This is a genomic window from Microbacterium hydrocarbonoxydans, assembly GCF_900105205.1.
Classification (GTDB): domain Bacteria; phylum Actinomycetota; class Actinomycetes; order Actinomycetales; family Microbacteriaceae; genus Microbacterium; species Microbacterium hydrocarbonoxydans.
Genome location: NZ_FNSQ01000005.1, coordinates 675,728 through 733,398 on the forward strand (window position 1 = coordinate 675,728; position 57,671 = coordinate 733,398).

Here is a 57,671-nt window from a genome sequence, read left to right on the forward strand (position 1 = left end):
CTTCTCGACCGAGTAGGTGGGATTGAGGCGGTGGCCGAGCAGGCGGTACGCGTGCTCGGCGCCCAGGCGCTGCGCGAGGGTGCGGGTCTCCGCTCCCGAGCGGGTGTCCGCCCAGATGATCGCGGGACGGACGGGGTCGCCGTGCGCGTCGAGCAGCACCGTGCCCATCATCTGGCCGCTCACGACGAGGCCGACGACTGTCGCGGGGTCGACGCCGGCGCGAGCGATCAGCTGTCTGGTCGCCGAGACGACGGCATCCCACCAGTGCGCGGGATCCTGCTCGGCGATGCCGCCGGCCGCGAACCGCGCGGGGTAGGGCACGGTGACCGAGGTGACGAGGCGGCCGTCATCGTGGTGCAGGGACGCCTTGTCGCCGGTGGTGCCGAGGTCGTGCGCGATGAGCATGACGGGCCTAGTCCGCGAAGGGGGTCGCGGCTGGTGCGGATGCTGTGTCTGATGCCGGATCTGGTGCTGAGTAGGGGCGCAGGTCCACGCCGTCGGTCGCGCGGTAGGCGCGGGATCCCATTCCGTGCTCGAGCACCCAGCCGTAGTCGTGGCCGGCTCCGCCCGGGTACACGGCGAGGAACGCGTACGGCTCGTCGCCCGTGTTGACGGAGCGGTGCGCCCAGCCCGGCGGGATGTACCCGATCGTGCCGGGCAGCATGTCGAGCCATTCGGTGCGCTCGCCGTCGAACATGAGGAGGCCGCCTCGACCCTTCAGCGCCAGGTAGATCTCGCCCTGATGGTCCGGATGCTGATGGCCCTTCGTCATCCAGAGCTCACCCGAGGTATGGCCGGGCATGATCGTCGTGATCGACTGCGGCAGCTCGCGGTCGATCTCGGGCACCGGGGAGCTCGTCACCGTGTAGACGACGGGGTCGTCGCCGTGCACCGCCGCGGCCCAGGCATCCGTGTCGAGGAACAGCCCCTCGAGGTCGGACATCCGCCGCGTCAGCGTGGGACCCGCGGGGGAGAGCGTCAGATTCTCGGCGTCGAAGGCAATCGCCATCGGTGAGATCGGGGGCGTGTGGAACGGGGGCATCGGTGCTCCTCATCGGATGCTGCGGCGCTGCGCAACCTGTAATGACAAGTTGAGTGTACCTGTGATGACAGGTGGAGTCCAGTGCTCGGCGCGCGGGAGTGCGGGGTGCGGGGCGTTGCCAGGCGCTGCCAGAACTCCGGAGATCCCGGGCGCTCGTGGCTGAGGGGTGCCGAAATGTGCGCCGCGGCGTGTGGATCTCCGGAGTTGTGGAGTTCAGGCGGCGCGCAGCGCCCGCGCGAGGTGGGCCCGGCCATCGCGGATGCCCTCGGCCGTGACATCCTCGAGGCCCGGATACTCGGCGTGACCGGCCGGAAGAACGGCGAGCTCGAGCATCGGCGCCGCATTCGCGACCGCGAACTGTCCCTGCGGCGGCACCGACTGATCCCAGAGCGCGGCCTCGATGCGCACCGGCACATGCGCGAATCGGAGCGCCGTCGAGGCGTCGAACCAGCCCAGCACCGCGCGTGCGTCGGGGTGCTGTGCGACGTGCGCGCGCACGGCCTCGCCGCTCCCGAGGCATCGCACGGCCAGGCGCTCGTCGTACTGCCCGAAGCTCGGCACGATGAGCGTGGCTCCGATATACCTGTCATCCCACGGCAGGGCGAGGGCGCCGATGCCGCCGCCGAAGCTCTCGCCGACGTAATAGAGGGGCAGGTGCCCCGCGATGGTGGTCAGTGCATCCGCCACCAGCCACAGGTCGCGGGCGCACAGCCCGAGTACGTACCGCTCGGGATCGTCGATGCCGGCCACGACATGGTCGTCGGGCAGCTCCGGAGCGCCGACGCCCGTGTTCAGGGTCGCGAGTCCGCGCGCGACGGGGAAGATCGCCGCGGCGTCGTCGGGGACCCGCGCGAGGTCGACGGCATCCCGGCCTCCGTATCCGTGGCCATGCACGACACCCACGCGGGCGGGCGCGTGGAGAGGGGCGACGAACCACGCCCGAAGACGGATGCCGTCGGCGCCCGCATGCTCGATCAGCGACACCTCGCGACCGTGTGCGGTTTCGGTCGAGATCACGGTGGGGGCGGCATCCACCGTCCTCGCCTGCTCGCGCCAGCCCTGCCACCTGTCGGCGAAACCGGCGGGCGGGGACGCCGGCGTGATCGCGCGCAGCGAGCGGAGGGTGTGGCCGTAGGTGCCGTCGAACTCGGCGTCGGGGAACCAGGTGTCGTAGGGGAAGGATGCCATCGGCCACGAGGTTACCGCGCCCGGGAAGTGCTGCGATGGTGCTCCGGCCACGACTGCCGTGCTGTGGTCGCGTCCGTGCTGCGCCGCGAGATCAGGACGACGGGCCGAGGTCAGGACTTTTCGGCGGGAACCGTCCTGATTTCGCGCGGTCGTCCTGTTTTGAAGCACGGGCTAGGCGGGGCGGCGGGGCCAGGTGAGGCTGGGGCTAGGCGGGGCGGCGGGGCCAGGTGGGGCTAGGCGGGGGTGGAGGGCCAGGTGGGGCGGTGGGGCAGACGGGCCGGATGGACCCAGTGGGCGGGCCGGGATCCGAGTGCCCGGTCGAGAACAGGACGACGCGCCGAGATAAGGACGATTCGGCGAGAACCGTCCTGATCTCGCGCGGTCGTCCTGTTTTGGGCAGGAGCAGGAGCAGGGGCAGGGGGCAGGGGCAGGGTTGGGGCCCGGCGCCGGCAGGTCGCGGCAGGGTAGGCGGGCCGTTCGCGGCAGTGCCGACGAACTCAGGCCTTGGCCCTCCGGGCGCGATAGGCGGCCACGGCGTTGCGATTCGTGCAGGCGGTCGAGCAGTAGCGCTTCGACCGGTTGCGGGAGAGGTCGAGAGCGAGTGCCTCGCAGGTGTCGTCGGCGCAGATCGAGATGCGGGAGCCCTCGTCCGAGCGGATGACGTCGATCAGCGCCATGGCCGTCTCGATGAGCACGCGCTCGGCGAGCGGCCGTTCGTCGGCGACGGCGTGCAGGTGCCAGTCGACCCCGTCGTGACGCACGAGCCGGGGAGCGAGGTGGGCCTCCGCGAGGGCGCTGTTGACGTGCTCGGCCATCTCGTCGCGCGGAGCGAGGAGCATCCCGCGCAGCCGCGGACGCAGGTCTCGCAGTGCGGCGAGCTCCGCCTCATCGCGGTCGAGGCGCCCCGAATAGGGGAAATCCGCCAGGAACGCCGCGTAGTCGTCGAGGGTCGCCAGGGTCTCCGGTTCCTCCGCCGAGTTCACCAGCCAGACGGCCGAGCGGAGTGCCTCTTCCGTGTCATCGGTGAAGTTCATGTTGACAGCTTACATCGCGTACGAGTAGCGTCACCTGTCATGAGCAAGGTTGCGAATGACATCTCGACGCACGGCGTCCGGTTCGGTCTGCCCCTGGCGATCGGCGCGGCCTTCGCGTTCGGGATGTCGGGAGCCTGGGCTCGCGGACTCATCGACGCGGGGTGGACGCCCGGCGCGGCTGTGACCGCGCGCGTCTGGGTCGCTGCGCTCGTGCTGCTTGTGCCGACGATCCTGTCGCTGCGCGGGCGCTGGGGAGTTCTCCGCAAGAACGCCGGCATGGTCGCCGCCTATGGCCTGCTGGCCGTCACCGCCACGCAGCTCTGCTACTTCCAGGCGGTCGCCGTGATGGACGTCGGCCTCGCACTGCTCATCGAATACACCGCGCCGATCGCCGTCATCCTCTGGCTGTGGCTCCGTCGTGGCGAACGGCCGAGTCGGCGCAGTGTCATCGGTGCGGCCATCGCGTTCGTCGGGCTCGTGCTGATGCTCGACATCATCACCGGCGCCGAGGTCAATGTCGCCGGCATCCTCTGGGCGCTCGCCGCGATGGTCGGCGCCGCGACGTACTTCCTGCTCTCGGCCAAGGCCGACACAGGCATGCCGCCGATCGCGCTCGCCGGCGGCGGGCTGCTGCTCGGCGCGATTGCGCTCACGATCGCCGGATTCGTCGGCATCCTGCCGATCGCCTGGACGACCGACGACATCGCGTATCGTTTCGGCACCGTGCCGTGGTTCGTACCAGTGCTCGCGATCGGCCTGTTCGCAACGGCTCTCGCCTACGTGCTCGGCATCGCCTCGACGCGGATGCTGGGCTCGCGCCTGGCGTCGTTCGTCGCACTGGCCGAGGTCGTCGCGGCCCTGCTGTTCGGCTGGCTGCTTCTCGGGCAGCTGCCCGACCTGCTGCAGGCGCTCGGCGGAGCGCTGGTGCTCGTCGGTGTGGTGGTCGTGAAGCTCGGCGAGCCGCGTCCGGAGGAGTTCGTCGAGCCGGTGCCGGATGCGGTGGTGCAGCCGCAGCGCTAGCGCAATCCCGCATCCGCTCCCGCGCACGCAGGCGGGGTCACTTTCGCATCCCGTGCCGGTGCGGGGTCACTTTCACATCCCGCGCACGTGCGGGGTCACTTTCGCATCCCTGGCCGTGCGGGGTCACTTTTGCATCCCGTGCCGTGCGGGGTCACTTTCGCATCCCGTGCCGGTGCGGGGTCACTTTCGCATCCGTGGGCGTCGTTTCGGATGCTGTTTTGGCCCCGCCTGGACGGGGGATGCTGTCTTGGCCCCACCTGGACGGAGGATGCTGTCTTGACCCCGCCTGGTGGCGAGGCGGCGACAGGGCGAGAGGGCGATCGGGATGCGTGGCAGAGCAGGCGAGTCGCGCGGTCGTTTATGTATACGAGCGGCGCGGGGAAACGGCAACGAGCCCCATAGATTGCCGCTTATGTATACACTGAGCACATGAGTTCCGTCGCAGACCGCAGCACCGCGAGCGAGCGGGCGCACGCGACGCTGCTCGAGGAGATCCAGTCGGGCACCCTTCCGGCGGGTTCCGTCCTCGGCGAGGTCGAACAGGCCGCCCGTCTCGGCATCAGCCGCACCCCGATGCGGGAAGCGCTGCGCCGACTCGCAGCCGACGGCCTGGTCGTGCAGCAGTCGCCCCGCGTGACGGTGGTGGCAGACCTGGATGCCGACGACATCCGCGCCCTGTTCGAGATCCGTCGCGCGCTCGAGGAGACCTCTGCCCGCCTCGCCGCCCAGCGAGGCGACGCCGCCCTGTTCGCCGCGCTCGCGGACGAGTTCGCGCACGTCGACCTCGCAGCCGCCGAGGGTCGTGACGCCTACTACGCCCTCATCGCTCGCTTCGACGCGGCCCTCGACGCCGCGGTCGACAACGACTACATCGCGTCGGCGCTGCGCACGGTGCGCACCCACCTCGTGCGGGTGCGGCGCATGGCCCGCGACAAGCCGACCCGCCTCGCGGCCTCCACCGCCGAGCACCGCACGATCGCGGAGGCGCTCGCCGCCCGCGACGGCGACCTTGCCGCCCACGCCACGCACGTGCATCTGCACAACGCGCTCGCCGGCATCCTCGACTCCCTGACCGCTAACCCCGAAGGTGTGAAATGACCGTCACCCACCACGTCCGCGTCCACCGCAGCGACGAGAACCTCGCCCGAGAAGACCAGCTCGCCTGGAAGATCGCCGAGGTCGCGGCCGACCAGGTCGAGGTCGACCAGGACGTCACCGACATGATCATCAACCGCCTCATCGACAACGCGTCGGTGGCCGCGGCATCCCTCACCCGCGCTCCCATCAACGCCGCCCGCGCGCAGGCGTTCAGCCACCCCGTCTCGACCGGCGGCGTCGGCGCCACGGTCTTCGGCGCGGCGCTCGACCACCGGACGAGCCCCGAGTGGGCGGCGTGGGCGAACGGCGTCGCGGTGCGCGAGCTCGACTACCACGACACCTTCCTCGCGGCGGAGTACTCGCACCCGGGCGACAACATCCCGCCGATCCTCGCGGTCGCCCAGCACGCGGGCAAGGACGGCCGGGCGCTGCTGCGCGGCATCGCGACCGGCTACGAGATCCAGATGGACCTCGTGCGCGCGATCTGCCTGCACAAGCACAAGATCGACCACGTCGCTCACCTCGGCCCCTCGGCCGCAGCCGGCATCGGCACCCTGCTCGGACTCGACGTCGAGACGATCTACCAGGCCGTCGGTCAGGGACTGCACACCACCACCGCCACGCGTCAGAGCCGCAAGGGCGAGATCTCCACCTGGAAGGCGCACGCCCCCGCCTTCGCCGGCAAGATGGCCGTCGAGGCGGTCGACCGCGCGATGCGCGGTCAGACGAGTCCTGCCCCGATCTACGAGGGGGAGGACGGCGTGATCGCCTGGATGCTCGACGGCAAGGACGCCGCATACGAAGTGCCGCTGCCGGCCGCGGGCGAGGCGAAGCGCGCGATCCTCGACTCGTACACGAAGGAGCACTCGGCCGAATACCAGGCGCAGGCGTGGATCGACCTCGCCCGCAAGCTCGGCACCGAGAATCCGGCGCTGCGCGACCCCGCGAACATCGAGTCCATCGTGCTGCACACCAGCCACCACACGCACTACGTGATCGGCTCGGGAGCGAACGACCCGCAGAAGTATGACCCGACGGCATCCCGCGAGACGCTCGACCACTCGATCCCGTACATCTTCGCGGTCGCACTGCAGGACGGCGGCTGGCACCACGTCGACTCGTACACGCCCGAGCGCGCCGGCCGCCCGGACACGGTCGCCCTGTGGCACAGGATCACCACGGCCGAGGATGCCGAGTGGACGCGCCGCTACCACTCGGAGGACCCCGACGTGAAGGCGTTCGGCGGTCGTGTGGAGTTCCGCCTGACCGACGGCACGACCGTCGTCGACGAGATCGCCGTCGCCGACGCGCATCCGCTCGGCGCCCGCCCGTTCGCCCGAGCGGACTACATCGCGAAGTTCCGCCTGCTGGCCGAGCCCGTGCTGGAGCCCGCCGAGATCGAGCGCTTCCTCGAGCTCGTGCAGCGCCTGCCCGAGCTGACAGCCGCCGAGGTCGGCGAGCTGTCGATCATCGCGAAGCCCGGCCTGCTCGAGGGCGCGGACGCCCCGAAGGGTCTGTTCTGATGTCCGCGCCGTTCACAATTCAGCATGGACATCGTTCCCGCCGCACCGGGCAGCCGCGACCGCGCACCGCGGGATCGCAGGTGCAGGCGCTCATGCTGAATCGTGAACGGCCTTCCACCGAGAAAGACAGGTTCTGATGCTGTACTCCCACGTCACCCCGGCCGAGAAGCGGCGCCTGTTCCGCGAACGGCTCGCGAGCGGCGAGTTGCTGAGATTCCCCGGCGCGTTCAACCCCCTGAGCGCCCGGCTCATCGAGCAGAAGGGCTTCGACGGGGTCTACATCTCGGGAGCGGTGCTGTCGGCCGACCTCGGTGTGCCCGACATCGGCCTCACCACGCTGACCGAGGTCGCCGGCCGCGCGAAGCAGATCGCCCGGATGACCGACATCCCCGCCATTGTCGACGCCGACACGGGCTTCGGCGAGCCGATGAACGTCGCCCGCACCATCCAGGAGCTCGAGGATGCCGGGCTCGCGGGCACCCACATCGAGGATCAGATCAACCCCAAGCGCTGCGGCCATCTCGACGGCAAGAGCGTCGTCGACGAGCGCACCGCCATCCGCCGCATCCGTGCCGCCGCCGACGCCCGCCGCGACCCGAACTTCCTCATCATGGCCCGTACCGACATCCGTGCCGTCGACGGGCTCGACGCCGCTGTCGACCGTGCCAAGGCGCTGGTGGATGCGGGAGCGGATGCCGTGTTCCCGGAGGCGATGCGCACGCTCGCCGAGTTCGAGGCGATGGCCGAGGCGCTGGACGTGCCGATCCTGGCGAACATGACGGAGTTCGGCAAGAGCGACCTCTTCTCCGTCGACCAGCTGCGGGATGCCGGCGTGAACATGGTGATCTGGCCCGTGTCGCTGCTGCGCATCGCGATGGGCGCGGCGGGCCGTGCGCTCGATACGCTGAACGAGGAGGGGCACCTCACCTCGAAGCTCGGTGAGATGCAGCACCGTGCAGATCTCTACGACCTGATCGACTACGAGTCCTACACGAAGTTCGACTCGGGCGTCGCAGGCTTCACCGTCACGAAGGAGTGAGCATGACCGAGCCGGACATCAAGAAGGGCCTCGCGGGGGTCGTCGTCGACACGACCGCGATCTCGAAGGTCAACCCCGAGACGAACAGCCTCCTGTACCGCGGCTACCCCGTGCAGGAGCTCGCGGCGACGCAGCCCTTCGAGGCGGTGGCGTATCTGCTGTGGCACGGCGAGCTGCCGGATGCCGCGCAGCTGGCAGCCTTCCGGGCGTCAGAGCGCGAGCACCGCGCGCTGACCGACACCGTCAAGACGGCCATCGACCTGATCCCGCTCGAGGCGCATCCCATGGACGAGGTCCGCACGGCGGTCAGCCTGATCGGCGCCTCAGACACGAACGCGGGCGGGTCGGTGCTCGATGCCGGCGGCAGCCCGGAGGAGAACCTGGAGCGCAGCATCCGGCTGTTCGCGGCTCTTCCCGCGATCGTCGCCTATGGGCAGCGGCGCCGGCGGGGCGAGGAGCCGATCGCCCCGCGCGACGACCTCGACTACTCGGCGAACTTCCTCTGGATGACGTTCGGCGAGGAGCCCGACCCGGTCGTCGTCGACGCGTTCAACCGCTCGATGATCCTGTATGCCGAGCACTCGTTCAACGCCTCGACGTTCACGGCCCGTGTGATCACGTCGACTCTCAGCGACCTGTACTCGGCCGTGGTCGGCGCGATCGGCGCACTCAAGGGGCCGCTGCACGGCGGCGCCAACGAGGCTGTGCTGCACATCTTCGACGAGATCGGCGAGGCCTCGAACGTGGTGCCGTGGCTCGACAAGGCTCTGGCCGAGAAGCGCAAGATCATGGGCTTCGGCCACCGCGTCTACAAGAGCGGCGATTCGCGCGTGCCCACCATGAAGGCCGCACTCGACACCCTCGTCGAGCACTACGACCGCCGCGAGGTGGCCGAGCTGTACGACGCCCTCGAGTCGGAGTTCGTCGCGCGCAAGGGCATCTACCCGAACCTCGACTACCCCTCCGGCCCCGCCTACAACCTCATCGGTTTCGACACGCTGACCTTCACACCGCTGTTCGTCGCGGCGCGGGTCACGGGGTGGACCGCCCACGTGATCGAGCAGGCCGGGGCGAACGCCCTGATCCGCCCGCTGTCGCACTACGACGGGGTCGACGAGCGCCACATCGAGGGCTGACGACGCGCCATCGCAGGGGCTTAGAGCGCCCTTAGCGCGGCGATCCCACCGGGGTCAAGGCCGTGCGCGAGCGGATCAGTCGGAGTACCACTGATCGAGCGTGCCGTCGTGCGCCGTTCGAGAAGGAGGCTCCATGTCCGCAACCGATGTCCCCGCCAAGGAGGTCCGGTCACTCGTCCCCGCGCGGATGGACCGGCTGCCGTGGTCCCGATTCCACTGGCTGATCGTCGTCGGACTCGGGTTCTCCTGGATCCTCGACGGTCTCGAGGTGCAGATCGTCGCGGCGAACGGCTATGCCGCGACGCTCGGGATGGGTCCCGCCGAGGTCGGTCTCGCCGGCACCTGCTATCTGCTCGGACAGGTGTTCGGCGCGCTGGTGTTCGGTCGGCTCGCGGATCGGCTCGGGCGCAAGAACCTGTTCCTCGTGTCCCTCGCGGTGTACCTGGTCGGGTCGGCGGTCGCTGGTCTCGCCTTCGCACCCTGGTTCTTCTACATCTGGCGCTTCGTCGCCGGCGCGGGCATCGGCGGCGAGTACGCGGCCATCAACTCCGCGATCGACGAGATCATCCCCGCGAAGTACCGCGGTCGCGTGGACATCGCCATCAACGGGACGTACTGGGGCGGCGCGGCCCTCGGTGCCGTGGCGAACCTGTTCTTCCTGAACACCGACATCCTCCCGGCCGACATCGGGTGGCGCCTCAGCTTCTTCCTCGGACCCGTGCTCGGCGTGCTCATCATCTGGCTGCGTCGCCACATCCCCGAGAGCCCGCGCTGGCAGATGACCCACGGACGCGAGGACGAGGCCGAGCGCAACGTCGACGCGATCGAGGAGCGCATCCGTGCTGAGGGCAAGACCATCCCGCCGGTCGACGAGAGCAAGGCGATCACCGTGAAGGAGTACGGACGCGTGCCGTTCCTCGTCATCGCGAAGGTGCTGTTCCGCAAGTACCCCCGCCGCACGATGGTCGGCATCACCATGATGGTGACGCAGTCGTTCCTCTACAACGCGATCTTCTTCACCTATGCCCTGGTGCTGGAGAACTTCTACGACACGCCTCCTGCCTCCGCCTCGCAGTACTTCATCGTCTTCGCGGTGGGCAACCTCGCGGGCGCGCTGGTGCTCGGTCACTTCTTCGACACCTGGGGTCGGCGGCGGATGCTGTTCGCGACCTACGTCCTCGCCGGCGGCATCCTGCTCGTCAGCGCGTTCCTGTTCAACGCGGGCGTGCTCAACGCCGGCACCCACACGGCGTTCTGGTGCGCATCGTTCTTCTTCGCCTCCGCCGGCGCCTCGGCCGCCTACCTCACCGTGAGCGAGATCTTCCCGCTCGAGCTGCGCAGCCAGGTGATCTCCTACGTCTTCTCCATCGGCCAGCTCGTCGGCGCCATCGCGCCGGTGCTGTACGGATCGCTCATCGGCCAGAGCGCGGAGACCGGCGACCGGGGCCCGCTCTTCTGGGGCTATGTCCTGGGGGCGGCGATCATGATGTTGGGAGGGGTCGTCTGCGGGATCTTCGGCGTCAGTGCGGCGGGCAAGTCGCTGGAGGACATCGCGGATCCGCTCTCGCTGGTGGAGTCGGGGGAGAAGCCCGTCACGCCCGATGGCGCACGGCGGACCTAGGCGTCGATCGCCCTCGACGCAGCGATGCCCGGGTCCGCGAGGGACCCGGGCATCTGCGTGTCAGGGGACTGTGTCAGGGAACCAAGCCAGGAACTGTGTCAGGGAACTAAGCCAGCTCGATCACCGACCACGACAGCGGGGGCAGCGTGGCCCGCACGGCGCCGTCCACGACCTCCGCCGCACCCAGCGGAACCATGTGCACGGTGTCGGGGGTGGTCTCGAGGTTCGAGGTGTGCCGGTCCCCGCCCTCCGGGATCGTGAGCGTCTCGGCGTTCACGACGCGCAGCCCGGTCAGGCCGCGCAGCTCCACCGTCAGATCGCTCTCCTCGTCCAGCGAGCGGTTCGCGACGAAGACCACGACCCGTCCGGTCTCCTCGTCCCACGTGGCCGCGGCATCCACCGCGTCGACCCCGCCGTAGCGCTTCGTCTCGATCTGCGGCGCCGACACCGCGAGGCGCAGGATGCGCCCCTTCGCGAGGCGGGCCATGCGCTCGAACGGCCAGAAGCTCGTCTGCCGCCAGGCCGGTCCGCCTTCCTCCGAGCGGATCGGTGCGATCACGTTGACCAACTGTGCCTGGTTGGCGATCTTCACGCGGTCGCCGTGACGCAGCAGGCTGTTGAGCAGCGTACCCACGACCACGGCATCCGTGACGTTGTAGGTGTCCTCGATCAGACGCGGATGCTCCCGCCACCCCGCCTTGGCGATCTCGCCCGCCTCGACGTCGTTGTACTTCACCTGGTCCCACACGTTCCACTCGTCGAACGAGATGTCCACCTGCTTGGTGTGCTTGCCCGCCGCCTTCACCGCGTCGATCGTCGCGATGACGCCGTCGATGAACGCATCCATGTCGACCGACTCCGCGAGGAACGACTCGGCGTCGCCGTCGTGCTCCTGGTAGTACGCGTGCATCGAGACGAAGTCGACCTCGTCGTAGGCGTGCGTGAGCACGGTGTGCTCCCAGGCGCCGAACGTCGGCATCGAGCGCCCGGACGACCCGACCGCGACGAGCTCGATCGACGGGTCGACGAGTTTCATGGCCTTGGCGGACTCCTGGGCGAGGCGTCCGTACTCGGTCGCGGTCTTGCCGCCGATCTGCCACGGGCCGTCGAGCTCGTTGCCCAGGCACCACAGCTTGATGTCGAAGGGCTGCTCGGCGCCGTTCTTGCGCCGCAGGTCCGACCAGTAGGTGCCGCTCGGGTGGTTCGCGTACTCCACCAGTGCGCGCGCCTCCTCGACGCCGCGGGTGCCGAGGTTGATGGCCTCCATGACCTCGACGTCGGCCTCCTTCGCCCAGTCCATGAACTCGTGCAGACCGAAGGCGTTCGTCTCGATCGTGTGCCACGCGCCGTCGATGCGGACCGGCCGATCCTCGACCGGACCCACGCCGTCCTCCCATCGATATCCTGAGACGAAGTTGCCACCGGGGTAGCGGATGACGGTCGGACCCATCTCCTTCACCAGGGCGAGCACGTCCTGACGGAAGCCGCGCTCGTCTGCCTGCGGGTGTCCCGGCTCGTAGATGCCGGTGTACACGCAGCGTCCCATGTGCTCGACGAATGACCCGAAGAGCCTCCGGGGGACGTCGGCGATGGTGAAGTCGCGGTCGATGGTGATGCGGGCCTGAGACATTGCTCTCCTTGGTTCTGGCTCTCGAGCCGGGATCCGGCGCTGCGGCCGGGTGGGGGGACTACTGACCGCCGAAGCCGCTGGTCGCGACGCCCTTGACGATCTGCTTCTGGAAGATGATGAACACGACGATCAGGGGGAGCGCGGCGAGCACGGCCTGCGCCATGACCTGCGCGTACTGCACGCCGTAGGCGCTGATCACCGTCTGGAGTCCGACCGGCAGCGTCATCAGCGTGGTGTCGTTGATGACGAGGAACGGCCAGAGGAAGTTGTTCCACGCTCCGATGAAGACGAAGATCGCGACGGAGGCCAGGATCGGTCGGGAGAGCGGCAGCACGATCGACCAGAAGATGCGCAGTCGACCCGCACCGTCCACCCGCGCAGCGTCTTCGAGCTCGATCGGGATCGCGTCGAAGAAGCGCTTCAGGATGAACACCATCGCCGGCGCCACGACCTGGGGGAGGATGAGGCCCCAGTAGGTGTCGATCATGTTGAACGCGAGCATCTCGTAGAACAGCGGGATGATGAGCACCTGCGGAGGCACCACGATCGAGGCGATGATCACGACGAACAGCCACTTGCGCCCGGTGAAGTCGAGTCGGGAGAACGCGTAGGCGGCCAGCGCCGAGATCGTCAGGGTGATGAGCGTCACCGCGATCGAGGTCCACAGGCTGTTGAACGCCCAGGTATAGACGTTGCCCTGCGACAGGATCGCGGTGAACGCCTCGACCGTCGGCCCGGAGGCGCCGATCCACGAGGGGTCGCCGGAGGCGGCATCCGTCTCGGTCTTGAAGGCGGTCGCGACCGCCCAGAGGAACGGGAGCAGCCAGCCGAGTGCGAGCAGGATCAGCACCACGAGCGCGCTGATGCGGAGGAGGCCGAACGGCTTCTGGCCGGGGAGGCGCGAACGCTTCGGGCCGCGGGCCTTCGTGGTCGTGACGGCTTCGGTGCGGGTGAGGGTGGCGGTGGACATCACAGCTGCGGCTCCTTCCGGCGGCGCATGATCAGAGCCTGCGCGACGCCGATGATGACGATGAGAGCGAAGAACACATAGGAGATCGCGGCCGAGTAGCCGAATCGGTAGCTGACGAAGCCGGCCTCGTAGATGTACTGGACGATCGAGCGCGTGGTGTCGCTCGCGACACCGCCGAGCATCTGGTACGCCTGGTCGAACAGCTTCAGCGAGGCGAGGATCTGCAGGATCAGGATCAGCACGGTCGCGGGTCCCAGCTGCGGGAGCGTGATCGACCAGAACTGCCGCCACGGTCCGGCCCCGTCGAGGGAGGCGGCCTCGTACTGCTGCGGCGGGATGTTCTGCATCGCGGCGAGGTAGAGCAGGAAGTTGAATCCGACCGTCCACCAGACGGTGGCGATCACGATCGACAGCATGTTGGTGTCGGGGTTCTGCAGCCAGGCCAGCGGCTCGAGGCCGAAGAACTCGAGGATGTTGTTGGCCGCACCGATCTGCGGGTTGAAGATCCAGACCCAGATCTGCGAGATCACGGTCGAGGCGAGCAGGTACGGCATGAAGAACGACAGGCGCCAGAGCCACTGTCCGGGGAGGCCGCGGTCGACGAGGGCGGCCATGAGCAGTGCGATCACGACGAGGGGGACGGTCGAGAGCAGCGTGAACCAGACGGTGTTGCCCATCGACTGCCACATCTTGGGGTCGGTGAGGGCTTCGGCGTAGTTCGCGAAGCCGACGAAGGCCCCGCCGGCGCCGGTGAGCGACTGGTCGGTGAAGCTGAGGATGATGCCGTGCACGATCGGCCAGACGAGGAACAGGGCGAAGGCGATCAGGAACGGCGTGAGGAACGCCCAGCTGACCAGCTGCTCGCGGTTCCGGGAGCCGGCGCGACGGATCGGAGCGCCGGACTTCGATCCGGTGACGATCGTGCGGGTGGAGTCGGTGGCGGTGGTCGTGCTCATGATGCGAACGTCCCCTCGGGATCGGCCGGGTTGGGCTGACGCAGCAGCGTGTTGACCCTGGCCTCGAAGCGGTCGATCGCGGCGGCGGGGTCGTCGCCGGAGAGCAGGACTCCCTGCACGGCGGCGCCGAACTCGCTCTGGAAGTTCGACCCTGAGCCGGTGAACCAGGCGGTCGGGTCGTAGACGACGTGCTGGGCGGCCTCGGCGTAGTTCGCCTGCGGGACCAGGTCCGCGTACTCGGGGGATTCGGTCACCGGCAGGAACGCGGGGATGTGACCGGCCTCGGCCCATCCGAACGACCCCTTGAGCATGTCGGCGACGAACCGGTAGGTCAGGTCGCGCTTCTTCTCGTCGGCGTTCGTCTGGTGGGGCAGCACGAACGAGTGCGAGTCGGCGTACACGGCCGGGGTGCCGTACAGGGTGGGGATCATGGTGGCGTCGAAGGGGATCTTCGCGTTCTGCATGGTGCGCAACTCCCACACGCCGGTGAAGAGCATCCCGCTCTTGCCGGTCGCGAACTCGGCGACCGCGCTGCCGTAGTCGGCCTGCGCGAGAGCGATCTCGCCGTCGAGCAGCGTGCGCATGAGCGTCAGCGACTCGACCGCCGCATCCTTGTCGATCACGGCCTTGCCGCCCTCCGGCAGCTCCATCGCGCCGCCGTGCTGCGAATAGAAGGTGTAGAAGAGGCGCCACATCTGCGCGCCGTCGCCCAGGTAGCCGTACGAGAGGGCGTGGCCTTCGGCCTTGCCACCGATCGTGCGCAGCTGGTCGAGGAACTCCTCGGGGGAGGAGGTCTCGGCGAGGCGTCCGTCGCTGTCGAGCACGCCGGCTGCATCGCAGATGTCGGTGTTGAACATCGCGACGAACGGATGCGCGTCCAACGCGATGCTGTACATGTCCTTGCCGACGAAGCCCTTCTCCCAGATGGGCTTCGGGAACGTCGAGCTGTCGATGCCGAGCTCGGCGAGGCGGTCGGTGTCCCAGCGGTCGAGCAGCCCGCCCGGCGCCCAGCCGACCGTGCGAGTGGCGTGCATGATCGCGACGTCGGGCGCACGGCCGCCGGCACCCGCCATCGCGAGCTTGGTGTAGTACGGGGTGCCCCAGGCGAGGACGGTGGGGCGGATGCGGTACGCGCTCTGCGCGGAGTTCGCGGTGTCGAGCAGCTGCGACATGGTCACGCCGTCGCCGCCGGACAGCAGATGCCAGAACTGCAGGGTGGTGGTGTTCGAGCCGGGGACGGTGCCGGGAGCGCAGCCGGCGAGCAGAGCTGCTGCGGCGGTCACCGAGGCGGCTGTGAGGAACTGCCGTCTGGACATATCGAGCGGGGGCGTCATCGTCACTCCTTCGTGACAGCGGGCGGGGTCGCCCCATCATTACATCGATGTAATCGAACGCGCAAGAGGAATCGGCGACCGCGCTCGGAGGCGCGATCGGCGCCCGGCGAGGCAGGGCAGCGGCGGACGGATGCCGGTCAGGGGCGGTAGCCGCGCGGGCGGCCCCGCGTGCTGTCGCGCTCGAGGAGGTGGTGCGAGAGGGTCAGCGCCCGCGGCACCGTGGCGCGGTCGTCCATCCGCGACTCGAGCAGGCTGAGCGCGGCGTCCGCGAAGGCACGGCGATCGAACGCGATGGTCGTGAGCGAGGGCGCGGTGTAGCGCGAGAACTCGACGTCGTCGAAGCCCGTCACGATCACGTCGTCCGGCACGCTCACGCCGTGATCGTGCAGGGCATGCAGGGCGCCGAGCGCCAGCGTGTCGGTGAAAGCGATGATCGCGTCGAAGGGCACGCCGCGCCGCAGCAGCGTCTGCACCCCTCTCGCGCCGCCGGTCATCGACCAGGGCATCGGGTTGATCTCGAGGGCCGCATCGCGGGTGATGCCGGCGTCGCGCAGCGCATCGTGCACGCCGGCGAGCCGGAGCCTGCTGGTGGCCGTGGCGACCGACGGGTCGTCGTCGGCTCCGATCACGGCGATCCTGGTCGCGCCCTGCGCGATGACATGGCGGGTGACGTCGGCCGCGGCCAGCCGGCTGTCGATCCGCACGTGATCCGCGCGGTTCTGCTCGACCTCGCCGAGGACCACGAGCGGTGGCAGGCGGTCGGCGTACTTCAGCACGCTGTCCTCGAGGCGGATCGGGTTCAGGATCAGCCCGTCGACGAGGTGCGCGCGGGCGCGCGACACGAGCTCGCGCTCACGCTCGGGGTCGGTCGCGGTCTCCTCGATCTGCACGGCGAGGCCCCGTTCGTGCGCGGCATCCACGATGCGGTGCATGAGCTCGGCCGAGAACGCGGTCGCAAGATCGGGCAGGGCGACCGCGATGATCCCCGACCGCCCCTTGCGCAGCCCTCTGGCGTTGAGGTTGGGCACGAAGTCGAGCTCGGCCATGGCCGCCTCGACCTTGCGGCGCGTGTCCTCGCTCACCGCGGTCGTGCCGGTGACGACGTTCGAGACGGTCTTGGGAGAGACGCCCGCGAGCGCCGCCACGTCCTTCATGGTCGGGCGGGGCGGCGGCATCGCAGTCATCCGGTCAGCCTATCGATGGCGCACCCGCTGGCTACTATGGCCCGATGACCACCGAACGCAACTGGGCAGGCAACGTCACCTACCGCGCATCCTCGATCGAGCACCCCGCCTCGACCGACGAGTTGCAGGGACTGCTCGCCCGCGGCGGCGCCGTGCGGCTGCTCGGCTCGCGGCACTGCTTCAGTGACATCGCCGACACCGACGGGGTGCTCATCGTCCTCGACCGGATGCCCCGGATGTTCGACGTGAACGACGCCAGGGATGCCGTCCGCGTCTCGGGCGGCCTCCGGTACGGAGACATCGCGCCTCTCCTCGCCGCCGAGGGTCTGGCTCTCGCGAACCTCGCCTCCCTGCCCCACATCTCCGTGGCCGGCGCCGTCGCGACCGGCACGCACGGCTCGGGCGACGGCATCGGCTCGCTCGCCTCCGCGGTGCGCGCACTGACCATCGTCACCCCCGCTGGTGAGGTCCGCACACTCGCCCGCGGCGACGCGGACTTCGACGGTGCGGTGGTCAGCCTCGGCGCGCTCGGCGCAGTCGTCGACCTCACCCTCGACGTCGAGCCGACCTACGAGGTCGCCCAGCACGTGTTCGAGCATCCGTCCTGGGATGCGATCCTCGCGGACTTCGACGAGGTGACGAGCATCGGCACCAGCGTCAGCATCTTCTCGCGGTGGGAGCGCACCGACATCGCCGACCAGATCTGGGTCAAGCAGCGACAGCCCGAGGCACGCGAGAACACCCGCGCCGACCTCTTCGCCCGGCTCGGTGCGGAGCCTGCCGAGAGCAAGCGGCATCCGATCCTCGGCGTCGATCCGGTCGCCTGCACCGAGCAGCTCGGCGAGCCGGGGCCGTGGTTCGAGCGGCTCGCGCACTTCAAGCTCGAGTTCACCCCGTCTGCCGGCGCCGAGATCCAGAGCGAGTACCTCGTGCCGCGGGCCGACGCGGTCGCGGCGATCCAGGCCGTCCGCACCCTCGCGGGGCAGATCGCACCGCTGCTGCTGGTGAACGAGATCCGCACGGTCGCCGCCGACGAGCTGTGGCTCAGCTCGTCGCAGGGCACGGATGCCGTCGGCATCCACTTCACGTGGAAGCCGGATGAGGCGGCGGTGCGCGAGTTCCTGCCGACCCTCGAGGCGCTGCTGCCGGCGACGGCCCGCCCGCACTGGGGCAAGGTCTTCACGCTCGACCCGGCAGAGGTGCGCTCGCGCTACGCCCGGTGGGACGACTTCGCCGCCCTCGCGGCGCGTTTCGACCCCGAGCGGCGCCTGGTGAACCCGTATCTGGAGCGCCTCGGGCTGTAGCGCGGTTCCTGTGCACCACGAGGTGACCTTCGGGACCCGCGGGGGCCTCTTGCAGAGATGGTCGGTCGTGGATCGACGAAGACTCTTGCATTCCGAATTCTGTTACCGGTAACATCCGAGGGACAGCAATCGTCGCGGCTCCGCTCGGAGCCACTGAGGCAGCGTGTTCGCGACCTCGGCATCTCAAGGAGGAGAGTGCATGAACGGCGTCATCCGTGTCTATCTCGATCGGGTCGCGCACCGCGCCACACGACGCCTCCGCGTGCGTCACGCCGCTACGCGAGAACTTCGAAAGCTGCATTGAGTGCTGGCGCCGGCGAGCTGAAGCCCTGCCGGCAGCACGCCGGCTGAGGGATCTGCCTCGAGCACGCCGGCAGATCGAGGAATCGCATCCATCCGCTCTTCCCCGGTGCGGAGCGGCGCTGTCACCACTCCTCGATTCCCGAATCCCATCGACCCCACAAGGGGACTGACGCGCGCCCGCGGCGATCCGCTGCTGCGAAGACGCTGTCGGTCGCTATCCCACCTTCGCTCGAGACAGCACTGTCCACGGCTTCTTCACGGAAGAAGCGGGCCGGTGCGGGTTCGCGCCCGCGCGCCCTCGAGCGAGACCTACCGCAAGGAGCAACACGTGAAACCACAACTGAGAACCGTCGATCGGCACCGCCGGTCCGTTTCGCTTCCCGCAGCGATTCTGGGGGTCGCGGCGCTCGTCGCGTCATCCGTGACCGCCGCCGGGGTACCGGAGGCGGCCTTCGCCGCTCCCGCGAGCATCATCGACAACGGCACCTTCGAGAGCGGACTGTCCGGATGGACTGCTCCGCTGGGCGGGACGCTCGCGGAGAGCACCGACGCCCTTACGGGTGCGAAAGCTCTGGAGATCAGCGACCGCTCGAGTTTCCAGTCGGGCCCCACCGCCACGGTGACGGGCCTGCTGAAGACCGAGCAGTCCTACGACCTCTCGCTGTCTCTGAAGTTCGACGCCGGTCGGGCCACGCAGGACTTCAATGTCGTGCTGTGCACCTCGACGCGCAGTCGCTGCGACGTGGTGGTCTCCGCGACGGCCACGGCCGGCGAATGGTCGACCCTCGAGAAGACGTTCTCGCCCCTGACGGCCGACTACGACATCCTCTTCGTCGAGACGCCCTGGAACACCGACGTGCAGTCGTTCGTGATCGACGACGTCTCGCTGACGACCGACGGCGGGGCCCCCGCCGTCACCGAGCCGCCGGCGGTGCCGGGCAACCTCCTGCCTGACGGCCGCTTCGTCTCGGACCTGACGGGGTGGACCAACACCCGCGGCGGCACGCTGGCTCTCAGCGATGATGCGGCGAGCGGCGCGCACTCCCTGAAGGTCACCGGCCGGGAGAACACCCAGTCGGGTCCGTTCGCGAGTGTCGCGGACAAGATCGAGCTCGGTGCCTCGTACCGCCTCACCGGAAAGCTGAAGTACGACGAGGGCAATGCCACCCAGCAGTTCAACTTCACCTTCTGCCCCACGAACTTCAACGGCTGCGCCGACTACGGGCACACATTCACGAAGGGCGAATGGGGCAGCTTCTCGCAGGAGTTCACGGCCGAAGCCAGGCACGTCGCCGCGGGATGGCTGTTCGTGGAGACCCCGTGGGGTTCCGACGCCCTCCAGGACTTCTCGGTCGACGAGCTCTCGCTCGTCAAGATCGCCGATGCGCCCGAAGGGCCCGCGTTCACGAGCCTCGAGAAGGTGCAGACGAAGCCGATCGGTGACCACAACCCGCTCGTCGGCCACAAGTTCGGCGCCGACCCGCACCACCTCGTCTACAACGGGCGTCTCTACATCTACTCGACCGATGACACCCAGCAGTACGACCTGAACAGCAAGGACGAGAACGGCCTGCCGACCCAATCGAACGGCTACGGCGGCATCACCCGGCTCAACGTGATGTCCACGACGGACATGGTCAACTGGGTCGACCACGGCACGGTGCCGATCGCCCGCGAAGGCGGCGCGGCCCCCTGGGCCCGCAACTCCTGGGCTCCCGCGGCGATCGAGAAGGACGGCAAGGTCTACCTCTACTTCTGCGACAGCGGAACCGGCACGGCGGTCGTCGTCGGCGGCTCGCCGCTGGGCCCGTGGGAGGACCCGCTGGGCAAGAAGATCATCCCCGACACGGTGTCGCGCGACTACATCGCCGACGGCGGATTCCCCGCAGGCATGTGGCTCTTCGACCCCGAGGTGTTCATCGACGACGACGGCCAGGGCTACCTGTACTTCGGCGGCAACTCGCAGATCGGCACCGCGCCGAACGTGCAGGGACCGCAGAACCCGAAGTCGACCCGTGTCGTGAAGCTGAAGGACGACATGGTCACCCTCGACGGCGACCCGGTCGAGATCGATGCCCCCGGCATGTTCGAAGCGTCGAGCATGTTCAAGCGCGACGGCAAGTACTACTACTCGTACTCGTCGAACTTCCAGGTGAACGAGGCGCCGGGACAGTACCCGTCGCGCGGTGCGATCGCGTACATGATGACCGATGACCCGATGAAGCTCGGTTCCTCGGAGTACGCGGGCGTGGCGTTCCAGAACCAGGGCACGTTCTTCGGAGCGGGCAACGGCGGCAACAACCACTCCGACATGTTCAGCTACAAGGGCGAGACCTACTTCACCTACCACGCGCAGACGCGTGGGGCGGCGTGGGCGTCGGCTCTCGGAACCCCGGGCGCGACACAGGGATACCGCTCGGTGCATATCGACAAGCTCGAGTTCAACCAGGACGGCACCATCAAGCCGATCGTCGGAACCAAGGCGGGCGTGGAACAGGTCGAGAGCTTCGACCCGTACCGCACCTTCGAGGCCGAGACGCTGGCCTGGCAGCTGGGCATCACCACGGCCAAGACGGATGCCGCCTCGGCCGAGTTCCCCGAGCACAACGGTTCGGGCAACATGGTGCTCTCGGGCATCGATGACGGGGACTTCTCCGGCATCTCCGGTGTCGACTTCGGTTCGGGAGCACAGACGGTGTCTGCGAAGGTGAAGCCGTCGGTCGCCGGCAGCAGCATCCAGGTGCGTCTGGATGACGTCGACGGCCCCGTAGTGGCGGAGATCCCCGTCGACGGCGCGGTCGGCGAGTGGACCACGGTCGAGGCCGAGGTCACCGGTGCCACGGGCGAGCACGATGTGTTCTTCGTCTTCGCCGGCCCCGAGGGCGTCGGCGCGGATGTCGACCTGTTCGAGGTCGACAACTGGTCGTTCGACACGGTCGACGACGGCCCGGGATCGCAGCTGACCGCTGAACTCTCCGCGTCGAAGGTCGCGGCGGGTGGATCCGTCACCGTCACCGCTGCCGGTGTGGCAGCGGACGAGGTCGAGATCGGCATCGCCAGCACATACCGGGCGCTCGCCACGGTCGCCGTCGAAGGCGGCGCGATCGAGGCCACCGTCGTGATCCCGGCAGATGCGACAGCCGGTCTGCACCACATCATCCTGCGCGATGGTGAGACCGAGCTCGCGCGACTGCCGATCACGGTCACGCGTGCTTCCGGTGGCGGCACCGATGGTGGCTCATCCTCCGGCGGGGGAGGCGACGGCACCGGTGGGTCCCTGGCCGCTACCGGCGGCGATGCGAGCGGATCAGTGGCGGCGGCGTTGCTCGGCGCGCTGCTGCTGGCGCTCGGATCGGCGTTCTGGATCCTGCGCCGCAGAACAGCCCGGGTCGCAGACATCGGGACGGACTGAGGTGAGGAAGCCGCGCGTCGGCAGTGACTGACCTCCGAATGACCCGCCCCTTCCTTCCGGCTGCGCCGAAGGAAGGGGCGAGTCGCCCGTCATCCGTTGCAGGTCCGGGGGTGTTCTCGGTAACATTCTCCGAGGCATGGCCGACGGAGGTGCGCATGGTGAACGTCGGTTCCGACAAGCCCAACATCCGTCAGGTCGCCACCATCGCTGGCGTCTCGCACATGACGGTGTCGCGGGTGCTCAACGATCACCCCAACATCAAGCCCGACACCAAGCGGCGCGTGCTCGAGGCGATCGAAGAGCTCGACTACCGGCCCAACATGGTCGCCCGCGCACTCGCCACGCAGCGCACACGTCGGATCGGCGTGATCGTCGAGAGCGCAGTGGCACATGGCCCGACCAGCATCCTGCGCGCGGTCGAGCTCTCCGCCCGTGCAGCGGGGTACTCGGTCACACCGATCGCGCTCCATGAGGGCGATGCGCTGTCGCCGCAGGAGGCGGTCGACAACCTCGTCACCCAGGGTGTCGATGCGCTCTGCGTGATCGCGCCCCGTTCGTCGTCCGTCGCGGCTCTGCGTCGCATCGCGATCACGGTGCCGATGCTCGTGGTGAAGGCCGACGCCGATCCGACCTTCCTGACGGTGTCGATCGACCAGCACGCGGGCACGACACTGGTGGTCGACCACCTCGTCGCGCTCGGACACCGCGACATCCTGCATCTCGCGGGCCCCCTGGACTGGCTGGACGCGAGGGCTCGCGAGCGCGCCTTCCACTCGCGGGCCAAGTCGTGGGGCATCCGTGAACGGCCGATCGTCGTCGGCGACTGGTCTGCCGACTTCGCGTACGACTTCGCCAAGGGCCTGACGCGTCTGCCCGACTACACCGCGATCTTCGCCGCGAACGACGACATGGCCATCGGACTCATCCACGGACTGCACGACAGAGGCTTCGAGGTGCCGACGGACCTGAGCGTGGTCGGATTCGACGACGTGCCGCTCGCCCGGCATTTCCTGCCGCCGCTGACGACGGTCCGCCAGGACTTCGGCGCGCTCGGCGGCGCGGTCGTCGAGATGCTGCGTGCGGCGATCGAGGGGCGCGACATCCCGGCGCTCACCCGAATCCCGACCGAGCTCGTGGCTCGCGCATCCTCGGCGGCTCCCCGGGAGTCGCGATGACACTCGACCGTGCTCCCGAGCCGGTGGTGCGGCTCGAGGGCATCACGGTCGACTTCCCCGGCGTGCGCGCACTCGACGACGTCGACTTCCGGCTGTTCCCCGGCGAGGTGCACGCCGTTATGGGTGAGAACGCCGCGGGCAAATCGACGCTCGTGGCGGTGATCACCGGCACGCTCGCACCCGAGGAGGGGACGGTGTTCGTCGACGGCGAGCCGCGCCGCTTCTCGGGAGTCGCCGACAGCCGCGCGGCCGGTATCGCCACCGTGTTCCAGGAGGCGCAGCTGAGCCCGAACCTCAGCGTGGCCGAGAACGTCATGCTCGGCAGAGAGCGCCGCCGGCTCTTCGGCATCGACTGGCGCCGCACCAGGGCGGATGCCGGCGAGGCGCTGGCGTGGCTGGGGCTCGACGACCTCGACCCGAAGACGCCGCTGTCGATGCTGACGCCCGCGCAGAAGCAGCTGGTCGCGCTGGCCCGTGCGGTCGTGGACGAGCCGCGGGTGCTCGTGCTCGACGAGCCCACGTCGAGCCTCGACGTCGCCGAGGTCGCCACGCTCATGCGCGTCATCCGGGGCCTCCGGCAGCGAGGCGTCGCGATCCTCTTCATCTCGCACTTCCTCGAGCAGGCGTTCGCGATCAGCGACCGCATGACGGTGCTGCGCGGTGGACGACGGGTCGGCGAGTACGCGACGCGGGACCTCGAGCGGGCCGATCTGATCTCGAAGATGCTGGGCAAGGACATCGACAGCCTCAGAGCGCTGGGCTCGGAGCGCAAGGCGCACCACTACGCATCCGACGGCGAGCCCGCGCTGCTGGCCTCTGATGTCGGTCGCCGCGGAGAGCTGGAGCGGATGGATGTCGAGGTGCAGCGCGGTGAGATCGTGGGCCTCGCGGGGCTTCGAGGCTCGGGACGCACGGAGCTCGCCTCTCTGCTGAGCGGCACGGTGCGTGCCGACAGCGGCGAGCTGTGGGTGGACGGCGAGAAGGTGCAGTTGAAGAACCCGTCGGCAGCACTGCGGCATCGCATCGCCCTGTCGGCGGAGAACCGCGGAACGCAGGGCATCATCGGCGACCTCACCGCGCGCGAGAACATCATCCTCTCGCTCCAGGCGCTGCGCGGATGGACTCGTCCGCTCTCGCAGGCCGAGTCCGCCGGCATCGTGGAGACCTACGTCGAGGCGCTGCATCTGGATCCGGCCGATCTCGATCGCCCGGTCGGCCTGCTCTCGGGAGGAACGCAGCAGAAGGTGCTGCTCGCCCGCGCGCTGGCGGTGCGGCCGCACGTGCTGATCCTCGACGAGCCGACGCGCGGCATCGACATCGCGGCGAAGCTCGACGTGCAGCGCCGCATCAGCCAGCTGGCCGGAGACGGCGTCGCCGTCATCTTCATCTCGTCGGAGCTCGAGGAGGTCGTGCGACTGAGTGATCGCATCATCGTGCTGAAGGACCGCGACAAGATCGGGGAGCTCAGCAACGGACCCGGAGTCACGGTCGATACGGTCGTCGAGATGATCGCAGCGGAGATGAGCCTCACGAGCGAACTGTGATCGGTAACAGAATCGTGACCAACGAGAAACGCTGATTTCGTCGGAACCACTTGTGTTCCAGAAATTGTTCCCGGTAACATCACCGCAGGACATGCGATGCCGCAGTCCTGCAATCACGACAGGGACCACGACCGGTCCACCGTTGCCGGAGTGACTACCGGCGTCTCAAGGAGGAGAATCATGTCCGCGAAGAAGCGCATCCGCGTCGCGTTCGGCCTGGCAGCAGTCGGCGCACTCACCATCGGCCTTGCGGCCTGCTCGACGGGCGACTCCGGCGGCGGCGACGGCGGGGGCTCGGAGGAGATCACCACCGTCGGCTTCGTGGCCGTCGGCCCAGAAGGCGCGTGGCGCGAGGCCAACGAGCAGAACATCCAGGACACCTTCACGGAGGAAGCCGGATACGACCTCAAGTACGCCCCCGCCACCAACCTCGACCAGAAGTCGCAGATCGACGCGTTCACGTCGTTCGTCGACGAGGGCGTCGACGTCATCCTGCTGTCGGCCACGGAGGCCTCCGGCTGGGAGGACTCGCTCAAGCGTGCGCAGGAGGCGGAGATCCCCGTCATCCTGCTCGACCGCGGCATCGAGCCCGACGACGACAGCCTGTACGTGACCCGCATCGCCCCCGACAACGTCGAGGTCGCGAAGGAGGTCGGCACCTGGGCCGCCGCCACGTTCCCCGACGGCGGCAACTACGTCGTGCTCGAGGGTCCTGCCGGTGTGGGCGTCGTGAACGAGCGCAACACGGGCTTCGATGAGGGGCTCGGCGACTCGTCGCTCACCAAGCTCGACGCGCAGACCGCGAACTGGTCGGCGGAAGAGGGCAAGAGCGTCTTCGAGACCATGCTGAAGTCCTCGGGCAACGACATCCAGCTGGTGTTCGCACAGAACGACGAGATGGGTCTCGGCGCCGCTCAGGCTGCCGAGGAGGCCGGACTCGTCGTCGGTGAGGACGTCAAGATCGCCACGATCGACGGCACCAAGAACGCCATGCAGGCGCTCGCCGACGGCCAGCTCAGCTACGTGCACGAGTACAACCCGCTGTTCGGTGAGACCGCACTCGAGGTCGTCGAGAAGGCCCTCGCGGGCGAGGATGTCGATTCGTACATCGTCGTGCCGAGTGAGGCGTTCGATTCCGCCGAGGCGGCGCAGGCCGTGCTCGCCGACCGCAAGTACTGACCGAGCATCGACACCGACGCCGGAGTGATCCGGCAGCGAGCCCGGGTGGGGCGGCAGGATTGCGCCACCCGGGCTCTCCGGACGGAGAGACAGCGATGAATGAAGAACTGCCCATCGTCGAGATGCGCGGGATCTCGATCGAGTTCCCCGGCGTGAAAGCCCTCGACGGGGTCGACTTCCGTCTCTTCCAGGGCGAGGTCCACGCGCTCATGGGAGAGAACGGCGCAGGAAAGTCGACCCTGATCAAAGCACTGACCGGTGTCTACCAGATCGACTCCGGGTCGATCGTCGTCGCAGGGCAGGAGCGCAGCTTCGGCGGCGCCGGCGACGCGCAGGATGCCGGGATCTCGACGGTGTATCAGGAGGTCAACCTCGCCCCGAACCTCTCGATCGGCGAGAACGTGATGCTCGGTCACGAGCTGCGCGGTGTGTTCGGCATCAACTGGACGGCCACGCACCGAGCGGCGACCGACGCCCTCGATCGGCTCGGTCTCGGCCACCTCGACACCCGCAAGCCGTTGTCGACGCTCTCGATCGCGCTGCAGCAGCTCGTCGCCATCAGCCGCGCGATGGCGATCAAGGCGAAGGTGCTCATCCTCGATGAGCCGACCTCCAGCCTCGACGCGGCCGAGGTCGACGGACTCTTCACCGTGATCCGGTCGCTCCGCGACCAGGGTGTCGCCATCCTCTTCGTCTCGCACTTCCTCGACCAGGTCTACGCGATCAGCGACCGCCTCACGGTGCTGCGCAACGGCCAGTACCAGGGCGAGTACCTCACGCGCGATCTCGACCGCCACGCCCTCATCTCGACCATGATCGGCAAAGACCTCGACGCGCTGAAGTCGCTGGGCGGCAACCGTCGCCGGGCACCGCGCGACGCCGACGAGAAGCCGCTGCTCGCCGCATCCGGCATCGCGCGACGGGGCGCGGTCGAGACGACCGATCTCGAGATCCGCCCGGGAGAGGTGGTCGGCTTCGCCGGCCTGCTCGGCTCTGGGCGCACCGAGCTCGCGCGACTGCTCTACGGTGCGGACCGCACCGACGAGGGCACCATCGAACTCCACGGCCGCAAGGTCGATCTGCGCTCTCCCGCGGATGCACTGCCGCGACGCATCGCGTTCTCGACCGAGAACCGTCGCGACGAGGGCATCATCGGCGACCTGACCGTGCGCGAGAACATCATCCTCGCGGTGCAGGCCGAGCGCGGCTGGGCGCGACCGATGAGCCGCAAGGAGCAGGATGCGATCGTCGACAAGTACGTCGCGCAGCTGAACGTACGGCCGGCCGACCCGGATCGGATGATCAAGAACCTCTCCGGAGGCAACCAGCAGAAGGTGCTGCTCGGTCGCTGGCTCGCGACGCAGCCCGAGCTGCTGATCCTCGACGAGCCGACGCGCGGCATCGACGTCGGCGCCAAGGCCGAGATCCAGGAGGCGGTGGCCGAGCTCGCGGAAGAGGGCGTCGCCGTGGTGTTCATCTCCTCGGAGCTCGAAGAGGTGGTGCGCCTGTCGGAGCGGATCGTCGTGCTCAAGGACCACCGCAAGATCGGCGAGATCCAGAACGGTCCCGACGTCACGGCCCAGGTGATCGTCGACGTGATCGCCGCACACGGTGTGGATGCCGCCGCCGACACCCTCGACGACGCCGACGGCGCGCTGCCGGATACCATCGGCCACACGACTGACAAGGAGGCAGCGCGATGACCGCCGCAGCCGGCACCACATTCTGGCGGGAACTGATCCGCAAGCCGTTCTTCTGGGGCATCGTCGCGATCATCGCGCTGCTCGCCCTGAACGTCATCAAGGATCCGACGTACCTCGCGCTCTCGATCAACCCCAACAACGGCCATCTCGTCGGCAACTTGATCGACATCCTGCGCCAGGCGGCACCGGTGATGATGATCGCGATCGGCATGTCGCTCGTGATCGCCACGGGCGGCATCGACCTCTCGGTCGGCTCGCTGATGGCTGTCGCCGGGGCCGTGTCGATGGAGTTCCTCAGCGCCGCAGGAGACTCGTTCGGCGCCGCGCTCGCCGCGGTGGGCCTCGCCCTGGTGATCACCGGCATCCTCGGGGCGGTCAACGGCATCCTCGTCGCCTACGTCGGACTGCAGCCGTTCATCGCGACGCTCGTGCTGATGCTGGCGGGCCGCGGCATCGCCAAGGTCATCACCGGAGGGCAGAACACCACGGCCTCGAACGACTCGTTCCGGTGGATCGCGAACGGCTTCGTGATCGGCATCCCCGTCGTGTTCATCCTCGCCGTGCTCATCGTGATCGCGGTCGGCTGGGTGGTCAGGCGCAGTGCGCTGGGCCTGATGATCGAGGCGATCGGCATCAACCCGCGGGCCAGCCGGATGGCGGGCATCAAGCCGAAGGGGCTGCTGCTCACGACCTACATCCTCAGCGGCATCCTCGCGGGTATCGCGGGCGTCATGTCGGTCGGCAGCGTGATGACGGTCGACATCTCGCGCACCGGTTATCAGCTGGAGCTCGACGCGATCCTCGCCGTCGTCATCGGCGGCGCGTCACTGGCCGGTGGCAAGTTCTCGCTCAGCGGGGCCTTCGTCGGAGCGCTTCTCATCGCGACGCTCGACAAGACGGTGCTGTACCTCGGCATCTCCTCGTCGGCGACTCCCGCATTCAAGGCGCTGGTGATCGTCGCGCTGTGCCTGCTGCAGTCGCAGCGCGTGCGCAGCTGGTTCCGTACCCGACGCAAGGCCCGACCGGTCGAACCGACCGTGGTGAAGGAAGAGGTGGCCGCATGAGCACCATGACCGCGACCCCCGCACCGCAGGCGACGGAGACCGTCGTCGACCGAGTGCGACGCATGATCACGGCGAACCCGTCGGTGCTGCCGACGATCGCCTCGGTCGTGATCTTCGTCGGCATGGTCGTGTTCGGCGAGATCGCCTACGGGCGCATCGTGCAGTTCAACACGCTGTCGAACCTGCTCATCAACAACGCGCACCTCATCGTGCTCGCCGTCGCCCTGACCTTCGTGATCCTCACGGGAGGAATCGACCTCTCGGTCGGCTCGATCATCGCCGTGTCGTCGGTCGCGGGGGTGATGCTCTCGAACGCCGGATGGAACGCGTTCGCCGTGATCGTCGCGATGATCGGCATCGGCATGCTCTTCGGGCTGGTGTCGGGAATCCTGATCAGGTACTTCAACGTGCAACCGTTCATCGCGACCCTCGCGATGATGTTCCTCGGGCGCGGGCTCGCCTCGCTGCTCAGCACCAAGCCCGAGCGACTCGGCGAGGACTCGCCCATCCGCTGGATCGGGACGCAGCTGAAGATCATCGACGGACCGAAGGTGAACGATCTCGTGATCACCCCCGCGGTGCTCGTCGCCGTGATCGTCGTGGCGGCCGCCTTCTTCGTGCTGCACCGCACCCGCACCGGACGCACGGTCTACGCGATCGGCGGCTCGGAGAGCTCGGCACTGCTGATGGGGCTGTCGGTGCAGCGCACCAAGGTGCTCGTCTACGTGATCAGCGGCGCCCTCGCAGGCCTCGCGGCGGTGCTCTACACCGCGCGGCTCGGCACGGCCCAGAACATCACGGGCATCGGCTGGGAGCTCGACGCGATCGCGGCCGCCGTGATCGGAGGCACCGTGCTCACCGGCGCCTACGGCTACGTGCTGGGGTCCGTCATCGGGGCGCTGGTGCTCGGGCTGATGAACGTGCTCATCACGCGTGACGGCGGCATCCCGCCGGAGATGACGACGATCATCACCGGCGGCATCCTGCTCGTGTTCGTGCTGCTGCAGCGGGCGGTGACCCGCAGACGCGAGTAGCGCGCGGGTTTCGCACCGCAGCGACGAACGGCCCCCTCTCGATCGGAGAGGGGGCCGTTCGCGGTGAGTCGGGAGCGGAGGTCACACCGTCGGGATCCAGACCCGCATGGTCGACGGGCCGCGGCGATCCCAGTCGTGGTACGGGATCAGCGCGGCGTCGATGCCGGTCAGACGTGGTCGCGCCAGGAATGCTGCGGGTCGAACCCCAGGATGCGGCGCGCCCTGTCGATCGACAGCAGCGTCTCGTTCGGACCGAACTCGCGGGCGACCGGGACGTCGGGGAACACCTCGGCGAGCAGCTCGGCGTTCGGGCGGGACATGACCGTGTCCGCCGCTGCGATGATGAACCGGTCGAACCCGGGAGCCGCGACCTCGAGCGCCCGCTGCACGGCCTGGGCGCCGTCTCGTGCATCGATGTAGCCCCACACGTTCCACTTGCGGCGCAGTGCATCGCCGTCGAAGTCCGGGAACTCCGCGTAGTCCTCCGGGTTCATGACGTTCGAGAATCGCAGCGCGGTGATCGACAGATCGGGGTGCCAGCGCACCAGCTCGGTCGCCAGCTGCTCCTCGAGCGTCTTGACCAGTGAGTACACGGATTCGGGCCGGGCCGGATAGTCCTCGTCGACGGGGACGTAGGGCGGCGGGACGTCGAACGGCAGACCCAGCACGGTCTCGCTCGACGCGTAGACGATGCGGTTGATGCCGAGGCGCACCGCCGCCCAGAACACGTTGAACGTGGCGGGCATGTTGTTGTGGAACGTCGCCACATCGCTGCGGATGCCCGGCGCGGGGATGGCGCCCAGGTGCACGACGGCGTCGACCCCGTCGTGGCGGTCGCCGACCGCGGTCAGGGCGTCGACGACCTGGCCGTAATCCGTCAGATCGACCTGCACGAAGTCGGGGCCGCGCTGCCCTGCGACGTCCATGCCGATGACCTCGTAGCCGTTCGCGCGGAGCTCCCGCGCGACGACGCTGCCGAGCTTGCCCGATGATCCGGTGAGTGCGATGCGCATGTGTCCAGAGTGGCACGAAGGCGGGCGGGGTGGGCCGCTCGGCATACACTCGTCGGCGTGAGTGACACGAGCAGCGACCAGCGACGCACCGTCGGCGTGCGTGAGGTCGCCGCCCGAGCCGGGGTCTCCCGGCAGACAGTCTCGCGGGTGCTGAACGATCACCCGGAGGTCGCCGCCGAGACTCGAGAACGTGTCATCGCCGCGATGGCCGAGCTCGGCTACCGCATGAACAACGCCGCGCGGGCGCTGGGGACGCGGCGCTCCCGGATCCTCGGGGTGCTCGCCTCGGATGCCCTGCAGTACGGGCCGTCACGGAGCATCGCCGCACTCGAGGCCTCGTCGCGAGAAGCGGGCTACTGGCTCAGCGCCGCCTTCGCCGATGCCGGTGACGCCGCGGCAGTCGTCGCCGCCGTCGACCATCTCGTCGTGCAGGGTGTCGAGGGGATCGTCGTCGTCGCGCCGCACGCCCGCACCCTCGAGGCCCTCGACGCGCTGCGCATCGGCGTCCCGATCGTGACACTGCACGCGGCCGACCGGGGGGCCAGGGGGCTGTCCGTCGACCAGGCCGCAGGGGCCAGGCTCGCCGTGGCGGCGCTCGCCGACGCCGGCCACACCCGCATCGCGCACCTGGCCGGTCCCGCCGACTGGCTGGAGGCGGAGTCGCGCGCTGAGGGATTCGCCGCCGAGATCGCCTCGCGCGGACTCTTCGCCGGCCCCGTCATCGAGGGGGACTGGACGGCGGGTTCGGGCTACGCCGCGGTCGAGGCAGTGCGGGAATCCGGCGTCACCGCGGTCTTCGCCGCCAACGACCAGATGGCGCTGGGGCTGCTCGGCGGCCTGCACGAGGCGGGGCTGTCGGTGCCGGGCGACATCAGCGTGGTCGGCTTCGACGACATCCCCGATGCCGCGTTCTACTGGCCGAGGCTCACCACCGTCCGACAGGACTTCGCGGAGTCGGCACGCCGCGCGGTGGCGGCGGTGCTGGCACGCGGCGCCGGGGCTGCGGCGTCCGACCTTCCTCCCGTGGCGCCAGTGCTCGTGGCGCGCGACTCGGTCGCCCCTCCCCGCTAGGGCGCCGGTGCGTCTCGGACCCGCCGCGCCGCGCCGTGCGGCGTCGACCCGCCGCGCCGTGCCGCGCCGCGCGACGCCGTGCCGCTCCACAACTCCGGAGATGCGCCACCGTGCCGAGCTGACATCGGTGTGCTCCCGTGACGCCGCCGCGCGCGCGGTGCCGTTGCTCCGGAGTTGTGGAGCGGGTCGCGTTCACAGCTCAGCATGAACGGCTCCACCCTGCCGCAGGGCTCGCGTGGTTCCGCGGCCGCGGTCGGGCCGGCGCTCGGCTCGTGCTGAGTTGTGAACGCCCGCCTCTCGGCACCGATCCCTTGACCGCCCCCATACCCCCATGACACACTGCTGTGACCGGTCACAGTGACCACCGCCGACCCTGAGGTACCCGTGAGCAACGAAGCCCCCGCCTTCTCCGACGAGATCGCCGCCTCCATCCAGGCCGTCCGCGAGGACGTCGCCCGCCTGCACGGCGAACTCGTCCGCTACGGACTGGTCGTCTGGACCGGCGGCAATGTATCCGGCCGGGTCCCCGGAGCGGATCTGTTCGTGATCAAGCCGTCCGGCGTGAGCTACGACGACCTGGCCCCCGAGAACATGATCCTCTGCGACCTCGACGGCGCCGTGATCCCCGGCACTCCCGGCAGCGATCGCTCGCCCTCGAGCGACACCGCCGCACACGCCTACGTCTACCGCCACATGCCGCACGTCGGCGGGGTGGTACACACCCACTCGACGTTCGCTGTCGCCTGGGCCGCACGTGGCGAGGAGATCCCCTGCGTCATCACGGCGATGGCCGACGAATTCGGCGGCCCGATCCCGATCGGCCCCTTCGCGATCATCGGCGACGACTCGATCGGCCGCGGCATCGTGCAGACGCTCACCGGCCACCGCAGCCGCGCTGTGCTGATGCAGAACCACGGGCCCTTCACGATCGGAGTCGACGCGAAGGATGCCGTGAAGGCCGCCGTCATGGTCGAGGACGTCGCCCGCACCGTGCACCACGCCCGAGAGGCCGGCCCGCTGATCCCGATCCCGCAGGAGGCGATCGACAGCCTCTTCGACCGCTACCAGAACGTCTACGGACAGAACTCGGACGCCCGACGATGAGCGACACGACCCGCACTGACACGACCACGACCAGCACCGGCAGCACCGCCCGCGACGACCTCCTCGCCGGCCGCGCGAGCCTGGGGATCGAGCTCGGCTCCACCCGCATCAAGGCCTGTCTGATCGGATCGGATGCCACCGAGGTGCTCGCCACGGGATCGTTCGCGTGGGAGAACCGCCTCGAAGACGGCCTCTGGACCTACTCGATCGACGAGGTCTGGTCGGGCCTGCAGTCGGCTTACGCCGCCCTCGTCGCCGACGCGCACGAGCGTCATGGCGTCCGCCCTGAGACCTTCGCGGCGATCGGCATCTCGGCGATGATGCACGGCTATCTCGCCTTCGACGCGCAGGGCGAGCTGCTCACGCCGTTCCGCACCTGGCGCAACACGAACACGGGCGCCGCAGCATCCGAGCTGACCGGCCTGCTGGGGGTCAACATCCCGCTGCGCTGGTCGATCGCGCACCTGCACCAGGCGGTGCTCGACGGCGAGCCGCATGTCCAGCAGCTCGACTTCGTCACCACCCTCGCGGGCTACGTCCACACGCGGCTGACGGGCGAGCGCGTGCTCGGAGTCGGCGATGCCTCCGGGATGTTCCCGATCGATTCTGCCACCGGCGACTATGACGAGCGGATGCTGCAGGCCTACGACGCCCTCGCCGCCGACCGCCTTCCCGCGTCGGCCCGCGCACTGCTCCCGACCGTCCTGCCCGCAGGCTCCGCCGCCGGAACGCTCACGGCCGAGGGCGCGGCCCTGCTCGATCCGTCGGGCGAGCTGACCCCCGGCATCCCGCTCTGCCCTCCCGAGGGCGATGCGGGCACCGGCATGGTCGCGACGAACTCGGTGTCGCCCCGCACCGGCAACGTCTCGGCAGGAACCAGCATCTTCGCGATGGTCGTGCTCGAGCGCCAGCTCGCCGAGGTGCACCACGAGCTCGACCTCGTGACCACCCCGGCGGGCGACGCCGTGGCGATGGTGCACTGCAACAACGGCGCGAGCGAGCTCGCCGCTTGGGCTGGCCTGTTCACGCGGTTCTCCGCCGCCGCAGGGCAGCCGCTGAGCGACGACGCCGTGTTCGATGCGCTCTTCCGCGAGGCTCTGGACGGCGAAGCGGATGCCGGCGGCCTGCTGGCCTACAACCATCTCGCCGGCGAGCCCATCGCGGGTCTCACCACAGGACGCCCGCTGTTCGTGCGCACCCCCGACAGCGCCTTCACGCTCGCGAACTTCATGCGCTCGCAGCTCTACGGCGTGTTCGGCACCCTCGCGCTCGGGATGCAGGTGCTCACCGCCGAGGGCGTCGAACTCGACCGGATGTTCGCACACGGTGGCATGTTCCGCACCGCCGGGGTCGCGCAGCGCTTCCTGGCCGGAGCGCTCGGCGCTCCCGTCGCGGTCGGCGAACTCGCCTCCGAGGGCGGGGCGTGGGGGATCGCGGTGCTCGCGTCGTACCTGGCGCACGCCGACACGGTCTCGCTCGGCACCTATCTCGATGAACAGGTCTTCGCCTCGGCATCCCTCGCCGTCGCCGAGCCCGACCCCGCCGACGTCGCCGGCTTCGCCGCGTACCTCGACCGCTACCGCGCAGGCCTCGCCATCGAAGCCGCCGCGACCACCGCCCTCTGACCTCCCACGCGAACTCTCCACGTCGACACCGGAACACCCAAGGACCCCTCATGACCCGCACCCCGCTCTCCACCTCGCTCGACGGCTACGAGGTCTGGTTCCTCACCGGCAGCCAGCACCTGTACGGCCCCGAGACGCTCGCGCAGGTCGCCGAACAGTCGCAGGAGATCGCGCGCATCCTCGACGAGGCCGGCGAGGTGCCGGTGAAGGTCGTCTGGAAGCCGGTGCTGACGGATGCCGCCGCCATCAAGCGCACGGCGCTCGAGGCGAACGCCGACGACCGGGTCATCGGACTGATCGCGTGGATGCACACGTTCAGCCCCGCGAAGATGTGGATCGCCGGTCTCGACGCGCTCCAGAAGCCGCTCGCGCACCTGCACACGCAGGCGAACGTCGAGCTGCCCTGGGCCGACATCGACTTCGACTTCATGAACCTCAACCAGGCGGCGCACGGCGACCGCGAGTTCGGCTACATCCAGACGCGTCTCGGCGTGCCCCGCAAGACGATCGTCGGCCACGCGAGCGACCCGCGGGTGCGCCAGGAGGTCGCGACGTGGCAGCGCGCGGCGGCCGGTCTCGCGGCATCCCGCTCGCTCAAGCTCGCCCGCTTCGGCGACAACATGCGCTACGTCGCGGTCACCGAGGGCGACAAGACCGAGGCCGAGCTCCGCTTCGGCGTGCAGGTCAACACGTGGGGCGTGAACGACCTGGCGGATGCGGTCGCCGCGGCATCCGACTCCGAGATCGACGCTCTCGTGGCCGAGTACGAGGAGCTGTACGAGGTGGTGCCCGAACTCCGCCGGGGTGGCGACCGCCACCAGTCGCTGCGTGACGGTGCGGCGATCGAGATCGGCCTGCGCTCATTCCTCGAGGAGGGCGGATTCGGCGCCTTCACGACCTCGTTCGAAGACCTCGGCGCGCTGAAGCAGCTCCCGGGTCTCGCGGTGCAGCGCCTCATGGCCGAGGGGTACGGCTTCGGTGCCGAGGGCGACTGGAAGACCGCGATCCTCGTGCGGGTCGCGAACGTGATGGGCGCTGGACTGCCCGGTGGGGCGAGCCTCATGGAGGACTACACCTACGACATGACTCCGGGCGACGAGCTGATCCTCGGGGCGCACATGCTCGAGGTCTCGCCCTCGCTGACGACCGCGAAGCCGACGCTCGAGATCCACCCGCTCGGCATCGGCGGCAAGGACGATCCGGTGCGCCTGGTCTTCACCGCCGATCCCGGGCCCGCGATCGTCGTCGCTCTGAGCGACATGCGCGACCGGTTCCGCCTCACCGCCAATGTGGTCGAGAACGTGCCGCCGCGGCAGTCGCTGCCGAAGCTGCCGGTCGGCCGCGCCGTGTGGAAGCCGCAGCCCGACTTCACCACCTCGGCCGCCGCCTGGCTGACCGCCGGTGCTGCGCACCACACGGTGATGTCGACCGCCGTCGGCCTCGATGCCTTCCGCGACTTCGCCGAGATGGCCGAGGTCGAGCTGCTCGTGATCGACGACAGCACCACGCTGCCCGAGTTCCAGAAGCAGGTGCGCTGGAACCAGGCGTACTACCGACTCGCTCAGGGACTGTGATGACCCACGCGGTGCAGCCGCGGTCCGGACGGCAGCTGCGCATCGCCGGGCACGGGTACGAGGCGGTGATCGCGAGTGTCGGCGCGTCGCTGCGCACGCTCACCTTCGAGGGGCGCGACCTCGTCGTGCCGTTCGACGCCGACGAGGTGCGACCGGGATACCGCGGTACGACGCTGGCCCCGTGGCCGAATCGCATCGTCGACGGGCGGTATCGGTTCGGCGGGATCGAGCATCGGCTGGCCCTCACCGAACCCGCACGGGGGCAGGCGCTGCACGGCCTCCTCGCGTGGGCTGAGTTCTCCGACCGGCTGATCCTCGACGACCGGGTCGTGCTCGCCGCCGTGATCGAGCCGCAGACCGGCTACCCCTTCCGGGTGGAGGTCGAGACCGAGTACCGGCTCGACGCCGACGGCCTGCGTCAGACCGTGACCGCGCACAACCTCGGGACGGATGCCGCGCCCTGGGGCACCGGTCCGCACCCGTATCTGGTCGCCGGGGCGGGAGGAGTGGATGACTGGACGCTGACCCTACCGGCATCCGAGGTGCTGACCGTGACGCCCGACCGGCTGAGCCCCGTCGCGCTCGAGGGCGTGTCGGAGCATCCGGAGTGGGACTTCCAGGCCGCGCGCCGGATCGGCGACGTGTTCATCGATCACGCGTTCACTGGTCTCGCGCGCGAGGACGGGGTCGCGGAGGTGCGGGTCGTGTCGGATGCCGGGACCGGCGTCACGATGAGGTTCGACGAGCGCTGCCCGTGGGTGCAGGTGCACACCGCCGACAATCCGGGCATCGACGCGATCCATCGCATCGGACTCGCGGTCGAGCCGATGACCTGCCCGCCGGATGCGTTCAACTCGGGGACGGATGTCGTCGTGCTCGCCCCCGGAGCGGCGCACGCCGCATCCTGGCTGATCTCCGCCGTCTGAGCTTCGCTCGTCGCGGGCGCTGGCTCCCTGCGGGGTCAGTTTCGCATCGGGCGAGCGGTGCGGGGTCAAAAGCGCATCCGAAACGTGCGTTACCGGTGCGAAATTGACCCCGCACCGAGGGAGGGGCGGGTCGGGGGACGGGCGCGCATAGCGACCGCGACCGCTCCCGCGACGCACCGCGCCCCCTTCACTCAGGAGAGCGCCGCGATCACGGCCTGGGCTGCGGAAGCGGATGACTGCGGGTTCTGGCCGGTGATGAGCAGCCCGTCGATGATCGTGTGATCGCTCCACGGGGTGGTCACCTCGATGTCAGCGCCGAGCTCGCGCAGGGAGGTCTCGAGCAGGAACGGCGCACGGTCCGCAAGGCCGCCGATCCGTTCCTCCTCGTCGGAGAACCCGGTGATGCGCCGTCCGGCGACGAGCGGCTGGCCCGCTGCGTCGCGTGCGGGCAGCAGAGCCGCGAGGCCGTGGCACACCGCAGCCAGTGGACGTCCCGCCGAGACGGTCGCCGAGATGAGCGCCGCCGAGTCGGCATTCACGGCGAGATCCTGCATCGGGCCGTGGCCGCCTGGGTAGTAGACCGCCGCGTAGTCGGCGACATCGACGTCGGCGAGCACCTGAGGAGTGCTGAGTCCCGGGATCTGCGCGAGCGCCGCGGCATCCCCATCGCCGAGGCTCGATACATCGGCGACCGGCTCGACGCCGCCCGGTGTCGCGAACACCACATCGTGCCCGGCGGCGGTGAGCAGACGATAGGGGGCGAGCAGCTCTTCGGCCCAGTAGCCGGTGGGGTGCTCGGTGCCGTCGGACAGGGTCCAGGTGCGGGCGCTGGTGACGACGAAGAGGACAGATGACATGGATGCTCCCAAGGTTCGGACGACGGATGCCGTGCGGATGCGATATTCAGGACAACGGCCCGCCATGACGAACGATTCCGATAGATTGCCGATATGAGCAATCGGAATGGCGATGGATTGCAGGACCTGGGGCTGTGGCGCACCTTCCTCGTCGCGCACCGATCGGGCTCGGTGTCGGCGGCGGCGCGCACGCTCGGACTCGCGCAGTCGTCGGTGACGACGCAGTTGCAGGCGCTGGAGGCGAGCATCGGCGAGCCGCTGTTCGTCCGTCATGCCCGCGGCATCCGCCCGACGCCGAGAGCCGACGAGCTCGCTGCGCGGCTCGCGGGCCCGCTCGACGCGTTGGCGGATGCTCTGGGCACCCGACCGGACCTCGAACCGCCGGTCGTGCGCCTGGGCGGGGCAGGGGAGTTCCTGGCCGCTGTAGCGGCCCCGGCCCTCGCGAGCGCTGTGGCCGGCGGACTGCGGCTCGCGGTGACCGCGGGCCTGGCCGACGATCTGCTCGAACAGCTGAGAGTCGGCAGCCTGGACCTGGTGATCTCAGCCGTGCGCCCTCGCGGACGCACGCTGCCGAGTATGCCGCTGTTCGACGAGGAGTTCGCTCTCGTGGCCTCCCCGTCGCTGCGGCTCGATCCGTCACCGGACCTCTCGCCGGCTGCGCTCACGCACGTGCCTCTGCTGGCATACGACCGCGACGTGCCGATCATCCGACGGTACTGGCGCCACGTGTTCGGCATTCGTCTCGACCGGGAACCGGCACTCGTCTTCCCCGACCTGCGCGCGCTCGCGACCGCTGCGGTTGCGGGGGCGGGCGTCACCGCCCTGCCGACCTATCTGATCGCCGACGAACTCGCCGATGGCAGACTCGTCGACCTGCGACCGACTGAGGATCCGCCGATCAACACGCTGTACCTCGTGCGGCGACCGGGGCCCTTGTCCGACGGGGTCGCGGCCGTGGAGAAGGCGCTGCGCGCCGCCGTCGCCGACCTCTGACGGTCATGGCTGAGGCGTTCTCGCCCGGTGCGGGGTCGATGTCTCATCCGTCTTCCGGTGCGGGGTCGATGTCTCATCCGTCTTCCGGTGCGAGGTCGATGTCTCATCCGTCTTCCGGTGCGAGCCCGATTTCGCATAGCCCACGCGGTGCGTGGTCAGAAGTGCAGCGTTCACGCGGTGCGTGGTCAAAAGCGCATCCGAAACGTGCGTGTGCGGTGCGAAATCGACCACGCACCGAGATACATGGGGATCTTGAGGACGCCCGGGAACTCGCTGCGGGGCAGTGTCGCATCCGGCGTTCCATGCGGGGTTGCTGTCGCATCCCTCATCGGGTGCGAGGTCAATAGTGCATCCGTCGTTCGGTGCGTGGTCAAAAGCGCATCCGAAACGTGTGCTTGCGGTGCGAAACTGACCACCCACGGATGCAGGGGCTCTCGGATGCAGGGGCGACAGATGCGCGACGGCACGGGCGCGACGGCACGGGCGCGACGGCACGGGCGCGACGGCACGGGCGCGACGGCACTCTCGCGCCGGCCCCGGCGCGAGGGCGGGGCCGGCCGCGACCGCCCGCGAGGTCTCAGCGGTTCAGCCAGTGGCGCAGCGTCCGGGTGACCCAAGGCAGCACCCAGTAGGTCATGATCGGCGTGAGCACCACCGTCGTGGCCAGCACTCGCAGCCAGATCGGCAGCTCGTTCCACCCCGGCACCGGGCTTAGGGCATAGGTGAACGCGAGGTTCAGTGGGAAGAACCCGAGCCAGATCGACACGGCCTGCTTCCACCGGGGCGGAGAGCTGACCATCGCGACCGTGGTCGTGGACCCGTCCGCGCGGGGGAGGGTGATCGTGTCGGTGGTCGGCTCGTCGAACCAGCCCTCGATGCCCGTGCGGCGGCGCACGCGCTCGCTGCGCACGAACTGCTCGCCGGTCGACTTCCACCACTCGCGCTCGCCGGACTGCTCCCAGGCGATCAGCGACTTCTCGTCCGAGAACCGGTAGAGCATGTGCCAGACGTGCGAGTCCTCGCCGTCGCGCACCCATCCTGAGCCCAGGAAGCCCGGATACCGGTGGGCGAGATTCACGCCGGTCTGCACCCAGGCGGTGGCGGCGGCCACATGCTCGGGGTCGACCTCGCGGCGGATGGAGACGGTGATGGGTTCGCTGGACATGGCGGTCCTCAGAAAAGCGGTGGGCCCGGATCGCGGGCGCCTCGACGATGGGGGATGCGCCGGGGTGCGGGCGCGTGATCGATTGTATTTCGGATGCCGGGGGTCGCCGTCCGTTTTCGCCGCACGCGAAGACCGCATCCGAGGTTCAGACGGCGCGCATGAGGACGGATGCCGGGTGCCGGACGCCGGAGCCCGGATGCCGGAGCCCGAATGCCGGATGCCCGGATGTCGGATGCCACAGCCCGGATGCCGGATGCCCGGATATCGGATGCCGGATGCCGTGCGCTCGGGAAGGCCGAATGCGCCTGCGAAGGCCGGATGCGGGGAATTCGGCCTCAGGGGGCGCCCATGGCCGTTGCTGGCGCACCGCAGCGCACCGCACCGCACCGCACGGCAGGGCACCGCACCGCACCGCACCGCAGCGGCATCCGTCCCTCGCTCCCGGGGTGAGAATAGGACCCATGAGCACGCGCAGCGAAGCCGTCCTGATCGATGTCGTCCGCACGCCCGTCGGGCGCGGCAAGCCGGGCGGAGCGCTGTCGGGCGTTCATCCCGTCGATCTCGCGGCGGGTGCGCTCGCCGCGATCTTGCAGCGCAGCGGGCTCGAGTCGCGTCAGATCGACGACGTGCTCCTCGGCTGCGTCAGTCAGGTCGGCGACCAGTCCTCGAACATCGCCAGGCAGGCGGTGCTCGCCGCGGGCTTCGACGAGACCATCCCGGCGACGACGATCGACCGGCAGTGCGGGTCGAGTCAGCAGGCCGTGCACTTCGCCGCCCAGGGAATCATCGCCGGAGCCTACGACGCGGTGATCGTCGGCGGTGTCGAGTCGATGAGCAGGGTGCCGCTCGGCTCCTCGGCCACTGGGGGCAGCTTGATGTCGCCGCGCCTGCGCGAGCGCTACCCCGACGGGCTCGTGAACCAGGGTGTCTCCGCCGAGCTGATCGCGCAGCGGTGGGGTCTCGACCGCGCCGCACTCGACGCCTACGCGGCCGAGTCGCACCGCCGCGCGGCTGCGGCATGGCACGAGGGCTTCTTCGGACGCACGGTGATCCCGGTCGCCGAGGCTCCGGATGCCGTCGTCGACGAGACCGTCCGCGCGGGCACGACCGCGGAGGGCCTGGCAGGGCTGCATCCGGCATTCCGCACGGATGCGCTCGCCGCCCGCTTCCCCGACGTCGACTGGCGGATCACCCCCGGGAACTCCTCGCCGCTGACCGACGGAGCATCCGCTGCGCTCGTGATGAGCGCCGAGCGTGCCGAACAGCTGGGACTCACGCCGCGGGCGAGGTTCCACGCGTTCACGGTGGTCGGCGACGATCCGCTCATGATGCTGACCGGTCCGATCCCCGCGACGCGGCGCATTCTCGAACGCACCGGACTCACGATCGATGACCTCGACGCCTACGAGGTCAATGAGGCCTTCGCGTCGGTGCCCCTCGCCTGGGCCGCGGAACTCGGGGCGGATGCCGCCAAGCTCAACCCGCGCGGAGGTGCGATCGCCCTCGGGCACGCGCTGGGCTCGTCGGGCACCCGCCTGCTCGGCACCCTGATCGACCACCTCGACGCGGTCGGCGGCCGCTTCGGACTGCAGACCATGTGCGAGGGCGGTGGCATGGCGAACGCCACGATCATCGAGCGGCTGTAATCCGGCATCCGGCATCCGGCATCCGGCGTCCGGCACCCGCTGTGCCCCTGCCGGGTCGATGTTCGCCGGACAAGACAGAGAAGACCCCCGCCGACCCGATTCGGCGGGGGTCTCTTCGGGAGCAGACGCTCACCGTATGCGCGGATGACGTGACTACCCGATCCGGTCTGAGTCTGTGTCCGCGCATCTGCAGTTGTAGTCGGCGAAGGTGTCCGGACGGTGAACGCGGCGAGAAATCCTCCTCACCCGGGATTCGCGATCCTGGAAGCGTTTGCGACTTAAGGCCATCAGCAACATTCACACCCCTGACTTTTCGCCAGAACACTACTGCAAGCGCTTGCAGTCATAGACCCCGCCCTGCTAGCTTCACTCGCAAGCCTCCGGACACGTCGTCGTGTCCGCCGCCATCAGGGAGCATCGTTTGTTCAAGTCGGCTCGGTCGAAGACGACCGCTTCACGTCCGCTCGCTCTACTCGCCGCCACCGCGCTCGTCGTCTCGGGCTTCGGCGCGGCCGGCACTCTCGGCGGCTCATCCGCCGCGGCGGCCGATCGCACCGTGGCTCTCGTGGGCTCGCTGCAGTCCGAGCTCGGCTGCGCGGCGGACTGGGCGCCCGACTGCACCGAGACCGAGCTCGAGCCCACGGGCGCCGAGGGCATCTACTCGGCCGAGTTCGAGGTCCCTGCGGGCACGTGGCAGTACAAGGTCGCGGTGAACGACAGCTGGGACGAGGCGTACGGGCTCGACGGCGGGGCCGACGACATCCCTCTGACGGTGGCCGGCCCGACAACCCTCCGCTTCACGTTCGACGACACGCTCAAGCGCGTCGGGCTCGAGTCCACCGACCTGCGTGGCGGCTTCACCTCCGACGATGAGGCGCTCATCGCGAGCCCGGCCCGACAGGCGGGTGCCGGCGAGCAGTTCTACTTCGTGATGACCGACCGCTTCGCGAACGGCGACACGGCCAACGACACCGGCGGTCTCGAGGGCGACCGGCTCACCACCGGTTTCGACCCCACGGACAAGGGCTTCTATCAGGGCGGCGACATCGCCGGAATCCGCGAGAACCTCGACTACATCGAGGGGCTCGGCACATCGGCGATCTGGCTGACGCCGAGCTTCGCCAACAAGCCGGTGCAGGGTGAGGGCGCCAACGCCTCGGCCGGCTATCACGGCTACTGGATCACCGACTTCACCCGCATCGACCCGCACCTCGGCACCAATGAGGAGCTGCAGGCGCTGATCGCCGACGCGCACGCCCGCGACATCAAGGTGTACTTCGACATCATCACCAACCACACCGCCGACGTCATCGACTACGCCGAGGGGCAGTACTCCTACATCGACCAGGCGACGAGTCCCTACACGGATGCCGCGGGCACGGCGTTCGACCCGGCCGACCACGCGGGCACCGACGGGTTCCCCGAACTCGACCTGGCGACGAGCTTCCCCTACACGCCGGTGATCGACGACAGCGAGGCCGACGTCAAGGTGCCGGCCTGGCTGAACGACCCGTCGCTCTATCACAACCGCGGAGACTCGACCTGGTCAGGGGAGTCGGTCACATACGGCGACTTCAGCGGACTCGACGACCTGATGACCGAGCACCCGACGGTGGTCAACGGCTTCGTCGAGGTCTACGACAAGTGGATCGACCTCGGCATCGACGGTTTCCGCATCGACACCGTCAAGCATGTGAACTTCGAGTTCTGGGAGAAATGGACGGCCGACGTCCTCGACTACGCGCACGAGAAGGGCAACGACGACTTCTTCATGTTCGGCGAGGTCTACGACGCCGACCCGGTGAAGCTCGCACCGTACGTGCGAGACACCGACATGAACTCGATCCTCGACTTCACGTTCCAGTCCTCCGCCGTCAGCTACGCGTCGGGCAATTCGGCCAAGGGCCTGCAGTCCCTGTTCGCGGGCGACGATCGCTACACGACACCCGACTCGTCGGCGACGGCACTGCCCACGTTCCTCGGCAACCACGACATGGGCAGGGTCGGATCCTTCCTCCAGACGACGGATGCTCCGCTCGAGCGCGACGAGCTGGCGCACGAGCTCATGTTCCTCACCCGGGGTCAGCCGGTCGTCTACTACGGCGACGAGCAGGGCTTCGCCGGCCCCGGCGGCGACAAGGACGCCCGGCAGTCGCTCTTCGCCACCCAGGTCGCCGACTACGCGAATCAGAACCTCATCACCGGCGAGCAGGCCGGCTCGGTCGACCGCTATGCGACGGATGCCGCGCTCTACGAGCACATCGCCGCGCTGTCAGAGCTCCGGGAGTCGAACCCGGCGCTCAGCGAGGGCGCGCAGATCGAGCGGTACGCGGCGTCCGGTGCTGGTGTGTACGCGTTCTCCCGCGTGGATGCCGACGACAAGGTCGAATACCTGGTGGCCGTGAACAACGCCGCCACCGCGCAGACGGTCGACCTCACCACGCTGACCGCCGACGCCTCGTACGAGGTGCTCTACGGTGACGCCGCGTCCCTCGCCACGGATGCCGGTGCGGCCGCCTCGATCACGGTGCCGGCTCTGTCGGCGGTGGTCTGGAAAGCCGACTCGACCGTCACGGCGCCGTCCGAGGCGGCATCCGTCGAGGTCGTCGTGCCCGCCGCCGGAGCCGGTGTCACCGGACAGTCCGCCGTGCAGGCCGACATCGCCGATCAGTGGGCGCAGACGAGCTTCGCCTGGCGCGTCGTCGGCTCCGAGGAGTGGCACGCGCTCGGCACCGCGGAGGACACCGACCCCCGCGTCTTCCACGACATCCGCGATCTCGCGAACGGCACGCTCGTCGAATACCGGGCCGTGACGACGGATGCCGCGGGCAACCACGCCGCAGCCTCGACGTACGCGTCGGTCGGCAACGCCGTGACGCTGACGGCCGGCGAGGAGCCCGAGTCTCCGATCGACATGGTGACCGTGCCCGGCAGTCTCAACTCCGAGATGGGCTGTGCGGGCGACTGGGACCCTGCCTGCGAGAAGGCGAAGCTGACCCTGCGCGCCGACGGCGTATGGGAGGGGGCTTTCGATCTGCCGGCCGGCGACTACGAGTACAAGGCCGCGATCAACGGCAGCTGGGCCGTCAACTACGGTGCGAACGGTGTGCCGGACGGCTCGAACGTCACGCTCACCCACGCGGGCGGGCCGATCACCTTCTACTTCGACCCGCGCACGAACATCGTGCAGTCCTCGGCCGACGGACCCATCGTGACGCTGCCGGGCTCTCTGCAGGACGAGCTCGGCTGCGCGGCGGACTGGTCTCCCGACTGCCTCGGCACCCTCATGGCCGACGGCGACCGCGACGGCGTCTACGAGTTCTCGACCGCCGACCTCCCCACCGGAGCCTACGAGCTCAAGGTGGCGCACGGCCTGAGTTGGGCTGAGAACTACGGCGCCGACGGAGTGCCGGGCGGCGCGAACATCTCGTTCAGCGCGGCCGAGGGCAGCGTGACGTCGTTCCGCTACACGCTGGCGACGCACGTCCTCGAGGTCGTGAGCGCGGACCCGCAGCTCCCCGGCACCGGAGAGCAGCGCGCACAGTGGGTCGACGCCGAGACGATCGCCTGGCCGGCGACTCTCGGGTCTGTCGACAAGGCCGCCTATCAGCTGTACTCCTCGGCGGACGCCTCGCTCGCGGTGGCAGACGGCGACATCGCGGGTGGCGAGTCGATCGCGCTCGAGGTGATCGAGGGCGGCCTGACGGACGAGCAGCTCGCCCGGTTCCCCGCGCTCGACGGATACCTCGCCCTGCGGGTGACGGATGCCGATGCGGCGGCACTGCTGCGAGCGCAGCTCGCGGTCGTCCAACGTGACGAGACGGGTGCGCCCTCCGCATTCACCGGCGTGCAGATCGCCGGGGTTCTCGACGATCTCTATGCCGCAGCCCTCGACGACGTCGACCTGGGCGTGACGTTCTCGGGCAAGAAGCCGACGTTCCGGCTGTGGGCGCCGACGGCGCAGAGCGCGACCCTTCTCACCTGGGACGAGGGCGCCGAGGGCGACCCCGCTCGGCACGAGGCCGCGTGGGATGCGGCGTCCGGCGTCTGGTCGGTCGCGGGCGCCAAGGATCTCAAGGGCGACGAGTTCCTGTGGGAGGTCGTGGTCTATGCGCCGACGGCCGGTGCGATCGAGACGAACCGGGTCACCGATCCCTACTCGACGGCGCTCACTCTGAACTCGCGGCGTTCGGTCGCCATCGACCTCGACGACAAGGCCTGGCAGCCGAAGCAGTGGCAGAAGGCCGAAGCGCCGGTCGTCGAGCGCGCGGTCGACCGGGCGATCTACGAGCTGCACATCCGCGACTTCTCGATCAGCGACGAGACGGTTCCGGCCGACGAGCGCGGCACGTACCTGGCGTTCACCCGCGACAGCGCGGGCACCGATCAGCTGAAGCAGCTCGCGGATGCCGGAATCAACACCGTGCACCTGCTGCCCTCCTTCGACATCGCCTCGATCGAGGAGGACCGCGCAGCGCAGGCGGTGCCCGACTGCGACCTCGCCTCGTTCGGCCCGGCCGACGCGGCACAGCAGGCGTGCATCCAGGCGGTCGCGGATGCCGACGGCTTCAACTGGGGCTACGACCCGTACCACTACTCGACGCCCGAGGGCTCGTACGCGGTCGACGCCGACGGCGGCGCCAGGGTCAGCGAGTTCCGGTCGATGGTCGGCGCTCTCCACGACATGGACCTGCAGGTCGTGCTCGATGAGGTGTTCAACCACACGGCGGCATCCGGTCAGGCCGAGAAGTCGGTGCTCGATCAGGTCGTGCCCGGCTACTACCACCGGCTGAACGCGGCCGGCGGCGTCGAGACCTCGACGTGCTGCCAGAACGTCGCGACCGAGCACCTCGCCGCGCAGAAGCTCATGGTCGACTCGATCGTGACCTGGGCGCGCGACTACAAGGTCGACGGCTTCCGCTTCGACCTCATGGGCCACCACTCGACGACGAACATGCAGGCGATCCGCGACGCGCTCGACGCCCTGACCCTCGCGAAGGACGGCGTCGACGGTTCGGCGATCCATCTGTATGGCGAGGGCTGGAACTTCGGCGAGGTGGCGGACGATGCGCTGTTCGAGCAGGCCACCCAGGGGCAGCTGGGAGGCACCGGCATCGGCACGTTCAACGACCGCCTGCGCGACGCCGTGCACGGCGGCAGCCCGGTCGACTCGTCGTCGACGTTCCGTCAGGGCTTCGGCACCGGTCTCGGCACCGACCCGAACGGCGATCCGATCAACGGCACGGTCGAGCAGGCGCTCGCCGACCTCGGCCACGAGACCGATCTCGTCAAGCTCGGGCTGGCGGGCAATCTGCGCGACTTCGAGTTCACGACGAGCGACGGCTCGGTGACGGCGGGAGAGGCGATCGACTATCGCGGCTCCGCGGCGGGCTATGCCGATCAGCCGGACGAGACGATCAACTACGTCGATGCGCACGACAACGAGACGCTCTACGACCTCTCGGTGCTCAAGCTCCCGGTCGACACGACGATGGCCGACCGCGTGCGGATGAACACGCTGGAGCTCGCGACTGTGACGCTCTCGCAGTCGCCGTCGTTCTGGCATGCAGGCACCGAGCTGTTGCGGTCGAAGTCCCTCGATCGCAACAGCTACAACTCCGGTGACTGGTTCAACCGCATCGACTGGACCGGTCAGGAGTCGACGTTCGGCTCGGGGCTGCCGACCGCGGCGGACAACGAGGAGAAGTGGCCGATCATGGCGCCGCTGCTCGCCGATCCTGCGCTCAAGCCGGCCGCGGCCGACATGGCGGCCGCAGAGGCATCCGCTCTCGATCTGCTGCGCATCCGCGACGAGGTCGATCTGCTGCGGCTCGGCTCGGCCGAGCTGATCCAGCAGAAGGTCACGTTCCCGAACGGTGGGGCGGGGGCGGCTCCGGGCGTGATCCTGATGCAGATCGACGACCTGACGGGTCCCGACGCCGACGCCGATCTCGACGGTGCGCTCGTCGCGTTCAACTCCTCTCCTGCGCCGGTCACGCAGACCGTCGCCGGCCTGGCCGGGCGTTCGTTCGCGCTGACCCCGGCTCAGGCGAACGGAGCGGATGCCGTGGTCAAGACCACGACCTGGGACGCCGCGACCGGCACCGTGACGATCCCCGCCCGGTCGGTCGCCGTGCTGGTCGACGACCAGGTGCAGCCGATCGATACGCGGGTGCGCGCCTCCTCCGACCTGCTGGTGAAGTCGGGCAAGAGCGCCACCGTGAAGGTCACCGTGGCGGCCGACGACGGCAGCGCGCCGGTGGGCACGGTGACGGTGCACGACCGCGGCAAGGTCGTCGCCACGGTCGAGCTGGCTCCCTCCGACAAGGGCAGGGTCACCGTGTCGGTGCCGAAGCTGAGCCGTGGGGTGCACCTGCTCACGGTCCGCTTCGACGGTACGGAGCCGTGGCAGGACTCCCGCAGCACGCGCAGCCTCCCGGTGATCGTCTACTGAGGTCGAGGCGAGGGGTGCGGCCGCGCGCCGCACCCCTCGACCCGCGCGACCGCGGCCGTCCTCGCGTGATCAGTCCCGCGCGTCGGCCCCGCTCGTGTCGATGAACGCCCAGCCGTACGCACCGAGCTCGCGGCGCGCCTCGGTCGACCCCGTGAGCACGTCGCGGCCGGGCACATCGACCGCGAACGGCTCTGCACTGTGGTTGATGACGGTGAGGATGCCGCCTCTGCGTGCGATCTCGACGTGCTCGGGAAGGCCCTCGATCTCGGCGGTCACTCCCGCCTCGGCGGCGAGCCAGCGCAGCACGGCTGCCATGCCGGCGTCGTCCGGGATCGTCGCGAGGTAGTAGCCGTTGCCGTCCCCGAAGGCCTTGCGGGTGAACGCCGCTCGCCCGGCGGTGCGACCCTCGGTGAAGCGACCCAGCACCTCGGCATCCTGCACGAGGAGCTCTTCCGCGAAGTACTGGCCGACGATCGTCCCCGCGGGGCCGTCCACTGGCGCCTCCGACTGGCCCGGCCCGTCGGGCACCGCGTGGCTCGCGACTTCTCCGGCCGAGTCGGCCGATCGCACCGACTCGGGCGGCACCAGCGCCCCGAAGTCCTCGAGCGCGACGCCGAGCGCGTCCCGCAGCGAGACGATGAAGCCGCCCTCGCGGAACGCGTCGTCCTGGTCGACGACATCACTGAACGCCGAGACGAACAGGTCGCCGCCCTGCGCGACATACGCCGTGAGATTCGCGGCGCCCTCATCGCTCAGCAGATACTGCTGAGGCGCGACCACGAGTGAATAGCCGCGGAGATCGCTCGTCGTGTTCACGATGTCGACCGCGAGGTTCTGCCGATGCAGCGCCGCATGCCAGCGGTGCGAGAGCGTCAGGTAGTCGAGCACGATCGGGTGGTCGCGCCCGTCGATCGCCCACCAGTTCTCCCAGTCGAAGACGAGAGCGATCTTCGCCCCCGACGAGACGTCCGGCATCTCGGGGAGCTGCGCGAGCTGTCCGCCCAGCTCGACGACCTCCCGCCAGGTCCGGGTGTCGAGCCCGGCCTGCGGCACCATCGCCGAGTGGAACTTCTCGCTGCCGCGGCGCGACTGCCGCCACTGGAAGAACATGATCCCGTCGGCGCCTCGGCCCACCGCCTGCGCGCTGATCGCCGCCATCTGGCCGGGTGCTTTCGGGGCGTTGGTGGGACGCCAGTTCAGGGCATTGGTGGACTGCTCCGTGAGGATCCAGGGCACCCCGGGCTTGAGGCCGCGCATCAGCTCGCGCGCGAACGCGGCCCCGCGGAACGACTGGGGGTCGTTGGGATCGGGGTAGTTGTCGTCGCTGATCACGTCGACCTCGGCCGCCCACTTCCAGTAGTCGGCCGGCGGGAACGCGCCCATGAAGTTGGTCGTGATCGGCTGGGTCGCCCCCGCGGCGCGGATGATGTCGCGCTCCATCACGTACAGCTCGAGCAGGGTGTCGGAGGTGAACCGCTTGAAGTCCAGCACGCTGGTCGGGTTGATGCTGTACGGCGCCTTGCGCGGCGGCACGATCTGATCGAAGGCGGTGTAGCGCTGCGACCAGAAGTCCGTGCCCCAGGCGTGGTTGAGGGCGTCGATCGTCGCGTACCTGCGCTGCAACCATGCGCGGAACGCGTCGCGCGCGGCGTCGGAGTAGTCGTAGTGCAGATGGCATCCGTACTCGTTGTTGACGTGCCACAGCACGACGGCAGGATGCTGCGCGTAGCGCTCCGCGAGAGCGGTGACGAGTTCGGCCGCGAGGCGACGGTAGACGGGAGAGGAGGGCGCGAAGGCCTGGCGGCTGCCGGGCCAGAACGTCGAGCCGTCGGCATCCTGCGGCAGCATCTCGGGGTAGGCGGTCGAGGCCCACGGCGGCGGGGATGCGGTGGCGGTGGCGAGGTCGACCTGGATGCCGCCCTCGTGCAGCAGCCCGATGATCTCGTCGAGCCACTCCCAGTCGAACTCGCCCTCGGCCGGCTGGATGCGCGACCACGAGAAGATCCCCAGGCTCACGAGCGTCACGCCGGCCTCGCGCATCAGCCGGACGTCGTCCGGCCACACCTCCCGCGGCCACTGCTCGGGGTTGTAGTCGGCGCCGTAGTGCATGAGTCTCCTGGGTCGGGTGTTCGGCCTGCTCTCTCGACCCTAGCGGGGAAGCGCTTTCCAGCACAGTCGTTCGGCGTGCTTCCGCAACTGCAAGGACACCCTAGTAAATCGACGGGTGCCGAAGTACCATCGACATAGTGCCAACGACGGCGCGAAGGGACATCGCACAATGACTCGTACCATTCCCCACTTCGTAGGCGGAAAGCACCTCACCCCCGAGGGTGGACGCTTCGCCGACGTGTTCGATCCGAGCTCCGGACGCATCCAGGCACGCGTGCCACTGGCCTCCGCGGCCGAGGTCGCCGACGTGATCGCGAACGCCGAAGCCGCCCAGGTCGAATGGGCGGCGACCAACCCCCAGAAGCGCGCCAGAGTGCTGCTGCGCTTCCTCGACCTCGTGCAGCGCGAGATGACCGAGCTCGCCGAACTCCTCGCGAGCGAGCACGGCAAGACGGTCGACGACGCCAAGGGCGACATCCAGCGGGGCCTCGAGGTCATCGAGTTCTCCGCAGGTGCCCCGCATCTGCTCAAGGGCGAGTACTCCACAGGTGCAGGCACCGGGATCGACGTGTACTCCATGCGCCAGCCGCTCGGGGTCGTCGCCGCGATCACCCCGTTCAACTTCCCCGCGATGATCCCGCTCTGGAAGGCGGGCCCCGCGCTCGCGGCCGGCAATGCCGTCGTGCTCAAGCCCAGCGAGCGCGACCCCTCGGTGCCGGTGCGCATCGCCGAGCTGTTCCTCGAGGCGGGGCTGCCCGCCGGTGTCCTCAACGTCGTGCACGGAGACAAGGAGGCCGTCGACGCGCTGCTGACCGATGACCGCATCCGTGCCGTCGGCTTCGTCGGCTCGACCCCCATCGCCGAGTACATCTACTCGACCGCCGCAGCGCACGGCAAGCGCGCGCAGTGCTTCGGCGGCGCGAAGAACCACATGATCGTGATGCCGGATGCCGACCTCGATCAGGCCGTCGATGCCCTGATCGGGTCGGGCTACGGCTCGGCGGGGGAGCGGTGCATGGCCATCTCCGTCGCGGTGCCGGTCGGGCAGGAGACGGCGGATGCGCTCGCCGCCAAGCTCACCGAACGCGTGGCGCAGTTGCGGATCGGCCCGTCGCTGGCCGCCGACGTCGACTACGGACCGCTCGTCACGCGGGCGGCCGTCGAACGGGTGGAGGGGTACATCCAGCAGGGCGTCGACGAGGGCGCGACCCTCCTCGCCGACGGCCGCGGGTTCACGGTCGAGGGGCACGAGCAGGGCTTCTACCTCGGCCCGACGCTCTTCGACCACGTCACCACCGAGATGGCGATCTACCGCGAGGAGATCTTCGGCCCGGTGCTCGTGATCGCCCGAGCCGCGGACTACGAGGAGGCGCTGCGCATGGCCTCCGAGCACGAATACGGCAACGGCGTCGCGATCTTCACCCGCGACGGCGATGCCGCCCGCGACTTCGCCGCCCGCGTCGAGGTCGGCATGGTCGGCGTGAACGTGCCGATCCCCGTGCCGATCGCGTACTACACGTTCGGCGGCTGGAAGCGCAGCGGGTTCGGCGACCTCAACCAGCACGGTGCCGACGCCTTCCGCTTCTACACGAAGACCAAGACGGTCACGAGCCGCTGGCCGGCGGCCGGCATCCGCGACGGTGCCAGCTTCGTCATCCCGACCATGCACTGACCTCGACGCCCACAAGGAATCGACATGACCATGATCACCGTCACCACCACCGCCGAAGAGCGCGAGGCCATTCTCGACGCCGTGCGCGACTTCGCCGAGACCGAGCTCGCGCCGTTCTCGGCCGAGCGCGACGAGAAGCACATCTTCCCCCGCGAGTCCCTAGGCAAAGCCGGGGAGCTCGGCCTCGGCGGCATCTATGTGCGCGAGGACTTCGGGGGCACCGGGCTCAGCCGATCCGACACCGTGGCGATCTTCGAGGAGCTCGCCCAGGGGGACACCGCGGTCGCCGCGTACATCTCGATCCACAACATGGTCGTCTGGATGATCGACACCTACGGCGACGACGCGCAGCGGGGCCGGTGGCTGCCCGCCCTGACCGCGATGCAGGAGTTCGGCGGCTACTGCCTGACCGAGCCGGGCGTCGGGTCCGATGCCGCGAACGTCGCCACCAGCGCCGTGCGCGACGGCGACGACTACGTGCTCACCGGCGTGAAGCAGTTCATCTCCGGGGCGGGGGAGGCTGCGGTCTACGTCGTGATGGCGCGCACCGGAGAGCCGGGAGCCCGCGGCATCAGCGCATTCCTCGTTCCCGGTGACGCCGAGGGACTCAGCTTCGGAGTGCCGGAGAAGAAGATGGGCTGGCATGCGCAGCCCACCCGGCAGGTCATCCTCGACGGGGTGCGCGTGCCGGCATCCGCGATGCTGGGTGAGGAGGGGCGCGGCTTCGCGATCGCGATGTCGGCGCTCAACGGCGGTCGGCTGAACATCGCCGCCTGCTCCCTCGGCGGCGCCCAGTGGGCGCTGGATCGCGCCGTGCAGTACGTGCACGAGCGGGTGGCGTTCGGCGAGCCCCTGGCCGAGAAGCAGTCGATCCTCTTCGCGATCGCCGACATGCGCACCGACCTGCAGGCCGCTCGGCTGATGGTCCGCGACGGGGCCCTGGCGGTCGACGAGCACGCTCCGGACGCCACGATGCGCTGCGCGATGGCCAAGCGCTTCGCGACGGATGCCGCGTTCGACGTCGCCAACCGCGCCCTGCAGCTGCACGGCGGCTACGGGTATCTGCAGGACTACGGGATCGAGAAGGTCGTCCGCGATCTGCGGGTGCATCAGATCCTCGAGGGCACGAACGAGATCATGCGACTGATCGTCGGACGCGAGATGCTGCGACCGGCGGGGTCGGCCTCGATGCGGAGTGCGTCATGACCGAGGCGTCGACCATGCGGATCGCGTTCCTGGGCCTCGGCCACATGGGGTTGCCGATGGCGCAGAACCTCGTCGCCGCGGGGCACGAGGTGCACGGCTTCGACCTGATGCCCGCCGCGATCGAGGCGGCGCAGGCCGCCGGCATCCCGGTCGCGGCCAGCGGAGCGGATGCCGTCGCCGACGCCGATGTCGTCATCACGATGTTCCCCGCCGGGCGGCACGTGATCGACGCGTACCGCACCGAGCTGCTCGCCGCCGCGCGCCCTGGCACGCTGTTCATCGAGTCGTCGACGATCGCGGTCGACGAGGCTCGCGCCGCCCACGCGCTCGCGCTCGCCGCGGGGCACCGCAACATCGACGCCCCGGTGTCGGGCGGAGTCGTGGGTGCCGAGAACGGCACGCTCGCGTTCATGGTCGGCGGGTCCGACGAGGATTTCGCTGCCGCCCTGCCGGTGCTCGAGGTCATGGGAAAGCGGATCGTGCACTGCGGTGGTCCCGGCCTCGGGCAGGCCGCCAAGGTGTGCAACAACATGGTGCTCGCCGTCTCGCAGATCGCGGTCGCGGAGGCGTTCGTGCTCGGTGAGCGGCTCGGGCTCGAGCATCAGGCGCTGTTCGACGTCGTCTCGCAGGCATCCGGTCAGTGCTGGTCGATCACGACGAACTGCCCCGTGCCCGGCCCGGTGCCCACGAGTCCCGCGAACCGCGACTACCAGCCCGGATTCGCGGGGTCGCTGATGGCGAAGGACCTGGGCCTCGCGCTGCAGGCGATCGAGCAGACCTCGACGGATGCCCGGATGGGGCGACTCGCGCAGCAGCTGTACGCGGCCTACGCCGACGGTGAGGGCGCGACGCGAGACTTCTCCGGCATCATCACGGACATCCGCGACGGACGTGTGTGACCCCCGGTCCCCCTCATCGTCCCGTTCTGCACACTGTGCCCCGATCTGCGGACACTTCCTCGGGATTCGTCCGCAGAACGGGGCGATGTGTGCAGAACGGGACAGCGGGCGGATGCCGGACACCGGCGACATACTGAGATGACCACGACGGAGAGGCTTTCACGATGACGGAATACGAGACGATCCTGGTCGAGCAGCGCGGACGCGTCGGATGGATCACCCTGCACCGGCCCGAGGCGCTGAACGCCTTGAACAGCCGCCTCGCCGAAGAGGTCACCGCGGCGGCCGTCGCCTTCGACGGAGATGACGGCGTGGGCGCGATCGTGGTCACCGGATCCGAGAAGGCATTCGCCGCCGGTGCCGACATCAAGGAGATGGAGGGGATGACCGCCGCCGAGATGCTCGACACCGACCACTTCGGCGTCTGGCACGAGTTCGCCTCCGTGCGCACACCAGTGATCGCCGCCGTCTCGGGTTTCGCACTCGGGGCGGATGCGAGCTCGCGATGATGTGCGACATCATCCTCGCCGCCGACTCCGCGAAGTTCGGGCAGCCCGAGATCAACCTCGGCGTGATCCCGGGCATGGGTGGGACGCAGCGCCTGATCCGGGCGGTCGGTTACTACAAGGCGGCCGAGCTCGTGCTGTCCGGTCGGTTCATGGGAGCGGAGGAGGCGGAACGGGCCGGGCTCGTGTCACGGGTCGTCCCGGCATCCGACCTGCTCGCCGAGGCCACGACGCTGGCCGAGACGATCGCGTCGAAGTCGCTCCCGTCGGTGTACGCCGCGAAGGCGGCGCTCGACGCCGCGATGGAGACGACACTGGCCGACGGGCTCGCGCACGAGAAGCGGGCGTTCGCGGCGCTGTTCGACACCGAAGACCAGAAGGAAGGCATGTCGGCCTTCCGGGAGAAGCGTGCGCCCGACTTCCAGAACCGCTGAGTTCCGCTCCACAACTCCGGAAAGTCGGCCCCGGCTGGCCGCCCCGGGGGCTCTGACGTGCGCTGACCCACCGGATCTCCGGAGTTCTGGAGCAGGTCCCGCCGAGCCGCCGTTCACAACTCAGCACAGATGCCGCAGAACTCGGGCGTCGGCGGTGATTCGGAGCGCAGCGCCGTGGTTCCTGCTGAGTCGTGAACGGCGCGGAGCCGAGACCTCAGGCGCGCAGCGCCTCGACGACCTTCTCGACGCGACGCTCGCGGGTCGTCTCCTGCTTCGCGTCGGCGACCGAGCGGGCGTGCTCCTTGCGGGCCGAGTACGACAGGGCGTCGAAGGTCGCGCGGAGCGCCGGGTCGGCGTCGAGGGCGTCGGCCAGCGCCGACGGCACCTCGACCGCGCGTTCGGCGGCGTCGAGACGGATGACCGCGTCGACCTCCTGGCCGATCTCCAGCCCGAGGTCGGTGCGCACGGCCTTGCTGAAGCCGATCATGTTGGCCCCGCCCATGCGGGCGAGTCGCAGTCGGGCTGTGCGGTCGGCGATCGTCACGGCGACCGGGAAGGTCTTGCCGGCACCGAACGAGGCGACCTGCTCGTCGGTGAGGATGATCGCGGCGGCAGGGCCGCGCCCCTCGACGGTCGTGCGCAGGCGCAGTTCGCTCATGCGGGCAGTGTACGCCCGGGCCCGCCTGCCCCGGCAGCGGCCTCCGCCTCGGCGGCCAGATGCTCGTTGCGCTCCTCGATGAGCCGCCGCATGTACTCGCGCAGGATCACCCGATCGACGAGCCGCCCGAGCGGGCCGAGCGGGGAGTGGAAGACGATCGTGTCGCGCATGATCGTCCCCTCCGGATGCTCCTCGAACACGTGCTCATGCAGGAACGACCCGAATGGCCCGGCGATCTGCCGGTCCCGGAACCCCCGCGGCGGGTCGATGTCGTACACGATCGAGCGCAGGCGGAACGGGATGCCGAAATGCCGCGCCCGCCAGGTGACGGTCGCCCCCTCGCCGAACACCCCGTCCGCGGGCGCCTCCACCATGGTCTCGCTGTATCGGGCCATCGACCGCAGGTGCAGTCCGGGGTCGAGTGCGACCGCGAACACCGTCTCGCGCGGTGCGCGGATCAGTCTCTCGAGCACGAACTCGGCCATGTCAGAGGGGCTCGGGCTGCGGTCTCGGGTCGCTGAAGTCGCCGGCGGCCTTGCGCATGCGCGCCACGATCGCCACGAGTTCTGCGGCGTCAGCGCTGCTGATCCCGGGTCGGCGAAGACGTCGGCGTTCAGGGCGGCCGTGGCGCGGTCGACGAGCTCCCGGCCGTCATCGGTGAGCGCGAGGAGAGCGGCGCGCCCGTCATGCGGATGCGGTTCGCGGACGATCAGTCCGTCGCGCACGAGCCGTTCGGCCGTGCTCGTCACCGTCGTGGCGTGCACCTGCAGGCGCGCGACGACGCTGGACAGCGGCAGTCGACCGGCGCGGCTGAACGCCAGCAGTCGCAGCATCTCGTAGCGGGCGAAGCTGAGCGCGAAGGGCTTCAGCGTCGCATCCACCCTGGCCAGCAGGAGCTGCTGCGCCCGCATCACGGAAGTGACAACGGTCATGCCCTCGGCGGCGTCGGACCAGCCGTGCGCCAGCCATTGCCGCTTCGCCTCGGCGAGCGGATCGACGGGCAACGGGCGGGGTCGGACCACGGTTCTACGCTAGGGCATCGGATGACGGCCGAGGGGCACCGTCGACCGGCCGGTCGTTGCGTGGTCCTCAGTCGCTCCATGGGTGGAACTCAGTATCAAGGGACTAGAATCGAGGCAGTCGTGAGGAGCAATCGATGAAGATCTTCGTCCTGGTCAAAGAGGTGCCTGACACCTATGGCGATCGCAAGCTGAACCTCGAGACCGGTCTCGCCGAACGCGGCGCCGGAGACCTGGTGCTCGACGAGATCACCGAGCGGGCGCTCGAGGTCGCGCTGAGCCACGCCGACAAGAACGAGGGCACCGAGGTGGTCGCGCTCGCGATGGCTCCGGCAGGGTCCACAGCATCCGTGCGCCGCGCTCTCGCGATCGGTGCAGGTTCTGCCGTGCACATCGCCGACGAGCAGCTCGCCGGAGCGGATCTCGGTCTGACCGCCGAGACGCTGGCCGCAGCGATCCGCCGGGGAGAGCCCGACCTGGTCATCACCGGCAACCTGTCGACCGACGGCTCGGGCGGAGTGATGGCGGCCATGCTCGCCGAGCACCTCGGCTGGCCGCAGGCGACCGCGCTGACCTCGGTCGAGATCACCCCCGACGGCATCAGCGGCACCCGAGGGGCGGATGCGGGTTCGCAGCCGGTCTCGGCGCCGCTGCCCGCCGTGATCTCGATCACCGAGGCGCTGCCGGACGCCCGCTTCCCGAACTTCAAGGGCATCATGGCGGCCAAGAAGAAGCCGCTCGAGGTGCTGACGCTCGACGACCTCGGGGTCTCCGCCGATCCCTCGACTGCCCCCCGCACGATCATGACCGCGGTGGCCGAGAAGCCGCCGCGCGCGGCCGGGGTGAAGATCGTCGACGACGGCGATGCGGCCGAGAAGCTGGTGGAGTACCTCGTGCAGAACAGGCTGGTGTGACATGACCTACCCCGAGAACCCGATCCTGGTGCTCGTCGACCTCGACCCGGCCGGTGCCCCCGCGAGCAGCACAGCTGCGCTCATCGGCGCCGCATCGACCGTCGGCGCACCCGTCGCGCTGGTCGTCGGCGGATCCGCGGATGCCGCACAGCAGGTCGCCGCCCTCGGAGCATCCGTCGTGCTCACCGCCGAGGCGGACGAGACCGCACTGACCGTGCCGACCGCCGACGCGCTGCAGACGGCGTTCGCGCAGGTGCGGCCGGATGCCGTGCTCGTATCGAACTCGATCAGCGGTCGGGATGTCGCCGGGCGCTTCGCGGTCCGCACGCGCAG

General features: G+C 69.3%; 43 protein-coding genes and 2 pseudogenes (2 of these 45 running past the window's edge). 28 read left to right on the top strand and 17 right to left on the bottom strand.

The annotated features are described in order from the left end of the window. From xylB to BLW44_RS03550, 4 genes are all read right to left on the bottom strand, one after another. Window positions 1–405, bottom strand: the beginning of a protein-coding gene (gene xylB, locus BLW44_RS03535; RefSeq protein ID WP_060926296.1) for a xylulokinase. It extends 1,125 nt beyond the left edge of the window; the window shows 405 of its 1,530 coding nt (coding positions 1–405); the start codon lies at window positions 403–405; its stop codon lies off the left edge, out of view. Window positions 406–412: 7 nt separating this feature from the next. Beyond that, the gene (locus tag BLW44_RS03540; RefSeq protein WP_060926295.1) at window positions 413–1,042 is read right to left on the bottom strand and encodes a glucose-6-phosphate isomerase family protein; all 630 of its coding nucleotides are present in this window, start codon (window positions 1,040–1,042) and stop codon (window positions 413–415) included. A gap of 213 nt (window positions 1,043–1,255) precedes the next feature. Next, entirely contained in the window at window positions 1,256–2,230 is a 975-nt protein-coding gene (locus tag BLW44_RS03545; RefSeq protein WP_060926294.1) for an acetylxylan esterase, read from the bottom strand. Between the two features lie 497 nt (window positions 2,231–2,727). Then, window positions 2,728–3,264 carry a CGNR zinc finger domain-containing protein gene (locus BLW44_RS03550; RefSeq protein WP_060926293.1) on the bottom strand — a complete coding sequence of 179 codons (537 nt, stop codon included), beginning with the start codon at window positions 3,262–3,264 and terminating at the stop codon, window positions 2,728–2,730. Window positions 3,265–3,303: 39 nt separating this feature from the next. Between BLW44_RS03550 and BLW44_RS03555 the strand changes: the two genes are divergently transcribed. The 6 genes from BLW44_RS03555 to BLW44_RS03580 all read left to right on the top strand — a co-directional run bounded on the left by BLW44_RS03555 (window position 3,304) and on the right by BLW44_RS03580 (window position 10,701). Next, entirely contained in the window at window positions 3,304–4,284 is a 981-nt protein-coding gene (locus BLW44_RS03555) for an EamA family transporter (RefSeq protein ID WP_060926292.1), read from the top strand. Between the two features lie 429 nt (window positions 4,285–4,713). Beyond that, on the top strand, window positions 4,714–5,382 hold the full coding sequence (locus tag BLW44_RS03560) for a GntR family transcriptional regulator (RefSeq protein WP_060926291.1): 669 nt from the start codon (window positions 4,714–4,716) through the stop codon (window positions 5,380–5,382). Then, window positions 5,379–6,905 carry an MmgE/PrpD family protein gene (locus BLW44_RS03565; protein WP_060926290.1) on the top strand — a complete coding sequence of 509 codons (1,527 nt, stop codon included), beginning with the start codon at window positions 5,379–5,381 and terminating at the stop codon, window positions 6,903–6,905. The genes BLW44_RS03560 and BLW44_RS03565 overlap by 4 nt, the downstream gene beginning before the upstream one ends. Before the next feature lie 136 nt (window positions 6,906–7,041). After that, window positions 7,042–7,944, top strand: a complete 903-nt coding sequence (gene prpB / locus BLW44_RS03570) for a methylisocitrate lyase (protein ID WP_060926289.1) — start codon at window positions 7,042–7,044, stop codon at window positions 7,942–7,944. Between the two features lie 2 nt (window positions 7,945–7,946). Continuing rightward, on the top strand, window positions 7,947–9,080 hold the full coding sequence (locus tag BLW44_RS03575) for a bifunctional 2-methylcitrate synthase/citrate synthase (RefSeq protein ID WP_060926288.1): 1,134 nt from the start codon (window positions 7,947–7,949) through the stop codon (window positions 9,078–9,080). A 133-nt stretch (window positions 9,081–9,213) separates the two neighbouring features. Next, window positions 9,214–10,701, top strand: a complete 1,488-nt coding sequence (locus BLW44_RS03580) for an MFS transporter (protein ID WP_060926287.1) — start codon at window positions 9,214–9,216, stop codon at window positions 10,699–10,701. Window positions 10,702–10,807: 106 nt separating this feature from the next. Here the strand turns inward: BLW44_RS03580 and arfA are convergent, their stop codons facing one another. From arfA to BLW44_RS03605, 5 genes are all read right to left on the bottom strand, one after another. Next, entirely contained in the window at window positions 10,808–12,331 is a 1,524-nt protein-coding gene (arfA, locus tag BLW44_RS03585) for an arabinosylfuranosidase ArfA (RefSeq protein WP_060926286.1), read from the bottom strand. A gap of 58 nt (window positions 12,332–12,389) precedes the next feature. Continuing rightward, a complete protein-coding gene (locus BLW44_RS03590; RefSeq protein ID WP_060926285.1) occupies window positions 12,390–13,301 on the bottom strand; it encodes a carbohydrate ABC transporter permease in 912 nt (303 codons plus the stop codon). Then, entirely contained in the window at window positions 13,301–14,257 is a 957-nt protein-coding gene (locus BLW44_RS03595) for a carbohydrate ABC transporter permease (RefSeq protein ID WP_060926284.1), read from the bottom strand. Before BLW44_RS03595 ends, BLW44_RS03590 begins: the two co-directional genes overlap by 1 nt. Next, a complete protein-coding gene (locus BLW44_RS03600; protein ID WP_060926283.1) occupies window positions 14,254–15,591 on the bottom strand; it encodes an extracellular solute-binding protein in 1,338 nt (445 codons plus the stop codon). The genes BLW44_RS03595 and BLW44_RS03600 overlap by 4 nt, the downstream gene beginning before the upstream one ends. Before the next feature lie 137 nt (window positions 15,592–15,728). After that, on the bottom strand, window positions 15,729–16,775 hold the full coding sequence (locus BLW44_RS03605; protein ID WP_060926282.1) for a LacI family DNA-binding transcriptional regulator: 1,047 nt from the start codon (window positions 16,773–16,775) through the stop codon (window positions 15,729–15,731). Window positions 16,776–16,819: 44 nt separating this feature from the next. On the opposite strand from BLW44_RS03605, the gene BLW44_RS03610 reads away from it, so the two are divergent. From BLW44_RS03610 to BLW44_RS03645, 8 genes are all read left to right on the top strand, one after another. Then, window positions 16,820–18,079 (top strand): D-arabinono-1,4-lactone oxidase, encoded by a 1,260-nt coding sequence (locus tag BLW44_RS03610; RefSeq protein WP_060926281.1) that lies wholly within the window; start codon window positions 16,820–16,822, stop codon window positions 18,077–18,079. Between the two features lie 631 nt (window positions 18,080–18,710). Continuing rightward, on the top strand, window positions 18,711–21,794 hold the full coding sequence (locus tag BLW44_RS03615; RefSeq protein ID WP_245647371.1) for a carbohydrate binding domain-containing protein: 3,084 nt from the start codon (window positions 18,711–18,713) through the stop codon (window positions 21,792–21,794). Window positions 21,795–21,949: 155 nt separating this feature from the next. Next, window positions 21,950–22,969, top strand: coding sequence for a LacI family DNA-binding transcriptional regulator (locus tag BLW44_RS03620; protein WP_060926280.1), 1,020 nt, complete (start codon window positions 21,950–21,952; stop codon window positions 22,967–22,969). Then, entirely contained in the window at window positions 22,966–24,513 is a 1,548-nt protein-coding gene (locus tag BLW44_RS03625) for a sugar ABC transporter ATP-binding protein (RefSeq protein WP_060926279.1), read from the top strand. Before BLW44_RS03620 ends, BLW44_RS03625 begins: the two co-directional genes overlap by 4 nt. A gap of 180 nt (window positions 24,514–24,693) precedes the next feature. After that, window positions 24,694–25,692: a substrate-binding domain-containing protein gene (locus BLW44_RS03630; protein WP_060926278.1), complete on the top strand. Its 999-nt coding sequence runs from the start codon at window positions 24,694–24,696 to the stop codon at window positions 25,690–25,692. A 95-nt stretch (window positions 25,693–25,787) separates the two neighbouring features. Next, the gene (locus BLW44_RS03635; protein WP_060926277.1) at window positions 25,788–27,395 is read left to right on the top strand and encodes a sugar ABC transporter ATP-binding protein; all 1,608 of its coding nucleotides are present in this window, start codon (window positions 25,788–25,790) and stop codon (window positions 27,393–27,395) included. Further along, a complete protein-coding gene (locus BLW44_RS03640; protein WP_060926276.1) occupies window positions 27,392–28,459 on the top strand; it encodes an ABC transporter permease in 1,068 nt (355 codons plus the stop codon). The genes BLW44_RS03635 and BLW44_RS03640 overlap by 4 nt, the downstream gene beginning before the upstream one ends. Then, window positions 28,456–29,493, top strand: a complete 1,038-nt coding sequence (locus BLW44_RS03645) for an ABC transporter permease (RefSeq protein WP_060926275.1) — start codon at window positions 28,456–28,458, stop codon at window positions 29,491–29,493. The genes BLW44_RS03640 and BLW44_RS03645 overlap by 4 nt, the downstream gene beginning before the upstream one ends. A gap of 81 nt (window positions 29,494–29,574) precedes the next feature. On the opposite strand, the gene BLW44_RS18520 is transcribed toward BLW44_RS03645, so the two are convergent. Beyond that, window positions 29,575–29,679, bottom strand: coding sequence for a hypothetical protein (locus BLW44_RS18520; RefSeq protein WP_338061389.1), 105 nt, complete (start codon window positions 29,677–29,679; stop codon window positions 29,575–29,577). Next, on the bottom strand, window positions 29,661–30,506 hold the full coding sequence (locus tag BLW44_RS03650) for an NAD-dependent epimerase/dehydratase family protein (protein ID WP_060926274.1): 846 nt from the start codon (window positions 30,504–30,506) through the stop codon (window positions 29,661–29,663). The genes BLW44_RS18520 and BLW44_RS03650 overlap by 19 nt, the downstream gene beginning before the upstream one ends. A 57-nt stretch (window positions 30,507–30,563) precedes the next feature. Between BLW44_RS03650 and BLW44_RS03655 the strand changes: the two genes are divergently transcribed. From BLW44_RS03655 to BLW44_RS03675, 5 genes are all read left to right on the top strand, one after another. Next, a complete protein-coding gene (locus BLW44_RS03655) occupies window positions 30,564–31,577 on the top strand; it encodes a LacI family DNA-binding transcriptional regulator (RefSeq protein WP_074731579.1) in 1,014 nt (337 codons plus the stop codon). 384 nt (window positions 31,578–31,961) lie between these two features. Further along, entirely contained in the window at window positions 31,962–32,681 is a 720-nt protein-coding gene (locus tag BLW44_RS03660; RefSeq protein ID WP_060928730.1) for an L-ribulose-5-phosphate 4-epimerase, read from the top strand. After that, the gene (locus BLW44_RS03665; RefSeq protein ID WP_060928731.1) at window positions 32,678–34,306 is read left to right on the top strand and encodes a xylulokinase; all 1,629 of its coding nucleotides are present in this window, start codon (window positions 32,678–32,680) and stop codon (window positions 34,304–34,306) included. Before BLW44_RS03660 ends, BLW44_RS03665 begins: the two co-directional genes overlap by 4 nt. 50 nt (window positions 34,307–34,356) lie before the next feature. Then, the gene (gene araA / locus BLW44_RS03670) at window positions 34,357–35,880 is read left to right on the top strand and encodes an L-arabinose isomerase (RefSeq protein ID WP_060928732.1); all 1,524 of its coding nucleotides are present in this window, start codon (window positions 34,357–34,359) and stop codon (window positions 35,878–35,880) included. Continuing rightward, a complete protein-coding gene (locus tag BLW44_RS03675; protein ID WP_060928733.1) occupies window positions 35,880–36,806 on the top strand; it encodes an aldose 1-epimerase family protein in 927 nt (308 codons plus the stop codon). The genes araA and BLW44_RS03675 overlap by 1 nt, the downstream gene beginning before the upstream one ends. Before the next feature lie 191 nt (window positions 36,807–36,997). On the opposite strand, the gene BLW44_RS03680 is transcribed toward BLW44_RS03675, so the two are convergent. Further along, entirely contained in the window at window positions 36,998–37,663 is a 666-nt protein-coding gene (locus tag BLW44_RS03680) for a type 1 glutamine amidotransferase domain-containing protein (RefSeq protein ID WP_060928734.1), read from the bottom strand. A gap of 93 nt (window positions 37,664–37,756) precedes the next feature. Between BLW44_RS03680 and BLW44_RS03685 the strand changes: the two genes are divergently transcribed. Beyond that, window positions 37,757–38,656, top strand: a complete 900-nt coding sequence (locus tag BLW44_RS03685) for a LysR family transcriptional regulator (RefSeq protein WP_060928735.1) — start codon at window positions 37,757–37,759, stop codon at window positions 38,654–38,656. 577 nt (window positions 38,657–39,233) lie between these two features. On the opposite strand, the gene BLW44_RS03690 is transcribed toward BLW44_RS03685, so the two are convergent. Then, entirely contained in the window at window positions 39,234–39,821 is a 588-nt protein-coding gene (locus BLW44_RS03690; RefSeq protein ID WP_060928397.1) for an antibiotic biosynthesis monooxygenase, read from the bottom strand. A gap of 461 nt (window positions 39,822–40,282) precedes the next feature. Here BLW44_RS03690 and BLW44_RS03695 point away from each other — a divergent pair, with 461 nt between their 5' ends. Together BLW44_RS03695 and pulA are read left to right on the top strand one after the other, a co-directional pair. Continuing rightward, window positions 40,283–41,467: a thiolase family protein gene (locus tag BLW44_RS03695; protein ID WP_060928396.1), complete on the top strand. Its 1,185-nt coding sequence runs from the start codon at window positions 40,283–40,285 to the stop codon at window positions 41,465–41,467. A 421-nt stretch (window positions 41,468–41,888) separates the two neighbouring features. Further along, window positions 41,889–47,921 (top strand): pullulanase-type alpha-1,6-glucosidase, encoded by a 6,033-nt coding sequence (gene pulA, locus BLW44_RS03700; protein WP_082724640.1) that lies wholly within the window; start codon window positions 41,889–41,891, stop codon window positions 47,919–47,921. Window positions 47,922–47,990: 69 nt separating this feature from the next. On the opposite strand, the gene BLW44_RS03710 is transcribed toward pulA, so the two are convergent. Then, on the bottom strand, window positions 47,991–50,030 hold the full coding sequence (locus BLW44_RS03710) for a beta-galactosidase (RefSeq protein ID WP_082724639.1): 2,040 nt from the start codon (window positions 50,028–50,030) through the stop codon (window positions 47,991–47,993). A gap of 169 nt (window positions 50,031–50,199) precedes the next feature. Between BLW44_RS03710 and BLW44_RS03715 the strand changes: the two genes are divergently transcribed. From BLW44_RS03715 to BLW44_RS03730, 4 genes and pseudogenes are all read left to right on the top strand, one after another. Further along, window positions 50,200–51,702 (top strand): CoA-acylating methylmalonate-semialdehyde dehydrogenase, encoded by a 1,503-nt coding sequence (locus BLW44_RS03715; protein ID WP_060928395.1) that lies wholly within the window; start codon window positions 50,200–50,202, stop codon window positions 51,700–51,702. Window positions 51,703–51,726: 24 nt separating this feature from the next. Continuing rightward, window positions 51,727–52,908, top strand: coding sequence for an acyl-CoA dehydrogenase family protein (locus BLW44_RS03720; protein ID WP_060928394.1), 1,182 nt, complete (start codon window positions 51,727–51,729; stop codon window positions 52,906–52,908). Next, a complete protein-coding gene (mmsB, locus tag BLW44_RS03725; protein WP_060928393.1) occupies window positions 52,905–53,807 on the top strand; it encodes a 3-hydroxyisobutyrate dehydrogenase in 903 nt (300 codons plus the stop codon). The genes BLW44_RS03720 and mmsB overlap by 4 nt, the downstream gene beginning before the upstream one ends. Window positions 53,808–53,971: 164 nt before the next feature. After that, a pseudogene (locus tag BLW44_RS03730) lies at window positions 53,972–54,747 on the top strand (enoyl-CoA hydratase-related protein). Between the two features lie 214 nt (window positions 54,748–54,961). Here the strand turns inward: BLW44_RS03730 and BLW44_RS03735 are convergent. The 3 genes and pseudogenes from BLW44_RS03735 to BLW44_RS03745 all read right to left on the bottom strand — a co-directional run bounded on the left by BLW44_RS03735 (window position 54,962) and on the right by BLW44_RS03745 (window position 56,427). Then, entirely contained in the window at window positions 54,962–55,405 is a 444-nt protein-coding gene (locus BLW44_RS03735; protein WP_060928391.1) for a YdeI/OmpD-associated family protein, read from the bottom strand. Further along, window positions 55,402–55,890 carry an SRPBCC family protein gene (locus tag BLW44_RS03740; RefSeq protein ID WP_060928390.1) on the bottom strand — a complete coding sequence of 163 codons (489 nt, stop codon included), beginning with the start codon at window positions 55,888–55,890 and terminating at the stop codon, window positions 55,402–55,404. The genes BLW44_RS03735 and BLW44_RS03740 overlap by 4 nt, the downstream gene beginning before the upstream one ends. Before the next feature lies 1 nt (window position 55,891). After that, window positions 55,892–56,427, bottom strand: a pseudogene (locus tag BLW44_RS03745) (MarR family winged helix-turn-helix transcriptional regulator). Between the two features lie 134 nt (window positions 56,428–56,561). Between BLW44_RS03745 and BLW44_RS03750 the strand changes: the two are divergent. Together BLW44_RS03750 and BLW44_RS03755 are read left to right on the top strand one after the other, a co-directional pair. Further along, a complete protein-coding gene (locus BLW44_RS03750; protein ID WP_060928388.1) occupies window positions 56,562–57,338 on the top strand; it encodes an electron transfer flavoprotein subunit beta/FixA family protein in 777 nt (258 codons plus the stop codon). 1 nt (window position 57,339) lies between these two features. Then, on the top strand, window positions 57,340–57,671 hold the start of the coding sequence (locus tag BLW44_RS03755; RefSeq protein ID WP_060928387.1) for an electron transfer flavoprotein subunit alpha/FixB family protein. It continues 640 nt past the right edge of the window; 332 of the gene's 972 nt are visible here — the first part of the coding sequence; its start codon is at window positions 57,340–57,342; the stop codon falls past the right edge of the window.

Excerpts from the sequence above, each read along its gene's own strand:
- BLW44_RS03715 (WP_060928395.1), top strand. The coding sequence starts at position 50,200 with ATGACTCGTACCATTCCCCACTTCGTAGGCGGAAAGCACCTCACCCCC.
- BLW44_RS03560 (WP_060926291.1), top strand. The coding sequence starts at position 4,714 with ATGAGTTCCGTCGCAGACCGCAGCACCGCGAGCGAGCGGGCGCACGCG.
- BLW44_RS03650 (WP_060926274.1), bottom strand. The coding sequence starts at position 30,506 with ATGCGCATCGCACTCACCGGATCATCGGGCAAGCTCGGCAGCGTCGTC.
- BLW44_RS03540 (WP_060926295.1), bottom strand. The coding sequence starts at position 1,042 with ATGCCCCCGTTCCACACGCCCCCGATCTCACCGATGGCGATTGCCTTC.
- BLW44_RS03625 (WP_060926279.1), top strand. The coding sequence starts at position 22,966 with ATGACACTCGACCGTGCTCCCGAGCCGGTGGTGCGGCTCGAGGGCATC.
- BLW44_RS03635 (WP_060926277.1), top strand. The coding sequence starts at position 25,788 with ATGAATGAAGAACTGCCCATCGTCGAGATGCGCGGGATCTCGATCGAG.
- BLW44_RS03645 (WP_060926275.1), top strand. The coding sequence starts at position 28,456 with ATGAGCACCATGACCGCGACCCCCGCACCGCAGGCGACGGAGACCGTC.
- BLW44_RS03690 (WP_060928397.1), bottom strand. The coding sequence starts at position 39,821 with ATGTCCAGCGAACCCATCACCGTCTCCATCCGCCGCGAGGTCGACCCC.
- BLW44_RS03605 (WP_060926282.1), bottom strand. The coding sequence starts at position 16,775 with ATGACTGCGATGCCGCCGCCCCGCCCGACCATGAAGGACGTGGCGGCG.
- BLW44_RS03675 (WP_060928733.1), top strand. The coding sequence starts at position 35,880 with ATGACCCACGCGGTGCAGCCGCGGTCCGGACGGCAGCTGCGCATCGCC.
- BLW44_RS03720 (WP_060928394.1), top strand. The coding sequence starts at position 51,727 with ATGACCATGATCACCGTCACCACCACCGCCGAAGAGCGCGAGGCCATT.
- BLW44_RS03740 (WP_060928390.1), bottom strand. The coding sequence starts at position 55,890 with ATGGCCGAGTTCGTGCTCGAGAGACTGATCCGCGCACCGCGCGAGACG.
- BLW44_RS03710 (WP_082724639.1), bottom strand. The coding sequence starts at position 50,030 with ATGCACTACGGCGCCGACTACAACCCCGAGCAGTGGCCGCGGGAGGTG.
- BLW44_RS03665 (WP_060928731.1), top strand. The coding sequence starts at position 32,678 with ATGAGCGACACGACCCGCACTGACACGACCACGACCAGCACCGGCAGC.
- BLW44_RS03595 (WP_060926284.1), bottom strand. The coding sequence starts at position 14,257 with ATGAGCACGACCACCGCCACCGACTCCACCCGCACGATCGTCACCGGA.
- BLW44_RS03610 (WP_060926281.1), top strand. The coding sequence starts at position 16,820 with ATGACCACCGAACGCAACTGGGCAGGCAACGTCACCTACCGCGCATCC.
- BLW44_RS03685 (WP_060928735.1), top strand. The coding sequence starts at position 37,757 with ATGAGCAATCGGAATGGCGATGGATTGCAGGACCTGGGGCTGTGGCGC.
- BLW44_RS03695 (WP_060928396.1), top strand. The coding sequence starts at position 40,283 with ATGAGCACGCGCAGCGAAGCCGTCCTGATCGATGTCGTCCGCACGCCC.
- BLW44_RS03630 (WP_060926278.1), top strand. The coding sequence starts at position 24,694 with ATGTCCGCGAAGAAGCGCATCCGCGTCGCGTTCGGCCTGGCAGCAGTC.
- BLW44_RS03620 (WP_060926280.1), top strand. The coding sequence starts at position 21,950 with ATGGTGAACGTCGGTTCCGACAAGCCCAACATCCGTCAGGTCGCCACC.
- BLW44_RS03565 (WP_060926290.1), top strand. The coding sequence starts at position 5,379 with ATGACCGTCACCCACCACGTCCGCGTCCACCGCAGCGACGAGAACCTC.
- araA (WP_060928732.1), top strand. The coding sequence starts at position 34,357 with ATGACCCGCACCCCGCTCTCCACCTCGCTCGACGGCTACGAGGTCTGG.
- BLW44_RS03600 (WP_060926283.1), bottom strand. The coding sequence starts at position 15,591 with ATGACGCCCCCGCTCGATATGTCCAGACGGCAGTTCCTCACAGCCGCC.
- BLW44_RS03545 (WP_060926294.1), bottom strand. The coding sequence starts at position 2,230 with ATGGCATCCTTCCCCTACGACACCTGGTTCCCCGACGCCGAGTTCGAC.
- BLW44_RS03575 (WP_060926288.1), top strand. The coding sequence starts at position 7,947 with ATGACCGAGCCGGACATCAAGAAGGGCCTCGCGGGGGTCGTCGTCGAC.
- BLW44_RS03735 (WP_060928391.1), bottom strand. The coding sequence starts at position 55,405 with ATGAGCGAACTGCGCCTGCGCACGACCGTCGAGGGGCGCGGCCCTGCC.
- BLW44_RS03550 (WP_060926293.1), bottom strand. The coding sequence starts at position 3,264 with ATGAACTTCACCGATGACACGGAAGAGGCACTCCGCTCGGCCGTCTGG.
- mmsB (WP_060928393.1), top strand. The coding sequence starts at position 52,905 with ATGACCGAGGCGTCGACCATGCGGATCGCGTTCCTGGGCCTCGGCCAC.
- prpB (WP_060926289.1), top strand. The coding sequence starts at position 7,042 with ATGCTGTACTCCCACGTCACCCCGGCCGAGAAGCGGCGCCTGTTCCGC.
- BLW44_RS03555 (WP_060926292.1), top strand. The coding sequence starts at position 3,304 with ATGAGCAAGGTTGCGAATGACATCTCGACGCACGGCGTCCGGTTCGGT.
- BLW44_RS03750 (WP_060928388.1), top strand. The coding sequence starts at position 56,562 with ATGAAGATCTTCGTCCTGGTCAAAGAGGTGCCTGACACCTATGGCGAT.
- BLW44_RS03580 (WP_060926287.1), top strand. The coding sequence starts at position 9,214 with ATGTCCGCAACCGATGTCCCCGCCAAGGAGGTCCGGTCACTCGTCCCC.
- BLW44_RS03680 (WP_060928734.1), bottom strand. The coding sequence starts at position 37,663 with ATGTCATCTGTCCTCTTCGTCGTCACCAGCGCCCGCACCTGGACCCTG.
- BLW44_RS03640 (WP_060926276.1), top strand. The coding sequence starts at position 27,392 with ATGACCGCCGCAGCCGGCACCACATTCTGGCGGGAACTGATCCGCAAG.
- arfA (WP_060926286.1), bottom strand. The coding sequence starts at position 12,331 with ATGTCTCAGGCCCGCATCACCATCGACCGCGACTTCACCATCGCCGAC.
- BLW44_RS03590 (WP_060926285.1), bottom strand. The coding sequence starts at position 13,301 with ATGTCCACCGCCACCCTCACCCGCACCGAAGCCGTCACGACCACGAAG.